We start from the raw sequence: 56,215 nt of genomic DNA on the forward strand, positions 1-56,215 counted from the left end.
CGCTGGCGGAGCTTGCCGAGGTCACAGAGCGTCATGACGCGGTCCTGCTGGTGGATGAGGCGCACGCCACCGGCGTCTGGGGCGCCGGCGGGCGCGGCCTCGCCGCCCATCTGGATGGCCGCGCCGACGTCATCACGCTGCGCACCTGCGGCAAGGCGCTGGGGTGCGAGGGGGCGCTGGTCTGTGGCCCCGCCATCGTCCGCGACATGCTGGTCAACCGCGGGCGCGGCTTCATCTTCTCCACCGCGCCCTCGCCGCTGATGGCCGCCGCCGCGCGCGCGGCGCTGCGCATCCTCGCCGACGAGCCGGAACGGCGCGGCCGCCTCCACGCGCTCATCGCCACCGCCGCAGCCGCGCTCGCCCCGCTCGGCGTCATCGCCACGGGCACGCAGATCCTGCCGCTGATCGTCGGCGACGATGCCCGCGCGATGGCGCTGGCGGACCGGCTCCAGCAGGCCGGCTTCGACGTCCGCGGCATCCGCCCGCCGACCGTTCCCGCCGGCACCGCCCGCCTGCGCCTGTCGATCACGCTCAACATCGACGAGGCCGGCGTGGCCGCGCTCGCCGATGCGCTCAGGGACGCCCTTGCATGACCGCCTTTGTCGTCACCGGCACCGACACCGATGTCGGCAAGACCGTGTTCGCCGCCGCGCTCGCCGCCGCGACGGGCGCCTTCTACTGGAAGCCGGTGCAGGCCGGCACCGACGGCGGCACCGATGCGGAGCGGGTCAGTCGCCTGGGCGTCGCTGCCGATCGCATCCTCCCGTCCGCCTATACGCTGGTCACCCCCTGCTCTCCGCACCGCGCCGCCGCCATTGACGGCGTCCTGATCGATGCCGCGCGGCTCGATCCGCCGGCCGCGCGCCCGCTGGTCGTGGAGGGCGCGGGCGGCGTGCTCGTCCCTGTCACGCCCGACCTGCTCTTTGCGGACCTGTTCGCGCGCTGGCGCCTCCCCACGGTGCTGGTCGCGCGCACCGCGCTCGGCACGATCAACCACAGCCTCCTGTCGATCGAGGCGCTGCGCCGCAGAAGCGTGCCGATCGCCGGCATCGCCTTCATCGGCGATGCGGTTGAGGACAGCGAGGCCACCATCGCGCGCCTGGGCGGCGTCCGGCGGCTCGGGCGGCTGCCGCAGCTCGATCCGCTCGACACCGCTGCGCTCGCCCGGGCCTTCGCCGCCGCCTTCGATCCATCGGATTGGGCATGAGCGCGATCTGGCATCCCTTCACCCAGCATGGACTGGGCGAGCCGATCCCCCATGTCGTCCGCGCCGAAGGTGCGCTGCTGTTCACCGCCGACGGCCGCCGCATCGTCGACGGCATCTCGTCCTGGTGGGTGACGACGCACGGACACTGCCACCCCCGCATCAGCGCCGCCATCGCCGATCAGGCCGCGCGGCTCGACCAGATCATCTTCGCCGGCTGGACGCACGGTCCCGCGGAGGAGGTCGCGGCCGGCCTTGCGGCGATCATGCCGGCCGAACTCACCCGCGTCTTCTTCTCCGACAGCGGCTCCACCGCGGTCGAGGTCGCGCTCAAGATGGCGCTAGGCTTCTGGCGCAACCGAGGCGAGCCGCGCCACCGCATCCTGGTGCTGGAACACGGCTATCACGGCGACACCATCGGCGCGATGTCGGTCGGCGCGCGCGGCGTCTTCAACCGCGCCTATGAGCCGCTGTTGTTCGACGTCGCCACCATCCCCTTTCCCGCAGGCGGTGCGGAGCAGGCGACAATGGATGCGCTGGAGCGGGAATGCCGGGCTGGCGCCGCTGCCTTCATCGTGGAGCCGCTGATCCTGGGCGCGGGCGGCATGCTCACCTACGCGCCGGAAACGCTCGCCCGAATGCGGGCGGTCTGCGCGCAGCACGGCGTCCTGTTCATCGCTGACGAGGTGATGACCGGCTGGGGCCGCACCGGCACGCTGCTCGGCGCGGAACAGGCGGGGATCGTCCCCGACATTCTCTGCCTGTCCAAGGGGCTGACCGGCGGCGCGGTGCCGCTCGCGGTGACGATGGCGACGGAGGCGATCTGGGACGCGCACCTGTCGCGCGACCGCGCCGACATGTTCTTTCATTCGTCCAGCTACACCGCCAACCCGGTCGCCTGCGCTGCCGCCGCCGCCAACCTCGCCATCTGGCGAGACGAGCCCGTGCTGGACCGGGTCGCCGCGCTCGCCGGGGCCCAGGCGGAGGCCCTGGCCGCGCCCTCCGGCCATCCGGCCGTGTCCGCCACCCGTATCCTCGGTACCGTCGCCGCGCTCGATCTCGTCAGCGACGCCCCCGGCTACCTGTCCGATCTCGGCCCCGCGCTCCGCGCGCATTTCCTCGATGCCGGGCTGCTGCTTCGCCCGCTCGGCAACACGGTCTATGTGATGCCGCCTTATTGCATCGGGGCGGAGGATCTCGCCGCGATCTGGTCGGCGATCGGTGACGCGGCGAACCGGATCGCCGATCGATCGTTCAGCGGCGCACGCGGGTGATGGGAGGGGGCGGCATGGACAGCGTGATCAGCATCAAGGGTCTCAGGAAGACCTATGATGCCGGTACTGAGGCGCTGAAGGGCGTCGACCTCGACATCCGCCGTGGCGAGATCTTCGGCCTGCTGGGGGAGAACGGCGCGGGCAAGACCACGCTGATCGGCATCGTCTGCGGCCTCATCCGCGCCACCGCCGGCACCGTCACCGTCGACGGCCACGACAATGTGACTGCCTATCGCGCCGCGCGCGCCCGCATCGGCCTGGTTCCGCAGGAGCTCGCCGTCGACATGTTCGGCCATGTCCGCCACACGGTGGAATTCAGCCGTGGCCTGTTCGGGAAGGGGCGCGACCCTGCCCGGATCGAGGAGGTGCTGCGTTCCTTGTCCCTGTGGGACAAGCGCGACGCGAAGATCGGCGACCTGTCGGGCGGCATGAAGCGCCGCGTGCTGATCGCCAAGGCGCTGGCGCACGATCCCGACATCCTGTTCCTGGACGAGCCCACCGCCGGCGTCGACGTGTCGCTGCGCCGCGACATGTGGGCGCTGATCGGCAAGCTGCGCGATGAGGGCAAGACGATCATCCTCACCACTCATTATATCGAGGAGGCGGAGGAGATGGCGGATCGCATCGGCGTCATCACCAGGGGCGAGCTGATCCTGGTCGACGAAAAGCGCGCAATGATGGAAAAGCTCGGCCAGACGCGGTTGTCGGTCGGGCTGAAGGCGCCGCTCGCCGCGCTTCCGCCGGCGCTGGACGGGCTCCCGCTCACGCTTTCCGACGACGGGCTGACCATCGTCCACCAGGCAGGCGGAGAGGGCGAAAGCGCGGAGGTGGCGGAGATCCTGAAGCGGATGATCGCCGCCGACATCGACATCGCGACCGTCGACAGCAGCCGGTCGAGCCTTGAGGACATCTTCGTCGATCTGGTCGGGGGGAAGCGCTCGTGAACCTGAACGCCATTCTCGCCATCTACCGGTTCGAGCTCGGCCGCACCTGGCGCACGCTTTTCCAGTCGCTGGCGACGCCCGTCATCACCACCTCGCTCTACTTCATCGTGTTCGGCTCCGCGATCGGCGGGCGCATGGCGGAGGTCGACGGCATCCCCTACGGGGCCTTCATCATCCCCGGGCTGCTGCTCCTCACCATTCTGTCGGAATCGATCGGCAACGCCAGCTTCGGCATCTACCTGCCGCGCTTCACCGGCACGATCTACGAGGTGCTGTCCGCACCCGTATCGGCGACGGAGGCGGTGATCGGCTATGTCGGCGCCGCCGCCACCAAGTCGCTGATCCTGGCGACCATCATCCTCGTGACCGCGACCTTCTTCGTCGACTATTCGATCCTGCATCCGTTCTGGGCGGCCGGCTTCCTGCTGCTGGTGACACTCAGCTTCTGCCTGTTCGGCTTCATCCTGGGTGTGTGGGCCGACGGGTTCGAACGGCTGCAGATCGTGCCCTTGATGATCGTCACCCCGCTCACCTTCCTCGGCGGCACCTTCTATTCGATCGACATGCTGCCGGAGCCGTGGCGCACGGCCACGCTGTTCAACCCCATCGTCTATCTGGTGAACGGGATGCGCTGGGCCTTTTACGGCACCGCGGACGTGGCGCCGGGCGTCAGCCTGGCCGCGACGCTGGCGTTCATGGCCATCTGCCTCTTCATCATCAACTGGATCTTCCGGACGGGCTACCGGCTCCGCACCTGACGCGCCGTTCGCGTCGACATGGCGACGAGGCTGACGACGGCGCAGCCGGCCAGGTAGAGCCCGACCAGCCACAGCCCACCCTGCGCGGCGAGCGCGGCCGCCGCGATCGGGGCGAGCGCGCCGCCCAGGATGCCGCCGACATTGAACGCGATCGACGCGCCCGTGTAGCGCACCCGCGCCGGGAACAGCCCGGGCAGCCACGCGCCGAGCGGCCCGTAGACGAACCCCATGGCCAGCAGCGCGAAGCACAGGAAGCCGGTGACCAGCGACAAGGAGCCGCTGCCCAGCATCGGCGACAGCAGCACGCCCGCCACCACCGTCATCACGCATCCGCCGATCAGCACGCGTGCCGGGCTCGACCGGTCCGACAGCCACCCAGCCGCGACGATGCCGACGGCCATGAACAGGATCGCGAACAGCTGCGCCGACAGGAAGGTCACCCGGTCGTAGCCGAGCGCGGTGGTGCCGTAGCCGAGCGCAAAGGCGGTCGCGAGATAATAGAGCGCGAAGCAGGCGACGACGCCGAACGTGCCCGCCAGCGTCGCCGCCCCATGCGTCCGGAACACGGTGGCCAGCGGCACGCTCTCCGGCGGCGCCTCCGCCAGCGCCTTGGCGAACGCCGGCGTCTCGCCCAGCTTCAGCCGCACCCACAGACCCAGCACGACCAGCACCGCGCTCGCCAGGAAGGGGATGCGCCAGCCCCAGTCCGCCAGCTGCTCGGGCGTCAGCCACACCGCCAGCGCCAGGAAGAAGCCGTTGGCCAGGATGAAGCCGATCGGCGCGCCCAGCTGCGGCACCATGCCATATCGGCCGCGCCATCCCGGCGGCGCATGCTCCACCGCTAGCAGGGCGGCGCCGCCCCACTCGCCACCCAGCCCCAGTCCCTGGCCGAACCGCAGGATGCACAGCAGCAGCGGCGCCACCCAGCCGATATCGGCATAAGTCGGCAGGAACGCGATCAGCGTGGTGGAGACGCCCATGAGCAGCAAGGACGCGACCAGCGTCGACTTGCGCCCCACCCGGTCCCCGAAATGCCCGAACACCGCCGCGCCGACAGGCCGCGCGACAAAGGCGAGGCCAAGGCTGGCATAGGCCGCCAGCAGCTGCGCCGACGTGCTCTCCGACGGAAAGAACAGCGGCCCGAAGAACAGGCTGGCCGCGGTTGCATAGATATAGAAGTCGTAGAACTCGACGGACGTGCCGACCAAGCTGGCGAGCAGCACGCGCCGACGGGTGGCGGAGGAGACGGCTTCGGTCATTCTGCGTCTACTCCCGGCCCGCTGGGTGGTGCAGACATCAACAGCACCGCCCACCGCCCTTGCCGCCGTATCGCGCCTGCTGGCGATCGCGGAAGAATTCAGTCCGCGTCATCGCCGGCATGTCGGGATGGTTCGCTGCCATGTGGCGCAGATAGGTGCCGTAATCGGGCAAGCCGACCATCATCCGCGCCGTCTCGGCGATCCAGCCGAGCCCGCTCATTCGGCCGGCACCAGGGTGGGCGGGATCTCGCTCGCGGTCGGCCGCTCGCTCCGCCGCGCGGCCAGGCAGGTGCGGACCGTGTAGACCAGGATCGCCGCCACCACGCCCAGGAACAGCGCGCACAGCGCGGCATCGATGCGGTCGTTGAAGACGATGCGCTGCATCTCGGCGACCGACTTGGCCGGCGCCAGCAGTTGGCCGCGGCCAAGCGCGTCGGAAAAGCGGCGGGCATGCGCCAGGAACCCGATCGCCGGGTCCGGGTGGAACAGCTTCATCAGGCCCGCCGTCCCCGTGCACAGCACCAGCCAGGTCGCCGGCACCACCGTCACCCAGGCGAACCGCTCCCGCTTCATCCGGAACAGCACCACCGTCGCCAGCATCAGCGCGACGGCGGCGAGCATCTGGTTGGAAATGCCGAACAGCGGCCACAGCGTGTTCACCCCGCCCAGCGGATCGGTCACGCCCTGGTAGAGGAAGAAGCCCCAGGCCCCGACGCACAATGCGGTCGCGACCAGCCCGGGCATCGTCGCCGCCGTGTCGCGGAAGCGGGGCAGGGCGAGCCCTAGCAGGTCCTGCAGCATGAAGCGCCCAGCGCGCGTGCCGGCATCCACCGCGGTCAGGATGAACAGCGCCTCGAACAGGATCGCGAAATGATACCAGAAGGCCTTCATCGCGGTGCCGCCAAGCACCGCCGAGAAGATCTCCGCCATCGCCACGGCCAGCGTCGGTGCCCCGCCCGTCCGGCTGACGATCGTGCCTTCGCCCACCTCCTGCGCGGTGCGGCTGAGCGTGGCGGCATCGATGGGAAAGCCCATCGCCGTTACCGCCGCCGCGGCCTGCGCGGGATCGCCGCCGGTGATCGCGGCGGGCGCGTTCATCGCGAAGTAGATGCCGGGATCGAGGATGGAGGCCGCCACCAGCGCCATGATCGCCACCGCGCTTTCCATTAGCATCGCGCCATATCCGATGAAGGGCGCATCCGCCTCGCTGGCGATCAGCTTGGGCGTGGTGCCGCTCGCGATCAGCGCGTGGAACCCGCTGACCGCACCGCAGGCGATGGTGATGAACAGGAACGGGAACAGCGGCCCCGCCCACACCGGCCCGCGCCCGGTGAAGGCGAACTCGGTCAGCGCCGGCATCCGGAGCGGCGGCGCCACCACGATGATGCCGATCGCCAGCGCCGCGATCGCGCCGATCTTCAGGAAGGTCGACAGGTAATCGCGGGGCGCCAGCAGCAGCCACACCGGCAGCACGGACGCGATCGCGCCATAGCCGATCAGCAGGAAGCACAGCTGCACCGGCGTGAAGGTGAAAGCCGGCCCCCACACCGGATCGGCCGCCACCGCCTGCCCCAGCAGGATCGCGGCAATGAGGCCAACCAACCCGATCAGCGACACCTCGCCCACCGCTCCCGGCCGGATCCAGCGCGTATAGGCGCCCATCAGCATGGCCAGCGGCACGGTCGCCGCCACCGTGAACATGCCCCACGGGCTTTCCGCCAGCGCGCGCACCACGATCAACGCGAGCACCGCCAGGATGATCACCATGATGGCAAAGGCACCGACCAGCGCGACCGTGCCCGGCACCGCGCCCATCTCCATGCGGATCAGCTCGCCCAGCGACCGGCCGTCGCGCCGCATGGAAATGAACAGGACCAGGAAGTCCTGCACCGCCCCCGCCAGCACGACGCCCGCCAGAATCCACAGCGTGCCCGGCAGATAACCCATCTGCGCGGCCAGCACCGGCCCCACCAGCGGGCCCGCCCCCGCGATCGCCGCGAAATGATGGCCGAACAGCACCTTGCGGTCGGTGGCGACATAATCCAGCCCGTCCGCGCGCCGCACGGCGGGCGTCGGCCGCGCCGGATCGATGCCGACCACGGCGCGGGCGATGTAGAGCCCGTAGAAGCGGTAGGCGATCAGGTAGACCGAGACGGCGGCGGCGATGATCCACAGCGCGCTGATCGTCTCGCCGCGCGATGTCGCGACCACGCCCAGGCTGATCGCTCCGGCCAGCGCAAGCGCGATCCACGGCAGCTGTCGCACCATCAACGCGCCTCCCCAACCTTGTTGGGGGATGGCGTAGCGGAGCAGGCGGCCTCAGCCAACCGCCCGCATGCCGCCGGCCGGCGCGTGCGGCTCAGACCCGCAGATATCGAAAGTACCAGACCTCGTGTCCCTTGCGCCGCGCCTTGGCCTCGTAGCGGGTGCCCGGCCAGTCGTCCGGCCGCTCGAGGAAGTCGGCCGCGCGCGTCGCTGTCCAGCGGAAGTCGCTGCGCGCCGCCATCACCATCATCGCCCACCGGCAATAGGTCGGGTCGTCCGTGCCCAGCCGGAACTCCGCGCCGGGCTTCAGCTTGGCGGCGAACAGGTCGAGCGGGCCGTGGTTCATCATCCGGCGCTTGGCATGGCGCGCCTTCGGCCATGGATCGGGATGGAGGAGGTAGAGCCGGTCGAGCGATGCGTCGGGCAGCCGCTCCACCACCTCCAATGCGTCACCCATGTGGATGCGCACGTTGGCAAGCGGCGCTTCGTCCACCTTGGTCAGCAGGCCGACCACGCCGTTCAGGAACGGCTCGCAGCCGATAAAGCCGCTGTCGGGCGCGGCCGCCGCCTGCGCCGCCAGATGCTCGCCCGCCCCGAAGCCGATCTCCAGCTGCAGCGGCCGGTCGTCGCCGAACAGCGCCCGCGCATCCACCGGGCCATCGGTCGGCACGCTGATACGGGGCAGCAGCTCTTCGATCAGCGCTTCCTGCCCGGCGCGCAGCTTGTGGTTCTGACGGCGGCCGTACAGCCGGCGGATCGTCGCGGGGTCGTTCATGGGGGTTGGGCGCTAGCGGCTTTTCGCACCGCGCGAAACTGCTCAGGCGGACACTTGCCACGTGCTCGGTTGTTGTGGGCGCATGCTTCTGCGGCCGTCCATCCTTCTCCTCCCCGTCGTCCTTGCCGCCTGCAGCGGTGAGGAACCGGCGGTCGACGCGAACGCCGCCGTCACCGCGACGCCCGCGACGCCCGCGGCGCCTGCCCCCGCCCCGGCGGCAGGGCGGCAGACGCCCGCCCCGCAGGACTGGAGCGGCTTCGGCAATGGCGCGGTCAGCGTCGTGCGCCGCGGCGACGGCTTCGTGCCGGCGCTGTTCCTGTGCAACGCCACCAACCAGCCGACCAGCATCGCGCTCACGGTTCCTGCCCACGGCGACGCCACGCTGGTGCGCTTCGACGATGTCGGCCGCGGCATCGAAACCCGCGCCGTCAGCGTCGGCGGGCCCGATCCCGGTGCCGGCCAGATCTACTATCCGCTGTCGGCTGACGGCCGCGAGGTCGGATATATCCACGCCGCCAACAGCCAGATGCTGGACGGCGCGACAACGCCGACCGTCACGTCCCTCGGCATCGACGGCGCCGACCTGCGCTGCCGCTGGCAGCCGCAGACCCGCTTCCTGGGGCTGACGGCGCGCCGCGCGGTGCTGGTCACCGGGCCGGAGGACGGGCCGCTCGTCTACAGAAGCTTCGATTTCGCCGAACGGGCGGACCAGGACCCGGTCGACAATGGCCGCACCACCCGCGCCACGCTGACGGTGACCGGGGGCGAACGGCGCGGCGACACGCTGGTGTTCCGCAACGGCGCAACCGAATACCGCATCCGCGCAAGCGGCGATCCCGCCGCCGGCGCCGCCGCCATCGAGGTGTTCCGCGCCGGCGCCCGCGTCCAGTCCGAACCCGTGCTCGCCTATACGCTCGGCGCCACCGCCGCCTCGCCGCCGCCACGCGTCTCGACCCGCTTCGGGTGCGAGGACGGCAGCAGCGTGGCCGTCCTGTTCGACAATGTCGCCGACCGGGCGGAGCTCAGCTTTGCCGGTGGCCGCATCGCCGTGCTCGCCGGGCAGCGCCCGGCATCGGGCATGTGGTATGCGGGCGCCGGCTACGCGCTTCGCGGCAAGGGCGACACGGTGACGATCACCACGCCTGACGGCGCGCGTCGCCTCTGCACGGCGGATCGCTGAGATGGGCAAGGGGAAGAAGGCGGCGAAGCGCGCGCGCAAGGGCCTCCGCCAGGTCGAACAGGTCGACGTCGCCGTCACCCATGCCGCCGCCGCGCATCGCCGCGCGCCTGCCGTCCGCGCGCTGGGGATTATCGGCGATCTGGCGGATCAGCCGCCGATGCTGGCGCTATCGGGCGGCGTCGCGGTCGCGGCCTGGCTGCTCGGCGACCGCGGCCTTGCCCGCACGTCGGCACGGATGGCGGCGTCCATCGTCCTCGCCACCGCCGGCAAGACGCTGGTGAAGCGCCTGGTCGATCGCACCCGCCCGCACCTGCTGGTCGACCACGATCTCTATGAACTGGACGAGGGCACGGGCACCGACGACGGCGACTATAACAGCTTTCCGTCGGGCCACACCGCCGATGCCGTCGCCGCCGCCCGCGCGGTGTCTCGCGGGCACCCTGGCGCGGCACCCGCCGCCGCCGCGCTCGCACTGGTTGCCGCGGCCATCCAGATCCCGCGCTGCCGCCATTACCTGTCGGACGTCGGCGCGGGCGCGCTGGTCGGCTGGTCCGCGGAGGCGGCCGGCTCCGGCTTGGTCGACCGCCTCTGGCCGGAGGAGCCGAACGCCCCGGTCGCCGCTTTGCCGGCGCCGGGGCAGGGGGCTGGTTAGAGCGCCTGCTTCAGCGCATCGACCAGGTCGGTCCGCTCCCAGGTGAAATGGTCGCCCTCGGCCTTGCGCCCGAAATGGCCGTAGGCGGCCGACGGCTCGTAGATCGGCTTGTTGAGCGCCAGGTGGGTTCGGATGCCCTTCGGCGTCAGGCGGACGAGCGTCGGCAGCACCGCCTCGATGCGGTCCGCCTCGACGGTGCCGGTGCCGTGCAGGTCGACGTAGAGCGACAGCGGCTCGGCCACGCCGATGGCGTATGACAGCTGGATGGTCGCGCGCTTGGCAAGGCCGGCGGCGACGATGTTCTTCGCGAGGTAGCGGGACACATAGGCCGCCGACCGGTCGACCTTGGTCGGGTCCTTGCCCGAAAACGCACCGCCGCCGTGGGGCGCAGCACCGCCATAGGTGTCGACGATGATCTTGCGCCCGGTCAGGCCCGCGTCGCCGTCCGGCCCGCCGATCTCGAACAGGCCCGTCGGGTTGACGTAGATCGCGCTGTCTTCCGGCAGCCAGCCGTCCGGCAGCACGTCGGCCATCACGCCCTTGGCGTAATCGCGCAGCTTCGCCTGGTCGTAGCCCGCGGCATGCTGCGTCGACACCACCAGCGCGGTTGCGCGCACCGGCCGGCCGTTTTCATAGGCGAGCGTGACCTGGCTCTTGGCGTCCGGCTCCAGGAACGGCGCCGCGCCCGAATGACGGTCGGCGGCCATACGCTCCAGGATGCGGTGCGAGTAATAGAGCGTCGCCGGCATCAGGTCGGGCGTCTCGTCGCAGGCGAAGCCGAACATGATGCCCTGGTCGCCGGCACCCTCGTCCTTGTTGCCGCTCTCGTCGACGCCCTGCGCGATGTGCGCGCTCTGGCCGTGGAGGTAATTGGCAAACTCAAGCTTGTCCCAGTGGAAGCCGTCCTGCTCGTATCCGATCCGCTTCACCGTGTTGCGCACCGCGCGCTCGATCTCGTCCAGCGCGCCGTCGGCCCAGCCGCTCTGCGCATCGAACACGCCCTTGGCGCGGATCTCGCCGGCCAGCACGACGCGGTTGGTGGTGGTCAGCGTCTCGCATGCCACCCGCGCTTCCGGATCCTTCGACAGGAACAGGTCGACCACGGCGTCGCTGATCTGGTCGGCGACCTTGTCCGGATGACCTTCGGACACGGACTCGGAGGTGAAGAGGAAGTTTGAGCGCATGGAGCTGAAGCGTCCTGTGTTGCAGATATAAAGATAGCTTTATGTCCGCTTCTTAACCAGCACGCCTCCGCGACACAACCGTCAAGCCTGCCAGCACCAGCGCGAACAGGAAGGGCAGGATGTTGCCCGCCTGTGCGAACGGGGTCGGCTGGCGGGCGGCTGGCACGTTCAGCTGGATGACCCCGGCGACGCCTCCTGGCACCGTGCGCACCAGCCGCCCGCGCGGGTCGATCACGGCCGAAATGCCGGTCGGTGTCGCGCGCACGACGGGCAGCCCTTCCTCGATCGCGCGCAGCCGTGCCTGCGCCAGGTGCTGCGGCGGCCCCCACGACCCGAACCAGGCATCGTTCGACGGGTTGAAGATGAAGCGCGGTCGCGCGCCCGGCTCCACCACCTGCCCGGAAAAGATGATCTCGTAGCAGATCTGTAGCCCCACCGGGCCGAAGCCAGGCAGCATCAGCGTGCGCGGCCCCGGCCCCGCCCAGAAATCGAGGTCGCCGGGCGCCAGCCGCGACAGGCCGATCGCCGACAGGATCGGCCGCATCGGCAGATATTCGCCATAAGGCACCAGATGCGCCTTGTCGTACCGCCCGATCAGCCGCGCGTCGGGGGTCAGCGCGAACACGCTGTTGCGCGCGCCCGCCACCCGCCCGGTCGGGATGTCCCATTCCAGCGCGCTGCCGCCGGTCAGCAGCAGGTCGCCGGGCCCCAGCAACCGGGCAAGCTCGCGCCGCACGGCGGGCTCTTCCTCCAGGAAGTCGGGCACCGCCGCCTCCGGCCACAGCAGCAGCCGCGGCCGCCCGTCCGGCTGGCCCGACAGCGCGACGTGGCGGGCGCGGTTGCGCGCCTCGAACCCGCGCTGCCATTTCTCGGCCTGCCCGATGTTCGGCTGCACCACATGGACGCGGATGTCGGTCGGCGGGGCGGGCGGCGGCCGCAGGTTGATCGCCACCAGCGCCAGCAGCGGCACGGCCGCGCCCTTGCGCCACCCGTCCGCGCTCAGCACGAACAGGAGGAGCCCGCCCAGCAGCACGACGATGCCCGACAGGCCATAGGTGCCGACCAGCGCGGACGTTTCCGAGAGGCTCGACGGCAGCAGCACCACGCCCACCGGGTTCCATGCAAAGCCCGTGAACATCGTCGCGCGCAGCCATTCGGTCACGATCCACGCCGCCGCCAGCGCCAGCGTCAGGGACAGCCGGTCGCGCCGCCCCCACCGCCACGCGATCCCCGCTGCCAGCGCGGGATAGACGGCCAGGTAGATCGACAGCAGCACCACCGCGATCCAGCCCAGCCAGGCCGGCATCGCCGCCTGGTAGGTGAAGGCGGTCGCGATCCAGTTCAGCCCCAGCACGAACTGCCCGAAGCCGAACAGCCATCCGGTGGCGAGCGCGGCGCGCAGGCTGGGCGCCGTGCGGAGCAGCAGCAGGACGCCTGCAAACGCCAGCAGCGTCAGCGGCCAGGCACCCAGCGGCTGGAATCCGGTGGCGGACAGCAGCCCCGCCCCAAAGGCGAGGCCGGCGCGGGCGGGGGCGGGGGTGATGCGCACGGCGGCGCCTATCGCCCGCCCCGCACCCGGATGCAATTGGCCACGACGCTTTCATCCGGCGTGCGCCGACCTATCTTCCGGGGCAAAAGCAGGAGCACCGGCATGGCCAACCCGATCACCGTCGACATTCCGCACAGCCTGGGCCGCGACGGCGTCCGCGCGCGCCTGGACGGCGGCGTCGGCAAGATCGCGGACGCGATCCCCGGCGGCGGCACCGTGCGCCACAGCTGGAACGGCGACACCATGACAATGAGCGTGGAGGCGATGGGCCAGAGCATCCTCAGCCGCATCGAGGTGTTCGATCAGACCGTGCGCGCCACCGTCGACCTGCCGGGCTTCCTGTCGATCTTCGCCGATCCCATTCGCGCCGCGATCGAAAAGGGCGGGCCGAAGCTGCTGCGCTGACCGGCCGGCGGCGGCGCCTCAGCGCGCCGGGCTGTCCGCCCCGTCGGCTGGGCCGTTTGTCCCCGGCGTGGGCGCCGCCGTCGATGCTCCGTCCGCCGCCACCAGCGGATCGCCGCCCAGCGTGCGGTACAGCGTCACCAGGTTGCTGCCGGCGGTCAGCCGGGTCAGCACCAGGTTGCGCTGCGCGGCATAGAGCGATCGCTGCGCATCCAGGTTCGACAGGAAGGTGTCGACGCCGCCGCGATAGCGCGCGTTCGCCAGCTCGAACGTGTCGGCCGCCGCTGCCTCGAAATTCCGGTCGGCGCGCAGCTGGTCGGCAATGGTGCCGCGCCGCGCGAGCGCGTCCGCAACCTCGCGGAACGCCACCTGGATCGACCGTTCGTAGCTGGACAGCGCCGCATCGCGCTGCGCCTGGGTGAGCGCGACGCCCGCCCGCCCGGCACCCGCGCGGAAGATCGAGTAGCTGACGTTGGGCGCCACCGAGTAGTTGAAGGCATCGCCGGTAAACAGCGTGCGGAGCGCGTCGCTGGCAAAGCCGACGATGCCCGTCAGCGAGATGCGGGGGAACAGCTCGGCCCGTGCCGCGCCGATCTCCGCATTGGCCGCCCGCAGCTCATACTCCGCCTGCACCACGTCCGGCCGGCGCAGCAGGATCGACGAATCGAGCCCGGCGGGCAGCGCTGCGATGCTTGCCTCGACCTGCTCGATCGACTGGGGCAGCAGCGCCGGGTCGATCTCCGCGCCGACCAGCAGCCGCAGCGCGTTGACGTCCTGCGCCAGCGCGGTGCGCTGTTCGGCCAGGTCGGACTGCGCCGTGAACAGCACCTGTTCCGCCTGCCGGAGGTCGCTGCGCGGTGCGACGCCGCCACGCAGCCGCGCGCGGGTAAGGGACACGCTCCGCTCCGCGCTCGCCGCCGTCTGTTCGGCGATCCGGAGGAGGCTGCGATCCGCCGCGTAGATCAGCCAGGCATCGGCGATGTCGCCGACCAGGGTCAGCCGCACGCTGCGCGCCGCCGCCTCCGTCGCGAAGAAGCGGTCCAGCGCGGCCTCGGTCTGCGACCGGATGCGCCCGAACAGGTCCAGCTCAAAGGCGGTGATGCCCAGATCAATCGAATAGCTGCTGGCCGACCGCGACAGCGTGGTGACGGTGCTCGTCCCGCCCGTGCCCGGCACCGGGGTCCCCGGCGTCGGGGTCGGCGTGCCCGTACCGGGCGTGGGGGTCGGCGACGGGGTGCCGCCCGCACCCGTGCCGGCGACCGCGGTGGCGCCGTTGCCGCCGCCCGAATAGCTATACCGGCCGCTCACATCGACCTGCGGGAACAGGTCGGCGCGCTGGATGCGGTACTGCGCGCGCGTCGCCGCGATGTTGGCGGCGGCGACCCTCAGGTCGCGGTTGTTGGCGAAGGCCTGCTCGATCAGCGCCACCAGCCGCGGGTCGCGGAACAGATCGCGATAGCTCAGCGCAGGCAGCGTGGCCTCCGTCTGGCGCAGGTAGGCATCGCCGGCCGGCCACGACGCCGGCACCGGCAGCGCCGGCTGGCGATAGGCCGGCGCCAGCGAACAGCCGCCGATCAGCGCCGCCAGCGGCAGCGAGAAGGCCGCGCGCCTCATGCCGCCGGCTCCGCGGCCGGCTGGTGCCCGGTCGGCCGCCCGCGCATCTTCGCCAGCCCGTCGCGCACGCCGCGCCGCACCAGCACGAAGAACAACGGGATGTAGAAGATCGCCAGGATCGTCGCGGTCAGCATGCCGCCGATCACCGCCGTGCCGATCGCGATGCGACTGTTGGCGCCCGCGCCGGTGGAAATGGCCAGCGGCAGCACGCCGAAAATGAACGCAAGGCTGGTCATCAGGATCGGCCGCAGGCGGATCCGCGCCGCCGTCAGCGCGGCATCGATCACGCGCGCGCCCTTCTTCTCCTCCTGCTCGGCGAACTCGATCATCAGGATGGCGTTCTTGGCCGCCAGCCCCATCGTCGTCAGCAGCCCGATCTGCAGGTAGACGTCGTTCTCCAGCCCGCGCAGCGTGACGAAGAACACGGCGCCCACCAGCCCCAGCGGGATGACCAGCAGCACGGCGACCGGGATCGACCAGCTTTCGTAAAGCGCGGCCAGGCACAGGAAGACGATCAGGATCGACAGGCCGTAGAGCAGCGGCGCCTGCCCGGACGACAGCCGTTCCTGGAACGACAGGCCGGACCAGGCGACGCCCACGCCCGGGATCTCGCCCGCCAGCTGCGCCATGCGGTCCATCGCCTCGCCCGAGCTGGTGCCGGACCGCGCCTGTCCCTGGAACTCGTAGGACGGCACGCCCTGGAAACGCGACAGGGTCGTCGGCGCGGTGGTCCACGACGTGCTGGCAAAGGAGGAGAAGGGCGCCATCTGCCCGTTCGATCCGCGCACGAACCACTGGCCGAGGTCCGACGGCTCCGACCGGTAGGGGGCATCGCCCTGCACGAACACGCGCTTTACCCGGCCGCGGTCGATGAAGTCGTTCACATATTGCCCGCCCCACGCCGCCGAGATGGTGGAATTGACCGCCGCCTGCGTCAGGCCCAGCGCGGACAGCTTCTGCTGGTCGATATCGACGTTCAGCGTCGCGACGTCGGGCAGCTCGCTCAGCCGCACGCCTTCCAGGATCGGGTCGGCGGTGGCCGCCGCCAGCAACCGGTCGCGCGCCGCGTTGAACTCCTCCTGGCTCATGCCGCTGGTGTTCTGCAGCTGCATGGTGAAGCCGTTGGACTGGCCCAGCCCGCGCACCGCCGGCGGCAGCAGGGCGAACACCTGCGCGTCGCGGAACCCCCGGAACGCCGCGCTCGCCCGCTCGACGATCGCGTCCGCGCTGTTCTCGGCATCCTCGCGCTGCGACCAGTTGGCGAAGTTGATGAAGCCCTGGCCGGTGTTCTGCCCGCTCGCCCCGCCGCCGCCGCCCGCCACGGTCAGCAGCGTGCGGATGTTCTCCTTCTCCTCGGTCAGGAAATAGCGCTCGACCGCCTGCTGCACTTCCTCCGTGCGGCCACGCGTGGCGCCGGCCGGCAGCTGGAAGCGGATGGTCGCCGCGCCCTGGTCCTCCGTCGGCAGGAAGCTCGTCGGCAGCCGGAAGAACAACAGCGCCAGCACCGCCAGCAACACGGCATAGATCGCAAGGAACAGCCATTTGCGATCGACGATCCGCTTCACGCCCGCCTCGTAGCGGTCGACGCCCCGGTCGAATCGCGTGTTGAACCCGTCGCCCAGCCGCGTGCCCCATCCGGCCGCGCGCGGGAAGCGCCGGGCAAACCAGCCCTCGCGCGGCGTCTCGTCCGCCTTGCCGTGCGTCTGCTTCAACAGCGTCGCGGTCAGCGCCGGGCTCAGGATCAGCGCCACGAACACGGACAGCACCATTGCCGCCACGATGGTGACGGAGAACTGGCGATAGATCACGCCCGTCGACCCGCCGAAGAACGCCATCGGCAGGAACACCGCGGACAGCACCACGCCGATCGCAACCAGCGCCGTCTGGATCTCCTTCATGGACTCGATCGTCGCCTCCTTGGGCGACATGTCCGGGTTTTCCTCCAGCAGGCGCTCGACATTCTCCACGACCACGATCGCGTCGTCGACCAGCAGGCCGATCGCCAGCACCAGCCCGAACAGCGTCAGCGTGTTGATCGAAAATCCCGCCACGTAGAACACGGCGAAGGTGCCAAGCAGCACCACCGGCACCGCGATCGTGGGGATCAGCGTCGCGCGCCAGCTCTGCAGGAACACGAACATGACGATGACCACCAGGATCACCGCCTCCACCAGCGTCTTCACCACCTCTTCGATCGACAGCCGGATGAAGTCGGTGGTGTCGTTGGCGTAGGCGAAGGTGAAGCCTTCGGGAAAGTTCTGCGCCTGCCGCTCGACCTCGGCCTTCACCAGCTCGGACGTGGCGAGCGCATCGGCGCCGGGCGCCAGGCTGATCGCCAGGCCCGCGCCCGGATGCGCGTTGACCCGGCTCAGCGCGCTGTAGTTCTCCGCGCCCAGCTCCACGCGCGCGACATCGGCCAGCCGCACGGTTGCCCCGTTCGGCTGCGTCTTCAGGATGATGTTCTCGAACTGCTGGGGCGTCTGCAGCCGTGCCTGCGCCGTCACCGTCGCGTTCAGCAGCTGCGTCGACGGCTGCGGCTGCCCGCCCAGCTCGCCGGCGGCCACCTCCGTGTTCTGGTTCTGGATGGCGGTGACGACGTCCGACGGCATCAGCGAATAGCTCGCCAGCCGCGACGGATCGAGCCAGATGCGCATCGCATATTGCGACCCGAACACATTGGTCTCGCCGACGCCCTCGATGCGGGCGAGCGGCTCCACCATGTTCGACTCCATCCAGTCGGACACGTCGCGGTTGGTGCGCTGGTCGGTTTCGTCGAAGATGCCGACGATCATCAGGAAGTCCGGGTTGGACTTGGTGACGCGCAGGCCCTGCTGCTGCACCGGCTGGGGCAGGCGGGACAGCGCCTGCTGTACCTGGTTCTGCACCTGCACCTGCGCGATGTCGGGATCGGTGCCGGCGGCAAAGGTCGCGCTGATCGTCACCTGCCCGCGCGACGAGGATTGCGAGCTGAAGTAGAGCAGTCCGTCGATGCCGGTCAGCGTTTGTTCGATCACCTGGGTGACCGAATTCTGGATCGTCTGCGCCGATGCGCCCGGATAGGTCGCGCGGATGTTCACCTGCGGCGGGGCGACATCGGGATATTGCGCGATCGGCAGCGACAGGATCGCGCCCACCCCCGCCAGCATGGTCAGGATCGCCAGCACCCAGGCGAAGATCGGCCGGTCGATGAAGATCCGCGACATGGGCGCTCAGTTCGCCTTGGCGGCGGCGCCGTTTCCGCTGCCGGCGCCGCCCTCACCGTTGCCCTCGGCGGGCGGCGGCGCGATGCGCTGCGGCGCACTGGCGGGCACGGGCCTGATCTGCGCGCCCGGCCGCAGGTTGGCCGTGCCCTGCACGATCACCCGGTCGCCGGGGTTCAGCCCGCGCGTCACCACCCAGTTCCCGCCCTGCGTGCGGTCGGCCACCACCTGCCGGCGGACGGCGGTGTTGTTCGGGCCGACCACGAACACGGATGCCTCGCCGGTCGGCTGGCGCTGCAGGGCCGGCTGCGGCACCAGGATCGCGCGCTGGTCGATCGCCTGGGCAAAGCCCGCCCGCACGAACATGCCGGGCAGCAGGATGCCCTGCGGATTGGGGAAGCGGGCGCGCAGCGTCACCGTGCCGGTCGCCGGGTCCACCATCGCCTCGGCGAACTGCACGGTCCCGGTCTGGCCGTAATCGCTGCCATCCTCCAGCGTCAGCCGCACCGCCGCCGATGCCGGCACCACGCCGCCTGTCGCCAGCGACCGGCGGAGCGCTAGCAGGTCGGCGCTCGATTGCTGGATGTCGACAAAGATCGGGTCCAGCCGCTGGATCACGGTCAGGGGGTCCGCCTGGCCGACCGTCACCAGCGCGCCCTCGGTGAACAGCGACCGTCCGATGCGTCCGGTGATCGGCGCCGGCACGCGCGTGAAGCTCAGGTTGACGCGCGCCGTCTCCAGCTGCGCCCGGCTCTGCTCCACGGCGGCGGCGGCCTGGTTCGCCTGGGCGGCGGCGTCCGTGTAATCCTGCGCGCTCACCGCCTCGATCTCGGCGAGCGGGCGGAAGCGATCGGCACGGATCCGCGTCGCCTCGGCATTGGCGCGCGCGCTGTTCAGGTTGGCCTGCGCCTCGTTGGCGGCCGCGCGGTACACGCGCGGATCGATCTCATAGAGCGTCTGTCCGGCGCGGACGATCGTGCCTTCGGTGAAGAAGCGCCGGCGGATGACGCCGGCCACCTGCGGGCGCACCTCCGACATCTGATAGGCGGTGACCCGGCCGGCCAGGTCCACCGTCACCGGCACGCTGGTCGTCTGAACGGTCACGAAGCCGACCTGCGCGGGGCCGCGTGCGCCGCGGCCGCCCTCCTTGTCCGCCTCCTCGGCGGATCCGCAGGCCGTCAGCGTGAGGGCGGAAGCAAGGATCGCCGCGGACAGGATCCCGCGGCCGGTTCGTGACGTCAATTGGCGATCCTGACTGACCTGGACGAAGGCGCGGGGGGCCGCGCACCGGGTGGATGGTCCGCTGTGATAACGTCCATCAACCCGATCGCGAAGCGCCGAATGCGCTTCTGTCATCGGTGGTCGGTCGGACCTTGATCAGGGCTGAACGAAACTGGTCGTCGTGATCCGGTGGAGCTTCTGGACGGTGCCGCCCGGCAGGGTGTGGCTGCCGTCCTCCGCCACCGCCGCCACCAGCAGGTAGCGTCCGGGCACCTGCGGAGTGACGGTCACGGTGCCGGCGGCGTCGGTCTTCAGCGTGCTGGTGCTCCGGTCCGGCGCCACCAGCGTCACGTCCGTCCCCGCCGCGGGCCGCCCGTCGCGCAGCACGGTGAAGCGGTCGCCGTTCGCCGCCGCCGGGACGATCTCGAAGGGCAGTTCATGGCGCGGCTCGGCGCGCCCGGCGCGGGCGTAGTAGATCACGCCCTCGCGCGCCCCGTCCTCGCCCCACGGCGCGAACACATTGTCGTCCCAGGCGCGCACATCGCCGGCAGGCACCGCCACCTCGATGAAGCCCGCGCGGCGCACCTGTTCGGCGGTGGACGCCGGCACCAGCCGCGGCTGGCGCAGCTTGGCGAACTCAGGGTCGCCGCCCGGCGGCAGCGGCTCGGCCGGCTCGCCCAGGTAGATGCGCGCAGGCCCGGCGCCGTCGCGCTCGATCCACACCTCGTGCGCGCTCGCGGCGGCGGCAGTGCCCAGCATCAACAGGGCAAGCAGCGTCTTCGTTACCATGGTCGTCTCCGGATGGATGAGGCTGCCGGCCGCACGCCGGTCGCGGGCGGGGCGGGCAGGAGGTTGAGGAGCAGAAAGCTGATGCCCGCGCCCGTCATGACGGTGCCGCAGGCCAGCACGGGGCCGAAGATCCAGCCCGACCCGATCACCGGGGGCATAAGGCTCAGCGCCAACAGGATCCAGCCGATCGCGCGCATCCGCCGCTTGCGCTCCGGCGCGGGCAGCAGGCCGAATCGGCGGCGGTAATGCGCGTCGGTGGCCAGCCCCAGCATGCCGAAGCCGACGGTGGCGAGCAGGATGGCAAGCGCGCTCACGCGGCCGGCTCCAGCGCCACGCGTCGCGGCGCGATCTTCGCCGCTACCCGGCTCTCCCGACGTCGCGTCGCCTTCGGCCGGTATCGCGACACCCGCCGCGCCACCGCCAGATAGCCGATCCCGAACAAGAGCAGCACCGCGTCGATCGACGCCAGCGCCCAGTCTCCCGACATCAGCGTGGCCGGCAGCCCCACGCGCGTGGCCACCATGTTGAACAGCGGCAGCATGACCAGCATCAGGCCGGTCGCCGCCAGCTGCCACGCCCATGCCCGCTTCGGCGTCTGGATGAACCCCGCGACCGCCGCCGCGCCCCAGACGATGAACAGCCAGTGGACCTCCCACGCCGCGCGGTCGGCCATGCCCGCCGGCAGCAGGCGGTTGGCCCACAGCATCGCGGCCGTGCCGAGCGGAAAGCCCGCGATGAAGGCGATGTTCAACCGCTCGACCACGCGAAAGCCCAGATAGGGACGGGTGGGGTCGGGCAGCTTCTCGCGCCGCTTCACCGTCCACATGACCAGCCCGCTCGCCACCATCAGCGATCCCGCGACCCCGCCCAGGAAGTAGATCCAGCGCGTCACCGGATCGGCGAAGCGCCCGGCATGCAGCCCGATCATCGCTCCGGCCGTCACCGCCGCGGCTCCGGGTGGCGGCGATTGCCAGATCAGCGCGCCCGTTGTCCCGTCATAGGTGACGCGCGGCGGCCGCGTGTTCAGCATGGATGCGGCCGCGCGGGTCACGCTGATGCGCTGCGCCCGGTCGCCCGCCTCGGCCACCTCGACATAGCCTGCCGGCCCGCCCAGCCGCCGTTCGGCATCGCGCACCACATCGGTCAGCCGCACCATCGGCGCGGCCACGCCCGTGCGCTCGACCGCCTCGGCCTGCGGGAACACCGTCTTCGAAAAGCCGGTTTCGTCCGCGTAGTTGGCGACCACCGCCCACGGCATCAGCAGCGCCATCAGCGTGACGAGCCCGGTATAGGTGATCATCAGGTGGAACGGCAGCGCCAGCACCGCCGTCGCGTTGTGCCCGTCGAGCCACGACCGCTGCCCCTTGCCGCGCCTCAGCGTGAAGAAGTCGCGGAAGATCTTCTTGTGGGTCACGATCCCGCTCAGGATCGCGACCAGCATCATCATGGTCGCCAGCCCGACCAGCCAGCGCGCCCAGATGACCGGCATGTAATGAAGGTCGAAGTGGAAGCGGTAGAAGAACTCCCCGCCCCGCGTGTCGCGCGCCGTTGACACCTGGCCGTTCGCGTCGATCAGCGCCTGGGTGTCGCGCCGCCCGCGTCCACCGCGTCCGCGGCCGCGTGGCTCGCCCGGCTTCGGCTGCGGCTGCCAGAACAGCGCCGCCCCCGGCGACCGCGCGTTCGCCATCGTGATGAACCAGGATTTGGCGTCGGGCACCTTGGCCTCCAGGAAGCGCTGCGCCCCGTCCAGAGCGCGCAGCGGCTGTTCCACGCGCGGCAGCTCCGGCCGCATCCAGCGATTGAGCGCCTCGCGCCCGAACGCGATCGTGCCGGCCACGAACACCAGGAACAGCACCCATCCGAGCAGCAGCCCCGACCAGGTGTGGAGCAGCGCCTGCGACTGGCGGAATCCCTGGCTCATGCCGCCACCACCGGTCCGGCGGCCATCCAGGCGATCGCGGCCGCGATCCCGCCCAGCAGCATCAGCACGGCCATCGCGCGCACGCCGCTGCGCGCGGCAAAGGCCCCCATCGCCGCCACCGCACAGACGACAAAGGCGATCAGCGTCGCCCAGATCGTCGCCTCGGACGGGCCGCCAGGCAGCGTGCGGGCAAGCGCCATCGCCCACAGGCTCGCCACGGCATATCCGACCGGCACGGCCGCAAGGACGCGCAGCACGACGTCACCGCGTCGTGCCCAGCGTCGCCGCGCGCCCGTGCCGACCGCGCTCACTGGAAGGTGTACCTGACCGTCGCGAACACGCTGCGCGGCTGCCCGAAATAATTGCCGCGCCCTGTCGACGAGATGCGCGCATAATAGGTCTTGTCGAGCAGGTTGTTGACGTTGACCGACAGGCTCAGCTGCTCGGTCAGGCGGTAACCCGCCCGCAGGTCCACCACCGCATAGCCTTCCTGCCGCACGACCGACGATACCGTCGGTCGGCCGTTCGCCCCGATGATCGACGGCGTGCCGCCGAACGTCTCGCTGAACCATGTCACGCTGCCGCCGATGCTGCCCCCGGCAAGCGGGCCGTCGCTTGGCGCATAGTTGGTGAACAGCTTCACCATGTGCTCTGGGATGATGGGCGTCAGCGCCAGCCCCTCGAACTGCGGCTGCGTGTCCTCCAGATATTCGGTGGTGGTGTAGCTATATCCGCCGTTCACCCGCCAGTCGGGCAGGATCTCGCCGCTCGCTTCCAGCTCCACGCCGCGCGCGCGCACCCGGCCGACCTGCAGGAAGGTCAGCGGATCGTCCGGCGGGTTGAAGTTCCGGTTGCCCTGCGTGATCTGGTAGACCGCGGCCGACAGCAGCAGCCGGTCGGCCATCAGCGTCAGCTTGGTGCCCGCCTCATATTGATCGCCCAGCAGCGGCTGCACCTCGCCGCCGCCCAGCAGCGTGCGTCCGGCCGGCGCCGACTGCGGCGTGAAGCTGTCGGCATAGCTGGCGTAGACGTTCAGGTTCTCGGTGATGTCCCAGACCAGCCCGGCATAGGGCGTGAAGCGGCCGTCATAGCCGAGGTTGGTCTGCGGCAGCAGCCGGGGCAGCACCGTCTGCGCATCCTGGTCCCACCAGGTCAGCCGCCCGCCGCCGATCAGCGTCAGGCCCTCCACCGGGCTGAAGCGCAGCTGGCCGTAGATGCCATATTGCTCCACCTGCGTGGTCGTGCCGCCCCAGACCTGGATGACGCAGTTGGCAGGCGCGGGCGTCACCGGCGTGGTCGATGCCGGGCAGGTCGCGCCCGTTCCCTGCACCGGATAATAGGGCAGGGCGTTGTACGGATCGAGCGGCGGCTCCGCCGGCGACACCGGGTTGAACACGTTGATCCGCGCGAAATTGGACAGCCGCGTGAAATAGCTGTCGTAGTCCTGCGCCTGATAATCGACACCCAGGATCAGCGTCTGCTCACGCCCGAACAGCGGGATGGAGCCGATCGCGTTGGCATCGAACGACGTGTACTTGGCGAAACTGTCGCCGCGGTAGGCAATCTGGTTGGTGGTGCCGCCATTGGCCGGCGTCACCGGCTGGTTGCCGATGTAGCTGTAGACATCGATGCGATCGACATCGCTGTGCATGCCGGTCGCGCGCAGCGTCCACCGGTCGCTCACCTGGTGCGCGATCTCCGCAAAGGCGGTCCAGGTCTCGGACTCGAACCGGTTCCAGTCGGCGCCCAGATAGGTCGACCGCTCGATATCGAGCAGCTGGCCCTCGCTGCCGTCCGCGCCGCCGGCGATCCCGGGCAGGCCGGACTGGATGGCCGGCCGGAACCGGTCGTAATAGCCGCCGGCCGTCACCGTCGTGCGCTCGCCCAGTTCCACCGCGACCACGCCGTAAGCGCCGATGCGGTTGCGATGCGCGACGTCGAAGAACTGGTCCTGGTCCTGCGCCATCACGCCCGCGCGCACGCCGACGCCGCTTGTGACCGGCACCGACACGTCCAGCTCGGCGCGCAGATTGTCCCAGCTGCCATAGCCGAGCGAGGCCTGCATGCGCGCGGTGTCCAGCGGCCGCTTGCGCACCAGGTTGATGCTGCCCGCCGGATTGCCCGATCCGCTGAACAGCCCCGCCGGCCCGCGCAGCACCTCCAGCCGGTCGTAGAAGAACAGGTCGGGCACCACGGCCGGAAAGCCGAACGACAGCGTGGGCACGCCGTCCACCAGATAGTTGTTGATGGCAAAGCCGCGCGACAGGAAGCTCGGGTCCTCGCTGCCGACGCCCGTCACGGTGATGCCGTTGGTGGCGGTCAGCGCGTCTTCCAGCGTGAACAGGTTCTGCGCCTCGATCTGCTCGCGGTCGACCACCGTCACCGTGTTGGGCACGTCCTTCAGCGGGGTCACGGTCTTGCCCACCGCCTGGCCATAGCTCTTGCCGAGCACGATGATGTCGTCAGACGCCTGCGCGTCGGCAAAGCTCGCGCCCGCATCGATCGACGCATCGGCAGCCGCATCGACCGCGGCGTCCGCCACTGCACCGGTCGCCGCTGCACCATCGTCGGCCGCTGCCCGGGCCGGCGCGGCGCCGATCCCGCCGATCGCCACCGTTGCAAGAAGGATGCTCGAAAATCGCACGCCAGAACCCCGCTTTTGCTTCTTGCGAATGGTTCTTAGTCGCGAGTCTGTTGCGAGTCACTAGCATTATCAAATTATTCGAGCGGAGCGCCCCGCAGCGCCGGCCGGCATCCTCCACCCCGCGTCGCTAGGCGGCATCCTCCATGCGCGTGCCGATCAGCGCGTCGACCTCGCTCGACGACACCGGCCGGCTGAACAGATAGCCCTGGATGTTGTCGCAACCCTCGCCGCGCAGCCGGCTCAGCTGGGCGGCGTCCTCCACGCCCTCTGCGGTGATGTCCATGCCCAGCGCTTTCGCAAGGTGGACGATCGCGCGGACGATCGCGGCCGAACCCGCGTCGCGCGCCACGTCGGTGACGAACGACCGGTCGATCTTGATCTTGTCGAAAGGGAAACCGCGCAGATAGCTGAGCGAGGAATAGCCGGTGCCGAAATCGTCCAGCGCGATGCGGATGCCCATCGACCGCAGCCGGTGCAGCAGCGCGACTACCGCTTCCTCCCCCTCGAGGAACACCGACTCCGTGATCTCGATCTCCAGCCGCTCCGGCGGCAGCCCGCTCGCCGCCAGCGCCTGCATGACGATCGCCGGAAAGCCGGAATTGCGGAACTGCAGCGGCGACACGTTCACCGCGACCCGCACATGCGCGGGCCAGCGGCGCGCCTCGCGGCATGCCTCGTGCAGCACCCATTCGCCGATCGCGATGATCAGCCCGCTGTCTTCCGCGATGCCGATGAAGTCGCTCGGCAGCACCAGCCCGCGCTCCGGATGGCGCCAGCGCAAAAGCGCCTCCAGGGCACCGACGCGGTTGTTCTTCAGGTCGAGCACCGGCTGGTAATGCAGCTCGAAATGGCCCAGCCGGATCGCGTCACGCAGGTCCAGCTCCACCTGCCGCCGCCGCCGCGCGGCCGCGTCGAGCTCGGGCTCGAAGAAGCGGAACACGCCGCGCCCGTCCTGCTTGGCGCGGTAGAGCGCCAGGTCCGCGCTCTTCATCAGCGCGTCGGCATCGCTGCCGTCGTTGGGCGCCACCGCGATGCCGATGCTGACGTCGCCGGCGATCTGGTGCTGGTCGGCGTCCAGCGGCTGGCGCATCGCATCCATGATCGCCTGGGCGAGCGCGCGGGGCCGGTCGACGTCGACCTGGCCCGACAGGATGATGGCGAATTCGTCGCCGCCCAGCCGCGCGACCATGCCGTCGGGCGACAGCCCCGTCAGCCGCCGGCCGAGCTGCTGCAGCAACGCGTCGCCGACCGGATGGCCCAGCGTGTCGTTGACGTCCTTGAACCGGTCCAGGTCCAGGCACAGCACCGCCACCTGGTGCCGGTTGCGCTCGCCGGATGCGATCGCCTGGTCCAGCGCCTGGCGGAAATAGGCGCGGTTGGGCAATCCGGTCAGCGTGTCGTGGAACGCCAGGTGGCTGATCCTGTTCTCGCGGTCCTGGATGCCGTCGGCCATGCGGTTGAAGCTGGCCGCCAGTCGGCCGATCTCGTCGCGGCCTTCCACCTCCACCCGGCTGTGCGTGCCTTCCTCCAGCGCGCGTGCCGCCGCATCCAGCGCCGCGATCGGCCGGGCGATGCTCTGCGCCAGCCGCCGGCTCGCCAGCACCACGAGCAGCAGGCCGATCAGGCCGGCCAGCGCGATGCCGATCTGCAGCGATCGATAGGGCGCCAGCGCATCGATCAGCGGATAGCGGATCAGGATCGCGGCCACAGGCTCCGGCCCGACTCCCGCCAGCGGCTTGGCCGTGGCAAAGGCGCGCCCGCTGCTCAGGTTGAGCGTGGCCATCGCCCGTCTGTGGGTCGACTGCTCGATCAGCCGGTCGATCTCCTCCCCGCCGATCTCATGGTCGTCGGCCGCGCGCCAGCCGGCGGCCGTGCGCTGCACGATGGTGGCGCGCAGCGGAATGGCGGACAGCCGCTCCAGCATGTCCATCTCCGCGCCGTCCAGCTTCACCGCGAACACCACCCAGCCGATCTGCATGGGCGCCATGATCGGCGACAGCACCAGCCGATATGCCGCGCCCTCCACGCATACCACGGCATCGCTGCGCCCGTTTTCAAGCGCGAACGGCACGGCGGCAACCGCGTCGGCCAGCGCACCCGGCGTGCCGCTCGCCCCCCCGTCCATGTCGACCATGAAGGCCTCGGTGGCGCCCGCCCGCTTGCGCACATTGGTGAGCGCGGACCGGATGGTCGGCTCGTCCGCGCTCGCCACAGCGTCGCGAAAGCCGAAGTCGCGCGCCAGCATCGCCGCCGATGTCTTCAGCGATCGGGTGCGCAGCGCCCACAGCCGGTCATAGACGCTGCCGTTGGCGGCCAGCTCGGCGCGCACCATCTCCTCGGCGTTCTGCCGGATGATGGTCTGCGCGACGGCCGCCAGGCTGATCAGCGCGGCCGCGAACAGCCCCGCATACAGCACCAGCAACCGGGTGCGCAGCCGGCCGAAGCCTTGAAGGCGCAACCACGACCTCATCGGACGGTCAGGGTGCTCGCAAGATCGGCGGCCGTGACGGTGAAGGCCTGCGCCATGCTGTTGCCGCGCGCCCGGATGCTCGGGTGCCACACGCGCACGGTGGCGCTTCCGGCCGGCACCTGGGCCAGCGTCACGCGCCCGTCCGCTCCCGACTGCGCGACAAAGGGCGTCGCGGTGACGAACACGAACGCGCTCATCGCGTCATGGATGTTGCACCCCAGCGCCACCACGCCCGGCTGGTCGAACGTCACGCTGTGCGTCTCGTCCCGGCCATAAAGCGGCAGGTCCAGCCGCTTCGGGCGCGAAAAGGAATAAACATGGTGCCGCACCCGGTCGCGGTTCGGAAAGCTGACGCTGGCCCCGACGGGCACGATCAGGACGTGCGGCTGGAACTGGATGTCGCGCTGTTCCATCACATAGGGGCCGCGCACCGGCGCGGCCGCGCCCCCGGCGACCTCCACCGTCACCACCGCGCCCGGCAAGGGCTGGCCGCCCGGCCCGCGCACCTGGAAGGACAGTGTCGCCGCCTCCGCCGCGGCGGGCGCGATCAGGGCGGTGAGGAGGAGGCCGGCATGAAGGAAGGTCCGCATCCCGTCAGGCTAACTCGATTTGGTTGATCCGGAATGAAGAGGCGCTTCACCGTCGCACCCCCGGCCGCCCTCGGTGCGGAAAGTCGGCCTTAACCATTCGGGCCTAATCATCGCGCCGAAACGGGGTGAAGTTCTGATGCGGCTTTGCATGATGGTGGCGGCGGCGGCGCTGCTGGGCGCCGGCGCGCCGGCAGCTGCGCATGGCGACGGGCGCGCGGGCGGCAAGCTCTTGCTGACCAACGGCGTGTCGACGGTCGAAGGTGCGTCGGGCGGGGGTATCTCCACCTGGGCGCTGATCGCCGGCAACGAGACGCGCGACGGCATCGGCGCGTCCGCCCATGTCTCGGTCGCCTTCCTGCCCGACTATCGCTTCCAGTCGCACGGCGTAGCACTCGGCCTCTGGGACCGGGTGGAGCTCAGCTACGCCCGCCAGAACCTCGACACGCGCGATGTCGGCGCCGCGCTCGGTATCGGGCGCGGCACGATCCTCAGCCAGGACGTATACGGGGCAAAGCTCCGTCTGTTCGGCGATGCCGTGTTCGACAGCCCGTGGCTCCCGCAGGTCGCAGTCGGCGTGCAGCACAAGCGCGCGCTGGATGCCCCCATCGCCGCCGCCGTCGGCGCGCGCGATGATCGGGGCACGGACGTCTATGTTTCCGCCACCAAGCTCATCCTTCGCCACAGCCTGCTGGTCGGCGCGGCCGTGCGCCGGACGGCCGCCAACCAGACCGGGCTGCTCGGCCATGGCGGGGCGGGCGGGGGCGCCGCGCTGCAGGTCGAAGGCTCGCTTGGCTGGCAGCTGTCCCGCCGCACCGTGATCGGCGTCGAATATCGAACAAAGCCCGACAATCTCGGCTTCGCGCGGGAGGATGATTGGGCGACCGCCTATCTCGCCCATGCGCTCACCCCCAACGTCACCGCGACCGTCGCGGTCGTGGATCTCGGCTCCATCGCCACGGCCGATGATCAGCGCGGCGTCTTTCTCTCCCTCCAGGGAAGCTTTTGAGGCTCCATGCTCGTCCAGGCCCTCCTCCTCCTCGCCGCGCAGGCCGCCCCCGTCCCTCCGGGCGAGGAGGCGGTGCCGCCCTATGCGCAGTCCGATGCCAATGCCGGCGCCAGGCCCTTTGCCGGCACCGCCATGCTCGATGCCTTTCACGGCCGCGCCGGCATCGCCCGCATCGTCGATGATCTGGTCGCCACCAACCTGGCCGATCCGCGCATCGCCGACATCTTCCGCGGGCAGGATCTGGTCCGCCTGCGCCGCGTGCTGGGGGAGCATTTCTGCTACCTCCTCGGCGGCGGCTGCACCTACACCGGGCGCGACATGCGCACCGCGCACGCCAACATGGGCGTGCAGGCCAAGGACATGAACGCGCTCGTCGCCAACCTCCAGGCGGCGATGACGCGGGAGGGCGTGGCGTTCGGCGCGCAGAACGCCTTCCTGTCGCGGCTCGCCCCCATGCGCCGCAACGTCGTCACCCGCTAAGGGTCTTTTGCGGCGTCGCTTTTCCCCGCGATCCGCCGATCGTCGCTTGCACGATCGGCCGGCAGGCCCCACCTTTGCTGCAGCGCAGCATCGTTGTGTTGCCTTGGGAGACGAACATGCCGACGCTCAGCGACACCCTGGCACGGCTGAAGGCGGCCCGCACCGCCCCGGTCGGCCGCGCGCCGGGTCCCGACCGGCTGTCCGACCTTCCCGGCTGGCGCGGGTCGGCGCGGCTCAGGGCGCGCATGTTCGTGCCGGCCGCGCTGCCGGATCGGGCGCCGCTGGTGGTGGTGCTCCATGGCTGCAAGCAGGACGCCGCCGGCTATGATGCCGGCGCCGGCTGGTCGACGCTGGCGGAACGCCACGGCTTTGCGCTGCTGTTTCCAGAACAGCAGACGGCCAACAATCCCAACCGCTGCTTCAACTGGTTCGACCCGGCCAATGCCGCGCGCGGGCGGGGCGAGGCGGCGGCCATCGCGGAGATGGTCGGCCTGATGGTCGACCGCTACGGCCTCGATCCGGCGCAAGTGTTCATCGGCGGGCTGTCGGCCGGCGGCGCGATGACGGCGGTGATGCTCGCCACCTATCCGGAGCTGTTCGCCGGCGGCGCGATCATCGCCGGGCTTCCGTTCGGCACCGCGCGCACCGTGCCGCAGGCGTTCGATCGCATGCGCGGGCAGGGCGGGCCGCGCGGCGACGCGCTCGCCACGCTGGTGCGCGACGCGTCGGATCATCGCGGCCCCTGGCCGAGGCTGTCGATCTGGCACGGCGATGCCGATCGCACCGTCAGCGACGCCAATGTCGACATCCTGCTCGATCAATGGCGCCCGCTCCACGGCGCGGGCGACGCGCCCGATCATGTCGGCACCATCGATGGTCACCGCCGCCGCGTCTGGCGCGATGCCGCCGGCCGCGACGCGATCGAGGTGATCGACATCGCCGGCCTGGGCCACGGCACGCCGCTCGGCACCGGCGGGGAGGACGGGCTGGGCGCCGCCGGCCCCTTCATGCTGGAAGCCGGCATTTCCTCCACCCGCCACATCGCCGCCTTCTGGGGCCTTGCCGAAGGAGCCCCGACGGCATCGCCGCGCCCGAACCGCGCCCCCGCGCCCGCGCCACAGGCGTCGCCGGCCGCGCCGCAGGATCCGATCGGGCGGATCATCGACGACGCGCTCCGCTCGGCCGGGCTGCTGCGCTGATCGTCCGGTCGGGCACCACCGCCGGGCTCGGTCGTTTGCCACCGCGTCCATGACCGATCAGCCCGCCGCCGACACGCCCCCGCCATCGCCGCTGCGCCAGCCCATCTTCCGGGCGGTGTGGATCGCCAGCATGGCGTCCAACTTCGGCGGGCTCATCCAGTCGGTGGGCGCGTCCTGGATGATGACCACCATCGCCGGCTCGCCCCAGCTGGTCGCGCTGGTGCAGGCCTCCGTCACGCTGCCGATCATGCTGCTGTCGCTGCTCGCCGGCGCGGTCGCCGACAGCCTTGATCGGCGCAAGGTGATGCTGGCGGCGCAGCTGTTCATGCTCGTCGTGTCGGTTGCGCTCACCGCCTGCGCGTGGACCGGGCTGCTGTCGCCGCTGCTGCTGCTCGCCTTCACCTTCCTGATCGGCTGCGGCACTGCCTTCAACGGCCCGGCCTGGCAGGCCTCGGTCGGCGACATGGTGCCGCGCGCATCGCTGCCCAGCGCGGTTGCGCTCAACTCCATGGGGTTCAACATCGCGCGCTCCGCCGGGCCGGCGATCGGCGGCGCGATCGTGGCGGCGGCCGGCGCGGCGGCGGCCTTTGCCGTCAACGCGGTCAGTTACATCGGGCTCATCGCGGTGCTCGCACGCTGGCGCCCGGTGCGTCCGCCGCGCCTCCTCCCGCGCGAGACGATCGGCGTCGCGATGGCGGCAGGCGTGCGTTACGTCGCGATGTCGCCGGAAATCCGCGTGGTGCTGATGCGCGCGCTTCTGTTCGGCATCGCCGCCAGCGCGGTGCCCGCGCTCATGCCGCTGGTTGCGCGCACCTCCGTCACCGGCGGCCCGCTCACCTACGGGCTTCTGCTCGGCAGCTTCGGGATCGGCGCGGTGGCGGGGGCGCTGTCCAGCGGCCGATTGCGCGCACGCCTCACCACCGAATGGCTGGTCCGCGCCGCCGCGCTCGCGCTCGCGCTTGGGGCGGCCGGCGCCGCGCTCAGTCGCACCCTGGTGCTGACGGCGCCCGCGCTGATGCTGGCGGGGGCAGGGTGGGTGCTCGCGCTGTCGACCTTCAACGTCACCGTGCAGATGGCCGCACCCCGCTGGGTGGTCGCACGAGCACTCGCGCTCTACCAGATGGCGGCCTTCGGCGGCATGGCCGCGGGCAGCTGGCTGTTCGGCGCGCTCGCGGACGATCGCGGCGTCACCGTCGCGCTGCTGGCGGCGTCGGCGGTTCAGGTCGCCGGCGCGCTGGTCGGCCTACGCCTTCCGCTGCCGCAGATCAGCGCGCTGAACCTCGATCCGATCGGCCGCTGGTCGGAACCGGAAACCGCCTTTCCGATCAACGCCCGCACGGGCCCGGTCGTCGTCACCATCGACTATCGGATCGCGCCGAAGGATCAGGTGGCATTCCTCCATGCCATGAACGAGCGCGGGCGCATCCGCCGCCGCGATGGCGCGCGCCACTGGACGCTGCTGCGCGACCTGGCCGAACCCGACAAGTGGATCGAACGCTACCATGTCGCGACATGGCTCGATTACATCCGCCACAACCAGCGCCGCACCCAGGCCGACCTCGCCAACTGGCAGGCGATCCGCGATCTTCACCGGGGGGACGGCCCACCGCAGGTCCACCGCATGATCGAACGGCAGACGGATGCGCCGCCGATGTCGGCGCCCCCGTCGCTGGTCGATGCCAAGGAGCCGATGACCGACCCCCACCGCTCCGCCTGACGGCAGCGGCGGCGGGGCGGCGGCGAGCCCGTTACTGCGCCCGGCCGCTCACCCGCCAGATGCGGTTGCCCGTGTCGTCGGCGACCAGCAGCGATCCGGTGCGGTCCAGGATCACGCCCACCGGCCGTCCGCGGGCGTTGCCGTCCTCGTCCAGGAACCCGGTCAGCACGTCCACCGGCGCGCCGGTCGGAAAGCCGCCGGCGTTAAAGGGGACGTAGATCACCTTGTATCCCGACGGCGGCTTGCGGTTCCACGATCCGTGCAGGCCGATGAAGGCGCCGCTGGTGAACTGCCCGCCCAGCTGCGCGCCCTCGGCAAAGGTCAGGCCCAGCGCCGCGACGTGCGGCCCCAGCGCATAATCCGGCCGCCGCGTATATTCGCGCAGGTCGGGCCGCGCCGGCTGCACGCGCTTGTCCTCGTACCCGCCCCAGTAATTCCACGGCCAGCCGTAAAAGGCGCCTTCCTCGACCAGTGCCAGATAATCGGGGACCAGATCGCCGCCCAGCATGTCGCGCTCGTTGACGACGGTCCACAGCCGGTTGGTCTGCGGCTCCCACGCCAGCCCGTTGGGGTTGCGCAGCCCGCTGGTGAACACGCGGTGCCGCCCGGTCGCGGGATCGACCTCCAGCACGACGGCGCGACCTTCCTCGCTCTCCAGCCCGTTTTCGCCGATGTTGCTGTTCGATCCGACGGTCACGTACAGCCGGCTGCCGTCCGGCGACGCGATGACGTTGCGCGTCCAGTGGTTGTTGGGCGTGCCCGACGGCAGCGCGATCACCCGTCGGCCGGGTGCGTCGATCCGCGTCTGCCCGACCCGGAACGGATAGGCCATCAGCGCGTCGGTGTTGCCGACGAACAGCGTGTCGCCGACCACCGCCATGCCGAAGGGCGAATTCAGCCCTTCCAGCAGCACCGACCGCTGCTCGGCCCGGCCGTCGCCGTCGGCATCCCGCAACAGGGTGATGCGGTTGGCGGACGCGCCGCCGGCGCCCGCCCGCCCCATAAAGAAGGTCTGGATGCGCCGGAACAGGCTCGGGCTCTCGGTCGCGGGCGGCTTGTTGCTTTCGGCCACCAGCACGTCGCCATTGGCCAGCCGCGTCATCCAGCGCGGATGATCCAGGCCGTCGGCGAACAGGTTCACCGACAGGCCTGCCGCCGGCGTCGGCATCTGCCCGTCCGCCCAGCCCACCGGCTTTGCGATGTTGATGGTCGGGAACGTCTCGGTCGACGGCGCGATGATCTGCGGCGTGCGCCCCACCACCGATGCCATCGGCAGCGTCGCGGTCTGCCCACGCGTCACGTACCAGAACCCGCCGCCCACCACGAGCAGGATCAGGAGCAGCAGGAAGGAGACTTTCTGGACCCGGGTCATCGTGCACTCGCCGCTAGCATGGGGGTGTCAGTCTAGACCGTGGCGCCGCCGGGGTGAACCCGCCGCGCGCCCCGCTCAGTCGTCGACGATGGCGGCCTCGGCCACCGCCGGCGCGTGCAGCCGCAGGCGCCGGGCGCGGCGCTCGTCCGCTTCCACCACCTCGATCCGCCAGCCGCTGTCATGCTCCAGCATGTCGCCGGTTTCCGGCACATGCCCGGCCAGGATCAGCGCCAGCCCGCCCAGCGTGTCGACGTCCTCCTCGACCTCGGCCAGCCGCGGATCGATCAGCGCGCCGGCCCGCTCCAGCTCGACCCGGGCGTCCGCGTCCCACAGGCCGGGCTCCACCTCCACCAGCTGCACGGCGGGGGCATCGTCATGCTCGTCCTCGATATCGCCGACGATCTCCTCGACCAGGTCCTCGATGGTGACCAGGCCCTCGGTCCCCGAATATTCGTCTATAACGATCGCCAGGTGCGTGCGCCGAGTGCGCATCTCGGCCAGCAGGTCCAGCACGCCCATCGACTGCGGCACATAGACCGGCTCGCGGATCAGCTCGGCAAAGCCCGACGGCTCCGGCCCGCCCTTGGCCAGGATGGCGAACACGTCCTTCACGTGCACCATGCCGACCACCGTATCCAGGCTGCCGCGGAACACGGGCAGCCGGCTGTGCCCGGCATCGGCGAACAGCTCCACCAGCGTGCGGAACGACGCATCCTCCGGCACCGCGACGATGTCGCTGCGCGGCACGCCGACATCGTCCGCCGTGCGCTCGCCGAAATGGAGGAGGTTCCTCACCATCTGCCGCTCGATCGGCGACAGATCGCCGTTGCCGGGCGGGCCGCCCTCGTCGTCATGCTCCGCGATCGCGTCCTCGATCTGCTCGCGAAGCGATGTTTCCTGTTCTCCGCCGAACAGCATCTGGCGAAGACCGCGCCACAGCTGGGACCCGCCCTCGGCGGAAGAATGTCCCGGCTGGGCGCCGCTACTGGAACCGTCTGACATGGCGTTCGGTGGTCAACCCCCGTGATGATCGTCGTCATAGGGGTCGGCAAGGCCAAGCCCCGCCATGGCCACGCGCTCGAGCGATTCCATCGCTTCCGCCGCGTCCGTCCCCTGATGGTCATAGCCTAGCAGGTGCAGCAGCCCATGGACAACAAGATGGGTTGCGTGATCCTCCAGGCTGATCCGCTTCTCGGCCGCTTCGGCCCGGCACACGCCCTCGGCAAGGACGATGTCGCCCAGCAGCACCTCGCCGTCGTCCGTCGCATCCAGCCCGTCCAGCAAGTCGGGCTGCACCATCGGAAAGGACAGGACGTTGGTCGGCTTGTCCTTGCCGCGATAGCCGGCGTTCAGCGTCTGCACCTCGGCATCGGAGGTAAACCGGACGCTCACCTCGATCGCGGCGGGATTGTCGGCCAGGTGCGCGTGCCGGCTGACCGACAGCGCCTGCCGCACGGCCCGGTCGGCGATCGCCTCCCAGTCCGCCTCCGGCCAGCCGGGCTCCACCTGCACCGCGACGTCAAGCATGGGCCGTCTCACGCATGCGGACGCGCATCCTCGCCCTCATAGGCCTCGACGATGCGCCCGACGATCGGGTGGCGCACCACGTCCGCCGCGCCGAAGCGCACGGTGGCGATGCCCTCCACCCCCTCCAGGCGCCCGACCGCATCGGCCAGCCCGGACCGGCCGATGTCGGGAAGGTCGATCTGCCGCGGGTCGCCGCACACCACCATGCGGCTGTTCTGGCCGAACCGCGTCAGGAACATCTTCATCTGCGCCGGCGTCGTGTTCTGCGCCTCGTCCAGGATCACGAACGCATCGGACAGCGTGCGTCCGCGCATGAAGGCGATGGGCGCGATCTCGATCTCGCCGCTCGCGATGCGCCGCTCCACCTGCTCGGTCGGCAGCATGTCGTACAGCGCGTCGTAGAGCGGGCGGAGATAGGGATCGACCTTCTCCTTCATGTCGCCCGGCAGGAAGCCCAGCCGCTCGCCCGCCTCCACCGCGGGCCGCGACAGGATCAGCCGGTCGACCTGCCCCTGGATCAGCATCTGCACCGCCTGCGCCACCGCGACATAGGTCTTGCCGGTGCCCGCCGGCCCCAGCGCGAAGATCACGTCCGACGATCCCAGCGCCTGCATGTAGCGGATCTGCGTCGCCGACCGCGGCACGATGGTCTTCTTGCGGGTGCGGATGATGATGGCGGGCGGCTCGCTCACATCGGCGCGGATGATGCCGTCCAGCGTCGGCTCGGCTGACATCGCGATCACCGCCTCCACCGCGCCGGAATCGATCTCCTGCCCCTGCACGATCCGGTTGTAGAGCCCGGTCAGCACGTCGCGCGCGCGGCCCGCGGCCTCCGCCTCGCCCTCGATCTGGATCTTGTTGCCACGCGCAGCGATGTAGACGCCCAGCCGGTTCTCGATCGCGACCAGGTTCTGGTCATATTCGCCAAACAGCCGGCCGAGCAGTTGCGGCCGGTCGAACAACACTTCCAGCCGGCTTCGGTCGCCGGACCGGGCAGGCACGGGCTTACGCGACATGGTGCGGGTTCCTGATGGGGACGGGGCGTGCGCGCGGCGAGGGAACGACGATCGGTCGTCGTTCAGGCGTCATGGGTGCGATCGTCGCGAATCACGAAAGCCAAGATGGGGTGCGTCGCCGGGAAACGCCAGCCTCAAGGCACGGCATGACGAACGCACGATGCGGACGCCCGACACGGCTCCGCCACCGCGTCCGAAGCAGGCAATAAAAAGGGCCTGCCGGCGATGCCGGAGGCCCTTCATCCTTCGGTCGAAGGATTGGCCGAACATGTCGCCATGTCCCGCCCTTATACTTCAGCCCTTGGAGCCGCCGCTGCCCCAGCGACCACCGAACAGATAATCCCAGATGCTCATGGTCAACCCTCCACGCGACCGAATCGTCGCTTGGCGTGGTTAACAAGTGATTAACCTTAAGACAAGTCAGGCAGCACTTCTCAGCGGGGTCGGATCGACTTTCGCCAGCAAGATCTGCTTGGCCACCGGGTGGCTCAGCAAGTATCCCTGCGCCAGGTCACAACCCATGCGCTGCAATATATCCAGTGCCTCGCGCCGCTCGACTCCTTCGGCGACAACCTTCAGGCCCAGCAGATGCGCCAGCTGGATCGTGGACGACACCAGAAGGCGGTCGTTCTCCTGCCCGTCCAGCGACTGCACGAAGCTCCGGTCGATCTTGATCTCGGTCGCCGGCACCCGCTTCAGATAGTCGAGCGTGGACATGCCGGTGCCATAGTCGTCGATCGCCACGCCCAGCCCCAGACCGCGCAGCGCGTGAAGCGTGCTCAGGCTCTGACTGTCCGATCCCAGCGCCGCTGTTTCGGTCAGCTCCAGGATCAGGCCGGACGCGGGCAGGCCGTGCCGCGCGAGGATATCGCGCACCTGCTCGACGATCCGCGTCGATTCCAGCAGCTTGGCCGACAGGTTAACCGCCATCACGAAATCGGGGACATGCGCGCGCATCGCGATCGTCGTCGTCACCGCGTCCTCCAGCACATGGAGCGTCAGCTTCTCGATCCGGTTGCTCTGCTCGGCCGCGCCGATGAAGATGTCGGGGCGGATCGGTCCCTTGTCCGGGTGGGTCCAGCGCGCCAGCGCCTCCGCGCCCACGATCATGCGTGTGGCGACGTCATATTTCGGCTGGTACGCCACCCACAGGTCGCCCGCGTCGATCGCGGCGTTCAACTGGCTCAGCATCGACAGCCGCCAGGCGCTGTCTTCCAGCTGCGACGGATCGTGACACTTCCAGTCGATGCCCTCGGACGCCGCCTGCTCGGCCGCCGCCAGCGCGGCGGACAGCCGGTTGGCGACGGGGCGCCCGCGCTCGCGGTCCACGCCCAGCGTCAGGGTCAGGTCGATCTGCGTTTCGCCGACGCTGACCGGGCTCCGGAACAGCGTCTGGATGCTGTCCAGCCGCTCGGCCAGGACGCTCAGGTCGACGTCCGGGTGCAGCATCGCGAACAGGCCGTCGTCGCTCTGGTAGGGGCCCATCGCTCCTGCCATCGCCATCCGCGCCGCGATCCCCTCGACCAGCAGCTTCTCCTGCTCCGGGGCAAGCGAGGACGTGATGTCGGCGAAGTTCAGGACGCGCAGCACGATGATCTGCGATTCGCGCGCGACCGGTTCGATCCGCAGCGCTTCCAGATTGGGCAGTCCGGACACCGGGTTCACCAGCGCACCCTGCGCATAGCTGCGCCGCATGTCCTGCCAGATGAAACGGCCGCCTACGATCAGCGTCAGGAAGATCGCCGGCATCACCTCCAGGTGGATCTGGTGGGCTTCTGCCAGGAACGGGATGCCGATCAGCACGAGGATGGATGGCACCATGATCAGCAGCAGCGATCGGCGGCGGCGGACCAGCGCCATGCCCGCTGCGGCGATCACCGCCGCGGCCAGCGCCGGCAGCATGCCAAGGTTGAGCGGAATGCCACGACGCAGCGTTTCGGCGCCAAGCGCATGGATGTAGACTCCGGGTACCAAGCCGAAGCCAGGCGCCACGCTCATATCTCCAAGGGTGATGCTGGCCGTCCCGACAAGGATCGTCTTGCCGCGAAGACTGTCGAGCGCGATGTGACCCCCAAGGACGTCCGACATGCTGTAAGTCGGAACCTTGGTCAGATCGGTCGAATAATCGATCATGAACTCGCCGCGCGCCGGAGTTGATCGGTTGGCTGCCGCGGCTGAGAAGCTTTGGAACCGGCGTCCCGCCATCTCCATGGAATAAGGGAGCTTCCAAACGGATCCGCCACTGCTCTGCCAGAAATTGATATTGGCGACTTTGGCGGCGCGCTGAAATTGGGGAAGGGGCAAGACGTCGAGCCGGACGTTGCGGATCGGATCAATGACGAACCGCCCGGCGATGGTGACGGGAAGCTTGGCCTGCGCCATGCCGCGCTCGAACGCCCGGTCTTCCGCCGGATCGCTCGGCGACGACATGTCGATGTCAAAGAACACCGGGCCGGCCTCTGCGTTCTCAAGCATCTTGAGGAGCGTGGCATGGTGTGTCCGCGGCCAAGGCCAGCGACCAAGCTCTGCTAGGCTCTTGTCATCGATCGCGATCACGACCACGTCGCCCGACGGCGCCTTCCGAGCCGCGATGTTGCGGAGCATCCGTGCGCCCTGCTCCAGCGGCTCGGCAAAGCCGATCCCGCCGAGGACGGCCATGATCGCCACGATCACGGCCACCGCGCGCAGGCGGCGCTTGCGGTCGAATCGCTTGGGCGCGGTTGTGGAGGCAGGACTGATCATCGCGATCCCGCCTTGCCACCGTGATAGTAAAGGAATCGCTGACACTCGTCCGGCTACGGGACGATTCAGGCACTTACCTCAATCAATCGGGACGGCCGCGCCCGTCACGCTGACCGGGCCGGCGGCCACGATCTCCACCGGCATCAGGTCGCCGATCGCGCCGCCGTCCACCACCACTGACTGCAGCCAGGGCGACTTGCCGATATGCTGGCCCGGGCGCTTGCCCGGCCGCTCCAGCAGCGCATCGGTGCGCCGGCCGACGGTGCCGCGGTTGAACGCCGCCTGCTGCGCGGCGATCAGCGCCTGCAGCCGCTTCAGCCGCTCGTCCGCCACGGCGTCGGGCACCTGGTCCGCCATGGTCGCGGCGGGCGTCCCCGCGCGCGGGCTGTATTTGAAGCTGTAGGCCTGCGCGTGGCCGATCTGGTCGACCAGGGACAGGGTCGCCTCGAAATCCGCATCCGTTTCGCCGGGAAAGTCGACGATGAAGTCGCCGGAGATCGCGATGTCTGGCCGCACCCGGCGGACCCGGTCGATCACCGCCAGATAGGACCGGGCATCGTGGCTCCGGTTCATCGCCTTCAGGATGCGGTCGCTGCCCGCCTGCACCGGCAGGTGCAGGAACGGCATCAGCCGCTCGACATCGCCATGCGCCGCGATCAGCCCGTCGGTCATGTCGTTGGGGTGGCTGGTGGTGTAACGGATGCGGTGCAGCCCCGGCAGCCGGTCGAGCGCGCGGATCAGCCCGTCCAGGCCCTGCGCGCGTCCGGCCTCGTCCTCGCCCGTCCAGGCGTTGACGTTCTGGCCGACCAGCGTGATCTCCTTTGCGCCGCCGTCCACCAGCGCGCGCGCTTCGTCCAGGATCGCGCTCCACCCGCGCGACACCTCGGCGCCGCGGGTATAGGGCACCACACAGTAGGTGCAGAACTTGTCGCAGCCTTCCTGCACGGTCAGGAAGGCGCTCGGCCCGCTCCGTCGCCGCGCCGGCAACCGTCCGAACTTGGCGAGCGCGGGCAGGTCGGTGTCGATGCCGACGCGGCCGGTGGCGGCTTCCGCCACCAGCTCGGGCAGCCGGTGATAGGCTTGCGGCCCCACCACCACGCCGACCTGGCGCGCGCGCCGCACGATCTCGGCACCTTCGGCCTGCGCCACGCATCCCGCCACCGCGATCATCGGCCGGCTGCCGTCCGCCCGGCGCAGCCGGCCGATCTCCGAATAAACCTTCTCCGCGGCCTTCTCGCGGATGTGGCAGGTGTTCAGGACCACCAGTTCGGCCTCGTCGCCGTCCGGGGTCGCCGCCATGCCCTCGGCGGTCAGCAGGTCCGCCATCCGCTCGCCGTCATAGACGTTCATCTGGCAGCCGTAGCTCTTGATGCGAAAGCTCTTGGGCGCGGCGGTCTTGATGGCGGGGGCGTTCATCGCCGGCGCTATAGCGTCCCGCCTCCGCCGCCGGAACCCTGGGATGCGGCCGCCAGGATGCGCCGCCGCGCTTCCGCCGCCACCGCCTTTCTGTCGCCGAAGCGCACCGGATCGAACGGGTGCAACATGTGCACGCGCACGTCGAACCCGCCGCGCCGGCCGAGCAGGCGCCAGCCCGCGTCGCGCGCGCTTTCCTCGGGCTTCCAGGCGATGTCCGCGGCCGCGCGGCCATAATCCACCCAGACCGGCTGCACCATCAGCGGCCGGGGCGGCGGCGCCACCCCCTCGAACAGGGCCGGCTTGAACGGAAGCAGCGTGCGTCCGTCGCCCGTGGTCCCTTCGGCAAACAGCGTCACCGGTTGCGCGCGGGTCAGCGCCTCGCGCAGCGCGGCCACCTGCGCGCCGACCCCGGCGCGCTCGCCCCGCGCGACGAACACGGTCTGGTTGAGCGTCGCGAGCCAGCCGACCAGCGGCCAGTCCTTGATCTCGGCCTTGGCGATAAAGGCGGTGCCCGTGGTCCCGCCCAGCACCAGGATGTCGATCCATCCGATATGGTTGGAGACGATCAGCCCGCCTTCGGGCGCGTCGCCGATGCGCCGGGCGCGCGCGCCGAAGATCCGTCCCACCAGGCCCAGGAACAGGGGCGGAATGCGCCGGCTGCCGAACAGCCGGAACAGCGCATGGATGGGGAGGGCGACGAGAAACAGCGCCGCCGCTGCGGCGATGCGCGCCGATGCCCTCAGGTCGGCGGCCGGATCAGCCCTTGCGATCGAGGGCGACGCCATAGAGCTCCATGCGGTGGTCCACCAGGCGGAACCCCAGCCGCTCGGCGATCTGGCGCTGCAGCAGCTCGACCTCGGGGTCGACGAACTCGATCACCTTGCCCGTTTCCACATCGATCAGGTGGTCGTGGTGCGCCTCGGGCGCGGCTTCATAACGGGCGCGCCCGTCGCCGAAGTCGTGCCGCTCCAGGATGCCGGCTTCCTCGAACAGGCGAACGGTGCGGTACACGGTGGCGATGGAGATGCCGCTGTCCACCGCGGACGCGCGCGCGTGCAGCTTTTCCACGTCGGGATGGTCGTCGCTCTCCGACAGCACGCGCGCGATCACGCGGCGCTGCTCGGTGATCCGCAAACCCTTTTGCGCGCACAGCGCCTCGACGTCGATCTTCCGGTGCATGAAAAGTCCTGTTTCCTGCTCCTGCTTAGCGTGCGGGCGCAGAGCCGTGAAGCATGTTGGTCAAAGGGTGCGCGACAGCGTGACCGCATCCATGCGGTTGCCGCCGGCCCCGTGATAATAATCGCGCCGCCGCCCGATCTCGGCAAAGCCCATGCGGGTGTAGAGCGCGCGCGCCCCATTGCCGTCGCGCACCTCCAGGTGCAACCGGCGAACGCCGCGCGTGCGCGCCTCGGCCACCACCGCCTCCACAAGCGCGGCACCCGTGCCGCGCCGCCGGAACAGCGGCCGCACCCCGATCAGCAGCAGCTCGCCCTCGTCCAGCGTCGCGCGCGCCAGGGCAAAGCCGGCCGGCGTTCCCGCATCGCTTGCGGTCATCAGCCAGGTGCCCGGCAGGCCCAGCAGCCCCGTCACCTGCGGCGCCGTCCACGCCTCGCCGAATGCGGGGTCGAACGCCTCGCCCATCACCTGCATCACCGCGTCGATCGCGATGGTGCCGGTTCGCTCCACCTGCACGGGTTCGGCCGTGGTCATGCCGCCGCCGGCTTCGCGTCAGGCGCACGGCCATAGACCGGTCGCGCGTCCTCGCGCGCCAGCGCGGCAGGGATCAGGAGGACGTCGCGCGCGTCGGGCTCGATCGTCGCCTCGTCCCGCCCGATCGCTCCGGCGCCCGATCCCACGACCGGCCGCGCGCCGATCAGCGCGCCGGCATCGGCGGGGTTCAGCGATTGAAGCGTTCCGACCGGTGACACTTGGCCCTCGAACAGCTGCACGAACAGCTCACCATGGCCGCCGATCAGCACGGCGGCAAGCGCCCCGTCACCCCCGTCGCCGGCGGCACCCCGCGCCGCCGCCTGCGCCGCCAGCAGCGATGTGGAGCGATAGCCGGCAAGCGTCGCGCCCCAGGCGAGCGCCAGCGCGCGCGCTGCCGCGATGCCGACGCGCACGCCGGTGAAGCTGCCCGGCCCCACGTCGACCAGGATCCGCTGCGCCCGGCCCCGCTCCGGCAATCCCGCGATCATCGGGATCAGCCGCTCGGCATGGCCCCGCGCCACGCTTTCATGCGCGTGGGCGACAACCGCCCCGTCCGCGATCAGCGCGACCGAGCAGGCGCTGGTCGCCGTCTCGATCACCAGAACCCTGTCGTCGCCGCTCAAGGGATGAGGTTCGCCGCCTCGAACGGCAGCCGCGCCGCGCGCGGGCGCACGCTGGCCGGGTCGCCGCGCCCGACCGTGCCGATCATGTTGGCGGCAACCGTGGTGCCCGCGAAGAAATCGGCATCGACCGCGCCGGCGTCGAAGCCTGACATCCAGCCGATGTCGAAGCCCAGCGCGCGCGCCGCCATCGTCAGATATCCGGCCTGCATCGCGCTGTTGCGCAGGGCGTTGGTGCGTCGGGCGCCGGCATCGCCGTACATCGCGTCGGCATCGACATGCGGCGCCAGCGTCTTCAGCGACGCGCGGAAATCGGTCTCCATGCCCAGCACCAAGGCGGCCGGCGCCGCCCGGATCTTCTCGGCGTTCTTCGATACCGCGTGGCGCGCCAGCCGCTCGCGGCCGTCGTGGTCCAGCAGCCACACGATCCGCATCGGCGACATGTTGTTGGACGTTGGCCCCCACCGCGCCAGGTTGTAGATCGCCTCCGCATCCGCCCGGGTGAACGGATGGTCGACAAAGCCCTGGGGGGTGCGCGCGTCCGTGAACAGCCGGGCCTGCGCGCCCGCGTCGATCGCCGCCGCCATCAGACTGCCCGCACCTCGGTCACTTCGGGCACATAATGCTTCAACAGCGATTCGATGCCATGCTTCAGCGTCGCGGTCGAAGACGGACACCCCGCGCACGCGCCCTGCATGCGCAGGAACACCGTTCCCTGCTGGAACCCGCGATAGACGATGTCGCCGCCATCGTTCGCCACCGCCGGGCGCACGCGCGTCTCGATCAGGTCCTTGATCTGGTCGATGATGTCGGCGTCGGCCGGATCGTCGCCCGACACCTCGACCTCGCCCGGCACCTGGATGCCGGCCGCGCTGCCGCCGCGGAACAGCGGCATGTTGCCCGCGAAGTGATCCAGCAGGACGCTCAGCACGTCCGGCTTCAGCGACGGCCACGACACGCCCGGCGCCGCCGTCACCGACACGAAGTCGCGGCCGAAGAAGACGCCTTCCACGTCGCCCAGCCGGAACAGCGCATCGGCCAGCGGCGATGCCTCCGCTTCCTCCGGCGTCGCGAAGTCGCGGGTGCCGGCCGCCATCACCTCGCGTCCCGGCAGGAACTTCAGGGTGGACGGATTGGGGGTGGGTTCGGTCTCGATCAGCATGGTCGCCATGTGAGGGCAGCGCGCCCCTGGATCAACCCGGCTTGCTTAAGCGAAAGGGGCTCAACCCCCGCGCGTCAGCGCCACGGCGATCGCCGCCACCGCCGCCAGCCCGGCCAGCGCGCGCAGGTCGTTCCAGAACGTCCAGGCGCGGACATAATCGCCGAACGGCATCGGCCCGCCGTCCGCGCCGCCGCGATCCAGCGCCCGGTTGAGCGGCACGTTGCGCGCCATTGTCGGCAGTACCGATCCCAGCAGCAGCACGCTTGCCGCCACCCAGAAGGGCACGGCCGCCGCCCGCGGGGAGAGCAGCGCCGCCACCGCCGCGAACATTGGCCCGCCGAAGAACGCCACGAAGAAGGTCGGGCGCAGGATCACCTTGTTGATCCGCCGCATGGTCGCGGTCGCCACCGCCGGCGGCTCGGCGTTCAGCGCGGGCATGACAGCGATCGAAAAGGCGGCGAACAGCCCCGCCGTCAGCGCCGCGGACAGCAGCGCGGCCACGGCCGCCAGCGCGGTCAGAAGGGGCAACAGGGCCACGCTCTGGTCTCCCGACATCATCAACTCGGCGACTAGAGTCGGCGCCCGTCCGCCGCAAGCCTTGCGTCCCGGGCCATGCTGGTCCATATTGCGGTGCAGCGCACGGGATCGGCTCCGCCGGTCAACGAAGGCAGCGTGATCGTCCGCGCCGAAAGGCAGCCGGACCGGCCTTCTTCCGGTAAAGCGCACAGCCCAAGGCTTCCCTTTCACGCGGGTCGTCACGAACGAACCCTGCGTCATGCCGGCACGCAACACTGCGCCGGCCGGCCGTGCACGCGCCCATTCGAGTATCCATCATCATGACAAAGTTCACCGATCTCGGCCTGGCCGAGCCGCTTGTGAAGGCGCTCGCCGCCAAGAACTACACGGTGCCCACCCCCATCCAGGCGCAGGCGATCCCGCCGCTTCTGGAAGGGCGCGACCTGTGCGGCATCGCGCAGACCGGCACCGGCAAGACGGCGGCATTCGCGCTGCCCAGCCTCCAGTATTTTCTTGAGAACCCCAAGCCCCGCCCGCAGCAGGGCTGCCGCATGCTGGTGCTTTCGCCCACGCGTGAGCTTGCCTCGCAGATCGCCGACAGCTTCCGCGATTATGCGCGCTTCATGCGCGTGTCGGTCGAAACCGTGTTCGGCGGCGTGCCGATCAACCGGCAGATCGCAAAGCTGCGCGCCGGTGTCGACGTCCTTGTGGCGACGCCGGGCCGTCTCCTCGACCTCATCGACCAGCGCGCCTTGTCGCTGCGCGATGTGGAGATCTTCGTGCTCGACGAGGCCGACCAGATGCTCGACCTCGGCTTCATCCATGCGCTGAAGCGCATCGACAAGCTGCTGCCGGCCAAGCGCCACAGCCTGTTCTTCTCGGCCACCATGCCGAAGCCGATCGCGGAGCTCGGCGACCGCTTCCTGCGCGATCCCGTGCGCGTCGCGGTGACGCCGGTCGCCTCCACGGCGGAGCGGGTCCAGCAGTTCGCGACCTTCGTCAATCAGGAGGAGAAGCAGGCGCTGCTCACCCTGACGCTGAAGGCGACGGAGATCGACCGCGCGCTGGTGTTCACCCGCACCAAGCACGGCGCCGACCGCGTGGTGAAGCATCTGGAGGCCGCCGGCATCCAGTCCGCCGCCATCCACGGCAACAAGTCGCAGCCGCAGCGTGAGCGCGCGCTCGGCGCCTTCCGGTCGGGCGAGATCAAGATCCTCGTTGCCACCGACATCGCCGCCCGCGGCATCGACGTGTCGGGCGTGTCCCACGTCTTCAATTTCGAGCTGCCGAACGTGCCGGAGCAATATGTCCACCGCATCGGCCGCACGGCGCGCGCGGGGCGGGACGGCATCGCCATCAGCTTCGTTTCGCCCGATGAGCGCAGCTTCCTGCGCGACATCGAACGACTGACCAAGGTGAAGGCGGAGGCGCTGCCGCTGCCCGAGAACTTCCTTGCGCAAAAGGCATCGCTGCCGAAGCCGGCGCAGGCCAAGCCCACCGCCCAGCGCCGTCACGAGGAACGCCGCGACGGTGCGGGCAAGCCGGCCGAGCAGCGTCGCTTCCGCCCGCGCCGGTCGAAGGGCGTCGGCACCCACCGCGGTGCGGTTCAGCGCGCCGGCTGACCGGATCGGCCTGGCCGGGCAACCCCGGGCCGCTCCTGCTGAAGCCAGGCCCGTCGGCAGGCTGCCTTTTTTTCGGAAAGCAGCCGCCGACGGGCGCGGGCCGCCCACTGGCTTCCGCCGGCAAATGCCGGTAAACACGGCCGCAATGCGTAATATCGTCCGGCGCGTCTCGCGTCTCGTCGCGCCGGTGCTCGGCCTGTCGCTCCTCATCACCGGCTGCGCCACGCCCGGGCCATCGGGCCGCACCGGCCCGGTCGCCAACGACCCGTCGAAGCCGTGGCTCTACCAGGGCAGCGACATTCCCGTCGATCCGCAGTGGCTGTTCGGCACGCTGCCCAACGGCCTGCGCTATGCCGTGCGCCGGAACGGCGTGCCGCCGGGCCAGGTGTCCATCCGCGTCCGCCTCGATGCCGGCTCGCTCCACGAACAGGACAGCGAGCGCGGCTTTGCGCACTTCATCGAGCATCTGAGCTTCCGCTCCTCGCTCTACGTCCCCGATGGGGAGGCCGTGCGCGTGTGGCAGCGGCTCGGCGCCACCTTTGGCGCGGATTCGAATGCCGCCACCACGCCCACCCAGACCGTTTACCAGCTCGACCTGCCCGCCGCGACGGCGTCGGGGCTGGGCGAAAGCGTGCGCATCCTGTCCGGCATGATGAAGGCGCCCGGCATCCTTCCCGCCATCGTCGACAGCGAACGCTCGGTGATCCTGGCGGAAGCGCGCGAATCCTCCGATCCGCAGCGCCGCGTGTCCGACGCTACGCGCGCGCTCTTCTTCGCCGGTCAGCGGCTGGCCGAACGCGCGCCGATCGGCACGCCGGAAACGCTCGGCGCCGCCACCGCCGACACGCTGCGCGCCTTTCACGATCGCTGGTACCGGCCCGAACGCGCCGTGGTGGTGATCGCCGGCGATGGCGACCCGCGCCTGTTCGAACAGCTCATCCGCCAGCATTTCTCCGACTGGCAGGGCAAGGGCCGCAACCCCGTCGACCCCGATTTCGGACAGCCGGAGGATGGCCTGCCTGAAACCGCCGTGGTGGTGGAACCGCAGCTTCCCACCCTCGTCAGCATGGCGACGCTGCGCCCCTGGACCTACCGGGACGACACGATCGCGTTCAACCAGGGGCGGCTGCGCGACCTGGTCGCCATCCAGATCATCAACCGCCGGCTCGAAAGCCGCGCCCGCGCCGGCGGCGCCTTTCTCCAGGCGAATGTGGGCGTGGACGATGTCGCGCGCTCGGCCAACGGCACCTTCGTCAACATCGTGCCCCTTGAAGGCAACTGGCAGGCGGCACTGCGCGAGGTGCGCGGCGTGATCGCCGAAGCGCGGGAGGTCGCACCCGACCAGGCCACCATCGACCGCGAAGTCGCCGAATTCGATTCCGCGCTTCAGGTCGGCGTCGAAAGCGCGCGTTCGGAAGCGGGCGCGAAGCTTGCCGACGACATTGTCAGCGCCGTCGACATCCGCGAAACCGTCGCCTCGGCGCAGGTGTCGCTCGACATCTTCCGCCAGATGCGCGGCAGCTTCACGCCCGAAGCGATGCTTGATTCCACCCGCCGCATGTTCACCGGCACCGACACCCGCGCGATCCTGTCGACACAGACCGCCGACGTGAACGCGCAGGCCCAGCTCGCCGCCGCCATGGCGGAGGAGATCACCGTCGACCCCGCCGACCGCACGGCGCAGGCGGATATCTCGCTGGACCAGCTGCCCGCGCTCGGCACGCCCGCCACCATTGTCTCGCGCGAACAGGCGGCCGGCATCCCGATCGAATATATAACGCTGTCGAACGGCGTCCGGCTGGTGCTGTTCGCCAACAACTCGGAAGCCGGCAAGGTGCTCGTGTCCGCGCGCTTCGGCCGCGGCAGCCTCGCGCTTCCGGCGGATCGGCCGTCGCCTGCATGGGCGGCGCCGATCGCGCTGGTGCAGAGCGGCATCGGTCCCTTCGGGCAGGAGGAGCTCGACCGTCTCACCACCGGCCGCCGCATCTCCATGGGCTTTGCGACCGGCGAGGACAGCTTTGAACTGCGCGGCATCACCCGTGCCGCCGACCTTGGCGATCAGCTGCGGCTGATGGCGGCGAAGCTGACGGTGCCGACCTGGGATCCCAATCCCGTCTCCCGCGCCCGCGCAACGGCGCTGGCGGCGGACGAGGCGGCGCGCGGGTCGCCCATCTCCGTCCTGTCGCGCGCGCTTCCCGGGCTGCTGCGCGGCGGCGATCCCCGCTACACCCAGCCCGACCGCGAACAGATCGCGGCATTGACGCCCGACAGCTTCCGTTCGCTGTGGGAGCCGCTGCTGGCGACCGGCCCGATCGAGCTGTTCATCATGGGCGACGTTCCGGCCGAAGACGCCATCCGCCTGGCCAGCGAGACGTTCGGCGCGCTGCCGCCGCGCAATCCCGCTCCCGTCGTGGCGGCGCCGATCGGCCGTCCGGCCGCGTCCGACACGCCGATCCGGCTCACCCACAATGGCGATCCCGCGCAGGCCGCGGCGCTGATCGGCTGGCCGACCGGCGGCGGCTCCAACACCGCCGAGGCCGCGTTTGAGGCGCGCAAGCTCGAGGTGCTGGCCGCCATCTTCAACGACCGGCTGTTCGACCGCCTCCGCCAGATCGAGGGCGCCAGCTACTCACCCAGCGTGCTGTCCAGCTGGCCGGACCGGCTGCCGTCCGGCGGCGCGCTGGTCGCGGTCAGCGCGGTGTCGACCGAGCGGCTGCCCGACTTCTTCCGCCTGGCGGAAACCATCGCGGGCGAACTGCGCACCACGCCCGTGCAGGCGGACGAGCTGCAGCGCGCGCTGGGCCCGATCGCCAACTATTTCGCGCGCGCCACGTCCGGCAACGGCTTCTGGCTCGATCGGCTGGCGGGCGTGTCGTGGAACCGGCAGGCGATGGCGAACATCTTTGCCTTCCCGACCGACCTTCGCCGCATCACCCCGGCCGAGGTGCAGGCCACGGCTCAGCGCTGGCTGACGCCCGACAGCAGCTTCCGTGCGGAGGTGCGCGCGGGCGGAAACACGGCCGCGGCCCCGGCGACCCCGGCCGCCGCGCCCGCGCGCTAGGGCCGGCTCAGCCCGGGTATCGCTCGAACCCGGGCAGCGCGGCCAGTTCCGGCACCCAGGCCAGCCGCTCGGCCGTCTGGATCTGCACGGCGGGCACCAATGCCTCCGGGTCGTCGAGCGTGCAGGTCTGCACGTCCACCAGCCCCGGCAGCACCGTCTCGTTGACGTACCAGAGCCCGGTGCCGCACCGCGCGCAGAACGTCCGCTCGGCCAGCGCCGACGACCGGTAGGTGGCGGGCTCGCCCTTGGTCACGCGAAAGCGCTCGGCCTTCACGCCCGTCCACCCCACCATCGGCGCGCCTGCGATATGCCGGCAATCCGCGCAGTGGCACACGCTGCTGTGCTCCGCCGCGCCGATCAGTTCGTAGCGCACCGCGCCGCAATGACACCCACCTTCCAGGACCATCGTCGTTCCCCTTCCGTTCGCGAAAGGTAACCCCGCACCCGGCCGCCGATCAAGCGGGTGCGCTAGCGGTCAGAGCACATATTTGCTGAGGTCGGTGTTTCTCGCCACTTCCGCCAGCTGCCCGTCGACATAGGCGCCGTCCACCACCAGCGTCTCGCCCCGGCGGTCCTCCGCGTCGAAGCTCACGTCCTCCAGCAGCTTTTCCATCACCGTGGACAGCCGCCGGGCGCCGATATTCTCGACCTGCCCGTTCACCTCGGCGGCGATGCGCGCCACCGCCTGGATGGCCGACTGCTCGAAGCGCACCTCCACGCCCTCCGTGCCGATCAGCGCCCGGTACTGCTCGGGCAGCGACGCGCGCGTGTCGGTCAGGATGGAAATGAAGTCCGCTTCGGTCAGCGCCTTCAGCTCGACCCGGATCGGCAGGCGACCCTGCAGCTCGGGCAGCAGGTCGCTGGGCTTGGCGACGTGGAACGCTCCGCTCGCGATGAACAGCACATGGTCCGTCTTCATCGGCCCATATTTGGTGGCCACCGTCGTTCCCTCGATCAGCGGCAGCAGGTCGCGCTGCACGCCTTCGCGGCTCACCGATCCGCCGCGCACGTCGCTCACCGCGATCTTGTCGATCTCGTCCAGGAAGACGATGCCGTTCGCCTCCGCGTCCGCCAGCGCGGCACGGTTGATCTCGTCGGCGTCCAGCCGCTTGTCCGCTTCCTCGTCGACCAGCTTCGCCCAGGCCGACCGCACGGTCAGCTTTCTGCGCTTCAGGGGCGCCTGGCCGAACGCCTTGCCCATCATGTCGCTGAGGTTGATCATGCCGATCTGCCCGCCCGCGCCCGGCACCTCGAACGGTGTCGACGGCGCGCTCTGCAGCTCCAGCTCGACTTCCTTGTCGTCCAGGTGGCCGTCGCGAAAGCGCTGGGTGAACGCCGTGCGCGTCGCCTCCGACGCGTCCTTGCCGACCAGCGCGTCGAGCAGCCGGGCGAGGGCGGCCTCTTCCGCCTTGTCCTTCACTGCGCCGCGGCGGCGGTCGCGCTCCAGCCGGATCGCGTCCTCCACCAGGTCGCGCGCGATCTGCTCCACGTCGCGCCCGACATAGCCCACCTCGGTGAACTTGGTGGCCTCCACCTTCACGAAGGGCGCATCGGCCAGCTTGGCCAGCCGCCGGCTGATCTCGGTCTTGCCGCATCCGGTCGGCCCGATCATCAGGATGTTCTTAGGGGAAACCTCGTCGCGCAGGTCGGGGTCCAGCTGCTGGCGCCGCCAGCGGTTGCGCAGCGCGATGGCCACCGCGCGCTTGGCGTCCTGTTGTCCGATGATGTGCTGGTCGAGCGCGGCGACGATCGCCTTGGGGGTCAAAGTCTCGTTCATAAGCGACGACATATCGGTGCCGCCGCGCGGCCCTTCAACGCCCGTCACGCCGTCTATCGGGCGATGCCGGGCGCGGTGATCCCGATGTCCAGCACGAAGCGCACGGCACGGGCGCTGTCGCACACCTCCAGGCGCAGCGGCCCGTGCATCAGGCGGTGCGGCTCCTGCCGCAGCACTTCCCCGGCAAAGCGGATCGCCTCCAGCTGGGCGGCGTGAACGTCGGCGAAGTCGGTGCCGGTTTCGTCCTCCTCGCGGGCTTCGCCTTCCAGGTTGAAGAAATAGAGCGGCATCGGCGCACCATCGCTAAGTGACTGCGTCCGCTATAGATTATCCAGCTCGCACGCTCTCTGACCTGAAGCAGGGTTCCTCAACAAATGTAGGTAATTTGGATTAAACCCGGCGACTTCATGCAGCCGGTCGCCGTTCAGGATGGTGACCGACCGCGCCCGCGTCGCCACCAGCCCCTCGTTCCGCATCCGGCCGAGCACCCGGTTGACGTGGACGGAGGTCAGGCCCAGCGAATCGCCCAGCTGTTCCTGCGTCACCGGCAGCGTGAACTGATCGTCCCGGGTCAGCCCGACATGGCACAGCCGCACCCACAATTCGCAGAACAAATGCGCCAGCCGGGCATAGGCGTCGCGCTTGCCGATGTTCACCAGCCATTCGCGCAACACGCCTTCGTCCACCAGCGTCGACCACCAGAACGCCTTGGCGATGTCCGGCCGCTCGTCGGTCAGCGTCAGGATCGCCTCCTTGGGGATCCGGACGACCTCCGCGTTGCTCAACAGGCCGATCGAATGATCCATCGTCTTCAGGATGAAGACGTGCGTGTCGCACAGGTCGCCCGGCAGCAGATAGGCCATGATCTGCCGGCCGCCGTCGCGCAGATATTTGTACCGGCAGGCCCAGCCGCTCAACAGCAGGAACACGTCGGACGGCTGGTCGCCTTCGCTGATCAGGTCCTCGCCCGCATCCCGCCACATGGATGACGTGCACAGCTCCTCAAGCGCGGCACGGTCGTCCGCGCCCAGATCGATGCAGCTCAAAAGCTTGCTGATCAGGGGGTTCTGCACGGGCGATCCTCATCTCATCCGGAAGACTGGACGGGCGGACCCTAGCGACCTTCGGCGCGGACAGGCCAACATAGGTTCTGCCGCATCCGGCGCTCTTGCTCCGAGCCTGCCGCCGGCCAAGCTCTCGCTCCGCGGGAAGGAGCAGACGTTTACGGGACCCACCCCGCGGACAAGCACATGTGGGTGCCGCCGCCAATGGCCCCGCACGGCGGCCGCCGCCCCGCGCTCGGCGCATGCCTTCAGGATGCCTCGGCGCGGCTGATGTCGGCGCAGCCATCCAGGCCCGCGCTCCGCAGATCCCTCAACTGCACCACGCGCGATCAGCAGCGACGAACCGCCCCTGATCGCGCTTGGCCACATCACGCGCGCTTCGATGCCGGAGGGGTCTGCTTGGCGCGAATGTAGCTTTGCTCGGGCACGCCGCGGAAGTTGGTCCGCTGCACTTCTCCGCTCACCAACTGCTTTGCGAACACCCGCTTCATGATGGCGGTCGCATCCGCGCTCTTGAAGACCAGGCGCATCCCGCCCGATTTCAGCGGCTCCATCGCCGTGGTCTCGATGTCGTTGCGGCGGCACGCTTCGCGAATACGGATCTCCGTATCGTCAACATGAAGCACTCTCGACATGGCAGTCTCCTGGCTCGGGCGAAGGCGCAAACGTCCTTCAGCAGCCCGTGCCGCAAATCCAGGGACCGATTACAATAAGATGGGGATAAACCCCGCTGCTGGCAAGTAAAATGCTCTGCCGGTCATAGCCGCAGCAAGAATAATGAAGTAGCCTCCAATGGTAATTGCCGATGTCGGCACCATATAGGCTTGAAATTTTGCGTGTGTCGAACTGTCTGAAAACATCGCTATCATGTCAGTTCAGAACTTAGGAAGGCGTTGACATGGAACACAGATATTGGATCGGTCGGGTTTCCGCGGCCGAAAAGATGGCAAGCGCGGCGCGCTCATCGACGGCACGACTCGCTCATTATCAGATGTCTGGCCTCTACGCGGCTCTGGCTGCGGAAGCGGCGCGGTCCGCCTTGCTGGAGCCGCGCGGATGAACAACTCATTCAAGCGTGCTGGTCGTCCGCGCTTCGCCGACGATGCCGGTCGTCGCCAGGGCGCAGCCGTCACCGCTGCACTCGCCGCCTTTCCGGACATCGCCGAACTGCGCCGTTTCATGAACGAGCATGACGAGGCCTTGGGCGGCGTGCCGCTGAAGATCGCGACCGAAAGCGACCATGGCCTTGACCGTGTCCAGGCCGAGCTTCAGCGCAAGGCGCTCAGCCGCACCGCCACTGGCTGAACAGCTCGCGGTGCCCCGCGACGATGCGCGCGATCCGCTCCGGCTGCGGCATGGGATCGCCCACGCCGCGCTCCCACGTCCCGCCCAGGACGATCCCGTCGGGGCGGGAGAACATGTAGCGCAGGCCGGGCGCGAACAGCGCGTAATCGACCTCCGCCTGCGGCAGCAGCACCGCCAGCTGCCCGCGCACCGGGGTCAGCTCGGCATCGCTCACCAGCGTTGCCGCGCCCAGCCCGGTGCAGTTGATGATCGTCGGCTCCGGCAGCACGGCTAGGTCGGCCAGCCCCTCCATCCGGCGGATCTCGATGCGCCCGCCCGCGATCCGCACGTCCCGCTCCACCGCGCGCAGGAAGCGCGCCGGCTCCACGATCATGCCGCCATATTGATGGACATGGGGGAAGGGAAAGCCATGCTCGCCCGGCGCCAGCAGCCGGCTTTCGGGAAGCATCCCCTCCAGCAGCCGGTCCATCGCGTCCGGGCGCCAGTCGCTTCCGGCGGCGACATAGTTGGTCATCCACCGGACGCCGTAATCGTCGCCGACCAGCAGCTGGTACCGGCGATAGCTGTAGAGCGCGGCCGCGCGCAGCTGCCCGTCGAAGGCCGGGTCCGCGCCCACCCGGTTCACCACCGACGACGGGTACCACTGCCCGCCGGCGATGTTGGACGTCGTCTCGGGCGGCAGCCGGTCCGTGTAGATCGTGACCGGATATCCCGCTTCCTGCACCAGCCGCGCGGTGGTCAGCCCCATCACGCCCGCGCCGATCACCGCCACGCCGCCGGTCTGCCCCTGCAGCGCCAGGTCCACCGCCAGCCGCGACGATCCCCAGCTGAGCGTGATGCCGCCGCCGCCATGCCCGTAATTGTGGACCAGGCGCTTGGGTCCCAGCGCCTCCGCCGCCACCCGGAACCCGGACGGGCGATAGGGTCTCAGGCCCGCCACCGTCCGGATCACGCGGTCCGCCGCCACCCGCACGGGCGGCGGGCAGGGCACGCGCGGCCCCGCCGATGCGCTCCGTACCGGCGGCGTCGCCGTGCAGCCGGCCAGCGCCAGCGCCCCGCCGCCGATCGCCGCGCGCCGGTCGATCGCGATCAGGATGCCGTCTCCAGGCTTTCCACCACCAGCCGATCGTTGGTGTACACGCACACCTCCGCCGCGATCGCCATCGCCTTGCGGCAGATCACCTCAGCGTCGGCCTCGTAACCGTCGATCGCGCGTGCCGCCGCCAGCGCGTAATTGCCGCCCGACCCGATCCCCGCGATCCCCGCCTCCGGCTCCAGCACGTCGCCATTGCCGGTCAGGATCAGCGTGACGTCCTTGTCCGCCACGATCATCAGCGCTTCCAGGTTCCGGAGGAACTTGTCCGTGCGCCAGTCCTTGGCCAGCTCCACCGCCGCGCGCAGCAGCTGTCCGTGATGCTGCTCCAGCTTGCGCTCCAGCCGCTCGAACAGCGTGAAGGCATCCGCGGTCGCCCCGGCGAACCCGGCGATAACCGATCCGTCGCCCAGCCGCCGGACCTTGCGCGCATTGGGCTTTATCACCGTCTGCCCCATCGACACCTGCCCGTCGCCGGCGATCACGACGCGCCCGTTCTTGCGCACGGACAGGATGGTGGTGCCGTGCCATGTGATTTCGTTGCTCATGCCCGCGATATGGGGGAGGTGCTCGCGCTGTGCCACAGGCTTGGCGCCCAGGCGGCGAGCAACAGGGCGAATGCCCCCTGGATTGTCAGGGCGGGGCCAAAGGCGGCGATCCCCATTTGTCCCCAGGCATGACCGTTCACGCCCAGGTCCGCCGCCATGATCGCCAGCCCCAGCACCACCCCCATGCGCCGGCCGGGGCGCCACAGGATCAACCCGGCCGCGATCAGGTCCAGCGGCAGCAGCATCGTCCAGAAAAGATTCATCGCGTCGGGTGCGAAGCGATAGGGCATCCATCCGCCCGCCACGATGTCGCGCAGGTGAAACGCGCCGCCGATGACGAAACCGGCGGCGACCACGCGCGCCCGGGTCAATGCCGCCCGACGAACATGAAGGCCGCGGCTCCGGCGATGCACAGGCACGCGCCCAGGTAACGCCAGGTGATCGGCTCCTTGAGCACGGTAAGCGCGAACACGCCGAACACCAGCAGCGTGATGCATTCCTGCAGGATCTTCAGCTGCCCGCCGCTCATGCCCGCGGCATAGCCGATGCGGTTGGCCGGCACGGCCAGGCAATATTCGATCAGCGCGATGCCCCAGCTCGCCAGGATCACCACCCACAGCTTTGCGTCCGGAAAGCGCAGGTGCCCGTACCAGGCCACCGTCATGAACAGGTTGGATGCGATCAGCAGCGCGATGGTCGTGGGCATGGGCAGGGGTCCGGCGCCGCCCGGCTGATCCCGGGCCGGCGCCGTCACCCTGCCGGAACGGCGTCGCCGCCGCCAGCCGCCGGATATCAGTAGGGGCGGTTGTCCCGGCGGTAATCGCGGCGCGTGCGGCGCAGGTCGCGCCGGGCGTCGCGCACGTCCTCGCGCGAACCATAGGCTTGTGCCTCGCGCAGGTCCTGCCGTGCCGCGCGCACGTCGCTGCGTGTCGTTGTGCATCCGCCCAGCATCGCCGCCGACAGCACCAGTCCGCCAATCACGATCTTACGCATACGGTCTCTCCTCTTTGTTGGAGAAGAACCCGTCAGTCCCGCTTCGGCTCCGCCATCGCCGCGTCCAGCAGGAACGCCGTCGCCTCCGCCAGCACGGGCGCGCGCCCGCGAAACGTCTTGCTCAGCGCCATCACGATGCCCTCGTGGCTCAGGCCCTGATATTCCCGCAGGGTGACCGGCGCGCCCTTCGCCCGCAGCCGCGCCGCCAGCGCCCGGCTGTTGTTGACGCTGACGATCCGGTCGGCATCGCCGCTCGCCAGCCACAGCGGCGGCGCATCGGCGCGGGCAAAGGCGATCGGCTGCGTCTCCTCCGGTCGCGGCCAGTTCGCCAGCGCGACCACCGCCTGCGGCGCGGTCAGCGGCAGGAAGTCATA

At 70.0% G+C, this 56,215-nt stretch carries 55 protein-coding genes (2 of these 55 running past the window's edge); 15 read left to right on the forward strand and 40 right to left on the reverse strand.

The window, feature by feature from the left end:
• The 5 genes in view from GGR88_RS13635 to GGR88_RS13655 are tightly spaced (at most 14 nt apart) and all read left to right on the forward strand, a layout consistent with a single transcriptional unit that may run on beyond the window.
• Window positions 1-593, forward strand: partial view of an 8-amino-7-oxononanoate synthase gene (locus GGR88_RS13635; protein WP_167955956.1) — the 3' portion only. 562 nt of this gene lie to the left of the window's left edge; 593 of the gene's 1,155 nt are visible here — the last part of the coding sequence; its start codon lies beyond the left edge, outside the window; the stop codon is at window positions 591-593.
• On the forward strand, window positions 590-1,207 hold the full coding sequence (gene bioD, locus GGR88_RS13640) for a dethiobiotin synthase (protein WP_167955958.1): 618 nt from the start codon (window positions 590-592) through the stop codon (window positions 1,205-1,207). Before GGR88_RS13635 ends, bioD begins: the two co-directional genes overlap by 4 nt.
• Window positions 1,204-2,478, forward strand: a complete 1,275-nt coding sequence (locus GGR88_RS13645; protein ID WP_209023399.1) for an adenosylmethionine--8-amino-7-oxononanoate transaminase — start codon at window positions 1,204-1,206, stop codon at window positions 2,476-2,478. Before bioD ends, GGR88_RS13645 begins: the two co-directional genes overlap by 4 nt.
• 14 nt (window positions 2,479-2,492) lie before the next feature.
• Window positions 2,493-3,422 carry an ABC transporter ATP-binding protein gene (locus GGR88_RS13650; protein WP_167955962.1) on the forward strand — a complete coding sequence of 310 codons (930 nt, stop codon included), beginning with the start codon at window positions 2,493-2,495 and terminating at the stop codon, window positions 3,420-3,422.
• A complete protein-coding gene (locus GGR88_RS13655; protein WP_167955964.1) occupies window positions 3,419-4,180 on the forward strand; it encodes an ABC transporter permease in 762 nt (253 codons plus the stop codon). The genes GGR88_RS13650 and GGR88_RS13655 overlap by 4 nt, the downstream gene beginning before the upstream one ends.
• Here GGR88_RS13655 and GGR88_RS13660 read toward each other — a convergent pair.
• From GGR88_RS13660 to trmB, 4 genes are all read right to left on the reverse strand, one after another.
• Window positions 4,162-5,439 carry an MFS transporter gene (locus GGR88_RS13660; protein ID WP_167955966.1) on the reverse strand — a complete coding sequence of 426 codons (1,278 nt, stop codon included), beginning with the start codon at window positions 5,437-5,439 and terminating at the stop codon, window positions 4,162-4,164. The genes GGR88_RS13655 and GGR88_RS13660 overlap by 19 nt on opposite strands.
• 37 nt (window positions 5,440-5,476) lie before the next feature.
• A complete protein-coding gene (locus tag GGR88_RS13665) occupies window positions 5,477-5,659 on the reverse strand; it encodes a YbdD/YjiX family protein (protein ID WP_167955968.1) in 183 nt (60 codons plus the stop codon).
• Complete coding sequence (locus GGR88_RS13670) at window positions 5,656-7,707, reverse strand: carbon starvation CstA family protein (RefSeq protein WP_167955970.1); 2,052 nt, start codon at window positions 7,705-7,707, stop codon at window positions 5,656-5,658. Before GGR88_RS13670 ends, GGR88_RS13665 begins: the two co-directional genes overlap by 4 nt.
• 91 nt (window positions 7,708-7,798) lie before the next feature.
• Window positions 7,799-8,479, reverse strand: a complete 681-nt coding sequence (gene trmB / locus GGR88_RS13675) for a tRNA (guanine(46)-N(7))-methyltransferase TrmB (RefSeq protein ID WP_167955972.1) — start codon at window positions 8,477-8,479, stop codon at window positions 7,799-7,801.
• 82 nt (window positions 8,480-8,561) lie between these two features.
• Here trmB and GGR88_RS13680 point away from each other — a divergent pair, with 82 nt between their 5' ends.
• Window positions 8,562-9,659 (forward strand): MliC family protein, encoded by a 1,098-nt coding sequence (locus GGR88_RS13680; RefSeq protein WP_167955975.1) that lies wholly within the window; start codon window positions 8,562-8,564, stop codon window positions 9,657-9,659.
• A 1-nt stretch (window position 9,660) separates the two neighbouring features.
• Window positions 9,661-10,311, forward strand: a complete 651-nt coding sequence (locus tag GGR88_RS13685) for a phosphatase PAP2 family protein (RefSeq protein ID WP_167955977.1) — start codon at window positions 9,661-9,663, stop codon at window positions 10,309-10,311.
• On the opposite strand, the gene metK is transcribed toward GGR88_RS13685, so the two are convergent.
• Together metK and lnt are read right to left on the reverse strand one after the other, a co-directional pair.
• Window positions 10,308-11,495, reverse strand: a complete 1,188-nt coding sequence (gene metK, locus GGR88_RS13690; RefSeq protein ID WP_167955979.1) for a methionine adenosyltransferase — start codon at window positions 11,493-11,495, stop codon at window positions 10,308-10,310. The genes GGR88_RS13685 and metK overlap by 4 nt on opposite strands.
• Before the next feature lie 52 nt (window positions 11,496-11,547).
• Window positions 11,548-13,044, reverse strand: a complete 1,497-nt coding sequence (gene lnt / locus GGR88_RS13695; RefSeq protein ID WP_167955981.1) for an apolipoprotein N-acyltransferase — start codon at window positions 13,042-13,044, stop codon at window positions 11,548-11,550.
• Between the two features lie 102 nt (window positions 13,045-13,146).
• Here lnt and GGR88_RS13700 point away from each other — a divergent pair, with 102 nt between their 5' ends.
• Complete coding sequence (locus tag GGR88_RS13700; protein WP_167955983.1) at window positions 13,147-13,449, forward strand: polyhydroxyalkanoic acid system family protein; 303 nt, start codon at window positions 13,147-13,149, stop codon at window positions 13,447-13,449.
• An 18-nt stretch (window positions 13,450-13,467) separates the two neighbouring features.
• On the opposite strand, the gene GGR88_RS13705 is transcribed toward GGR88_RS13700, so the two are convergent.
• From GGR88_RS13705 to GGR88_RS13750, 10 genes are all read right to left on the reverse strand, one after another.
• A complete protein-coding gene (locus GGR88_RS13705; protein ID WP_167955985.1) occupies window positions 13,468-15,060 on the reverse strand; it encodes an efflux transporter outer membrane subunit in 1,593 nt (530 codons plus the stop codon).
• Window positions 15,057-18,263: a multidrug efflux RND transporter permease subunit gene (locus GGR88_RS13710; protein WP_167955987.1), complete on the reverse strand. Its 3,207-nt coding sequence runs from the start codon at window positions 18,261-18,263 to the stop codon at window positions 15,057-15,059. Before GGR88_RS13710 ends, GGR88_RS13705 begins: the two co-directional genes overlap by 4 nt.
• A gap of 6 nt (window positions 18,264-18,269) precedes the next feature.
• Window positions 18,270-19,502 carry an efflux RND transporter periplasmic adaptor subunit gene (locus GGR88_RS13715; protein WP_245196975.1) on the reverse strand — a complete coding sequence of 411 codons (1,233 nt, stop codon included), beginning with the start codon at window positions 19,500-19,502 and terminating at the stop codon, window positions 18,270-18,272.
• A 135-nt stretch (window positions 19,503-19,637) separates the two neighbouring features.
• A complete protein-coding gene (locus GGR88_RS13720; RefSeq protein ID WP_167955991.1) occupies window positions 19,638-20,270 on the reverse strand; it encodes a DUF4198 domain-containing protein in 633 nt (210 codons plus the stop codon).
• Window positions 20,264-20,584 (reverse strand): DUF3325 family protein, encoded by a 321-nt coding sequence (locus GGR88_RS13725; protein WP_167955993.1) that lies wholly within the window; start codon window positions 20,582-20,584, stop codon window positions 20,264-20,266. Before GGR88_RS13725 ends, GGR88_RS13720 begins: the two co-directional genes overlap by 7 nt.
• On the reverse strand, window positions 20,581-22,191 hold the full coding sequence (locus GGR88_RS13730; RefSeq protein ID WP_167955995.1) for a PepSY-associated TM helix domain-containing protein: 1,611 nt from the start codon (window positions 22,189-22,191) through the stop codon (window positions 20,581-20,583). The genes GGR88_RS13725 and GGR88_RS13730 overlap by 4 nt, the downstream gene beginning before the upstream one ends.
• Window positions 22,188-22,502 (reverse strand): hypothetical protein, encoded by a 315-nt coding sequence (locus GGR88_RS13735; RefSeq protein WP_167955997.1) that lies wholly within the window; start codon window positions 22,500-22,502, stop codon window positions 22,188-22,190. The genes GGR88_RS13730 and GGR88_RS13735 overlap by 4 nt, the downstream gene beginning before the upstream one ends.
• Window positions 22,499-24,835: a TonB-dependent siderophore receptor gene (locus tag GGR88_RS13740; protein WP_342449808.1), complete on the reverse strand. Its 2,337-nt coding sequence runs from the start codon at window positions 24,833-24,835 to the stop codon at window positions 22,499-22,501. Before GGR88_RS13740 ends, GGR88_RS13735 begins: the two co-directional genes overlap by 4 nt.
• A gap of 127 nt (window positions 24,836-24,962) precedes the next feature.
• Window positions 24,963-27,305, reverse strand: coding sequence for a putative bifunctional diguanylate cyclase/phosphodiesterase (locus GGR88_RS13745; RefSeq protein WP_167955999.1), 2,343 nt, complete (start codon window positions 27,303-27,305; stop codon window positions 24,963-24,965).
• Window positions 27,302-27,895 carry a cupredoxin domain-containing protein gene (locus tag GGR88_RS13750; protein ID WP_167956001.1) on the reverse strand — a complete coding sequence of 198 codons (594 nt, stop codon included), beginning with the start codon at window positions 27,893-27,895 and terminating at the stop codon, window positions 27,302-27,304. Before GGR88_RS13750 ends, GGR88_RS13745 begins: the two co-directional genes overlap by 4 nt.
• A 136-nt stretch (window positions 27,896-28,031) precedes the next feature.
• Here GGR88_RS13750 and GGR88_RS13755 point away from each other — a divergent pair, with 136 nt between their 5' ends.
• From GGR88_RS13755 to GGR88_RS13770, 4 genes are all read left to right on the forward strand, one after another.
• Complete coding sequence (locus GGR88_RS13755) at window positions 28,032-28,901, forward strand: DUF3034 family protein (protein WP_167956003.1); 870 nt, start codon at window positions 28,032-28,034, stop codon at window positions 28,899-28,901.
• Window positions 28,902-28,907: 6 nt separating this feature from the next.
• Window positions 28,908-29,381 (forward strand): group I truncated hemoglobin, encoded by a 474-nt coding sequence (locus tag GGR88_RS13760; protein ID WP_167956005.1) that lies wholly within the window; start codon window positions 28,908-28,910, stop codon window positions 29,379-29,381.
• Window positions 29,382-29,497: 116 nt separating this feature from the next.
• A complete protein-coding gene (locus GGR88_RS13765) occupies window positions 29,498-30,580 on the forward strand; it encodes an extracellular catalytic domain type 1 short-chain-length polyhydroxyalkanoate depolymerase (RefSeq protein ID WP_167956007.1) in 1,083 nt (360 codons plus the stop codon).
• A gap of 49 nt (window positions 30,581-30,629) precedes the next feature.
• Window positions 30,630-32,297 carry an MFS transporter gene (locus GGR88_RS13770; protein WP_167956010.1) on the forward strand — a complete coding sequence of 556 codons (1,668 nt, stop codon included), beginning with the start codon at window positions 30,630-30,632 and terminating at the stop codon, window positions 32,295-32,297.
• Between the two features lie 31 nt (window positions 32,298-32,328).
• On the opposite strand, the gene GGR88_RS13775 is transcribed toward GGR88_RS13770, so the two are convergent.
• The 13 genes from GGR88_RS13775 to GGR88_RS13835 form a co-directional block, all read right to left on the reverse strand.
• Complete coding sequence (locus GGR88_RS13775; RefSeq protein WP_167956012.1) at window positions 32,329-33,669, reverse strand: PQQ-dependent sugar dehydrogenase; 1,341 nt, start codon at window positions 33,667-33,669, stop codon at window positions 32,329-32,331.
• Between the two features lie 75 nt (window positions 33,670-33,744).
• The gene (locus GGR88_RS13780; protein WP_167956014.1) at window positions 33,745-34,671 is read right to left on the reverse strand and encodes a hemolysin family protein; all 927 of its coding nucleotides are present in this window, start codon (window positions 34,669-34,671) and stop codon (window positions 33,745-33,747) included.
• Window positions 34,672-34,683: 12 nt separating this feature from the next.
• Window positions 34,684-35,196, reverse strand: coding sequence for an rRNA maturation RNase YbeY (gene ybeY / locus GGR88_RS13785; RefSeq protein WP_167956024.1), 513 nt, complete (start codon window positions 35,194-35,196; stop codon window positions 34,684-34,686).
• Window positions 35,197-35,204: 8 nt separating this feature from the next.
• Window positions 35,205-36,212, reverse strand: coding sequence for a PhoH family protein (locus GGR88_RS13790; protein ID WP_167956026.1), 1,008 nt, complete (start codon window positions 36,210-36,212; stop codon window positions 35,205-35,207).
• 420 nt (window positions 36,213-36,632) lie between these two features.
• A complete protein-coding gene (locus tag GGR88_RS13795; RefSeq protein WP_167956028.1) occupies window positions 36,633-38,954 on the reverse strand; it encodes an EAL domain-containing protein in 2,322 nt (773 codons plus the stop codon).
• Window positions 38,955-39,032: 78 nt separating this feature from the next.
• Complete coding sequence (miaB, locus tag GGR88_RS13800; protein ID WP_167956030.1) at window positions 39,033-40,370, reverse strand: tRNA (N6-isopentenyl adenosine(37)-C2)-methylthiotransferase MiaB; 1,338 nt, start codon at window positions 40,368-40,370, stop codon at window positions 39,033-39,035.
• Between the two features lie 8 nt (window positions 40,371-40,378).
• Window positions 40,379-41,155 (reverse strand): lysophospholipid acyltransferase family protein, encoded by a 777-nt coding sequence (locus GGR88_RS13805; RefSeq protein ID WP_167956032.1) that lies wholly within the window; start codon window positions 41,153-41,155, stop codon window positions 40,379-40,381.
• Window positions 41,127-41,549, reverse strand: coding sequence for a Fur family transcriptional regulator (locus GGR88_RS13810; RefSeq protein WP_167956034.1), 423 nt, complete (start codon window positions 41,547-41,549; stop codon window positions 41,127-41,129). Before GGR88_RS13810 ends, GGR88_RS13805 begins: the two co-directional genes overlap by 29 nt.
• 60 nt (window positions 41,550-41,609) lie before the next feature.
• Window positions 41,610-42,080, reverse strand: coding sequence for a GNAT family N-acetyltransferase (locus GGR88_RS13815; protein WP_167956036.1), 471 nt, complete (start codon window positions 42,078-42,080; stop codon window positions 41,610-41,612).
• Window positions 42,077-42,679, reverse strand: coding sequence for a tRNA (adenosine(37)-N6)-threonylcarbamoyltransferase complex dimerization subunit type 1 TsaB (tsaB, locus tag GGR88_RS13820; protein WP_342449809.1), 603 nt, complete (start codon window positions 42,677-42,679; stop codon window positions 42,077-42,079). Before tsaB ends, GGR88_RS13815 begins: the two co-directional genes overlap by 4 nt.
• 20 nt (window positions 42,680-42,699) lie before the next feature.
• Window positions 42,700-43,287 (reverse strand): malonic semialdehyde reductase, encoded by a 588-nt coding sequence (locus GGR88_RS13825; RefSeq protein ID WP_167956040.1) that lies wholly within the window; start codon window positions 43,285-43,287, stop codon window positions 42,700-42,702.
• A complete protein-coding gene (locus GGR88_RS13830; RefSeq protein WP_167956275.1) occupies window positions 43,287-43,862 on the reverse strand; it encodes a NifU family protein in 576 nt (191 codons plus the stop codon). The genes GGR88_RS13825 and GGR88_RS13830 overlap by 1 nt, the downstream gene beginning before the upstream one ends.
• Before the next feature lie 60 nt (window positions 43,863-43,922).
• Window positions 43,923-44,399 (reverse strand): anthrone oxygenase family protein, encoded by a 477-nt coding sequence (locus GGR88_RS13835; RefSeq protein WP_209023401.1) that lies wholly within the window; start codon window positions 44,397-44,399, stop codon window positions 43,923-43,925.
• Between the two features lie 299 nt (window positions 44,400-44,698).
• Here GGR88_RS13835 and GGR88_RS13840 point away from each other — a divergent pair, with 299 nt between their 5' ends.
• Window positions 44,699-46,000 (forward strand): DEAD/DEAH box helicase, encoded by a 1,302-nt coding sequence (locus tag GGR88_RS13840; protein ID WP_167956042.1) that lies wholly within the window; start codon window positions 44,699-44,701, stop codon window positions 45,998-46,000.
• Window positions 46,001-46,145: 145 nt separating this feature from the next.
• Entirely contained in the window at window positions 46,146-49,061 is a 2,916-nt protein-coding gene (locus GGR88_RS13845) for a M16 family metallopeptidase (RefSeq protein ID WP_167956044.1), read from the forward strand.
• 7 nt (window positions 49,062-49,068) lie between these two features.
• Here GGR88_RS13845 and GGR88_RS13850 read toward each other — a convergent pair whose 3' ends face one another.
• The 5 genes from GGR88_RS13850 to GGR88_RS13870 form a co-directional block, all read right to left on the reverse strand.
• The gene (locus GGR88_RS13850) at window positions 49,069-49,467 is read right to left on the reverse strand and encodes a GFA family protein (protein ID WP_167956046.1); all 399 of its coding nucleotides are present in this window, start codon (window positions 49,465-49,467) and stop codon (window positions 49,069-49,071) included.
• A gap of 69 nt (window positions 49,468-49,536) precedes the next feature.
• On the reverse strand, window positions 49,537-50,838 hold the full coding sequence (hslU, locus tag GGR88_RS13855; protein ID WP_167956279.1) for an ATP-dependent protease ATPase subunit HslU: 1,302 nt from the start codon (window positions 50,836-50,838) through the stop codon (window positions 49,537-49,539).
• A gap of 53 nt (window positions 50,839-50,891) precedes the next feature.
• The gene (locus tag GGR88_RS13860; RefSeq protein ID WP_167956048.1) at window positions 50,892-51,128 is read right to left on the reverse strand and encodes a DUF6894 family protein; all 237 of its coding nucleotides are present in this window, start codon (window positions 51,126-51,128) and stop codon (window positions 50,892-50,894) included.
• A gap of 30 nt (window positions 51,129-51,158) precedes the next feature.
• Window positions 51,159-51,911 carry a helix-turn-helix domain-containing protein gene (locus GGR88_RS13865; RefSeq protein ID WP_209023402.1) on the reverse strand — a complete coding sequence of 251 codons (753 nt, stop codon included), beginning with the start codon at window positions 51,909-51,911 and terminating at the stop codon, window positions 51,159-51,161.
• A 359-nt stretch (window positions 51,912-52,270) separates the two neighbouring features.
• Window positions 52,271-52,537, reverse strand: a complete 267-nt coding sequence (locus tag GGR88_RS13870; RefSeq protein ID WP_167956050.1) for a hypothetical protein — start codon at window positions 52,535-52,537, stop codon at window positions 52,271-52,273.
• A gap of 421 nt (window positions 52,538-52,958) precedes the next feature.
• Here GGR88_RS13870 and GGR88_RS13875 point away from each other — a divergent pair, with 421 nt between their 5' ends.
• The gene (locus GGR88_RS13875) at window positions 52,959-53,207 is read left to right on the forward strand and encodes an antitoxin Xre/MbcA/ParS toxin-binding domain-containing protein (protein ID WP_167956052.1); all 249 of its coding nucleotides are present in this window, start codon (window positions 52,959-52,961) and stop codon (window positions 53,205-53,207) included.
• Here GGR88_RS13875 and GGR88_RS13880 read toward each other — a convergent pair.
• From GGR88_RS13880 to GGR88_RS13905, 6 genes are all read right to left on the reverse strand, one after another.
• Window positions 53,185-54,351, reverse strand: coding sequence for an FAD-dependent oxidoreductase (locus GGR88_RS13880; protein ID WP_342449810.1), 1,167 nt, complete (start codon window positions 54,349-54,351; stop codon window positions 53,185-53,187). The two genes, GGR88_RS13875 and GGR88_RS13880, sit on opposite strands and share 23 nt — an antisense overlap.
• Entirely contained in the window at window positions 54,297-54,848 is a 552-nt protein-coding gene (gene hslV, locus GGR88_RS13885) for an ATP-dependent protease subunit HslV (protein ID WP_167956054.1), read from the reverse strand. Before hslV ends, GGR88_RS13880 begins: the two co-directional genes overlap by 55 nt.
• Window positions 54,845-55,204, reverse strand: a complete 360-nt coding sequence (locus GGR88_RS13890; protein WP_167956056.1) for a hypothetical protein — start codon at window positions 55,202-55,204, stop codon at window positions 54,845-54,847. Before GGR88_RS13890 ends, hslV begins: the two co-directional genes overlap by 4 nt.
• A gap of 11 nt (window positions 55,205-55,215) precedes the next feature.
• A complete protein-coding gene (locus GGR88_RS13895; protein WP_167956058.1) occupies window positions 55,216-55,554 on the reverse strand; it encodes a DMT family protein in 339 nt (112 codons plus the stop codon).
• Between the two features lie 86 nt (window positions 55,555-55,640).
• Window positions 55,641-55,841 (reverse strand): hypothetical protein, encoded by a 201-nt coding sequence (locus tag GGR88_RS13900; RefSeq protein WP_167956061.1) that lies wholly within the window; start codon window positions 55,839-55,841, stop codon window positions 55,641-55,643.
• 32 nt (window positions 55,842-55,873) lie between these two features.
• Window positions 55,874-56,215, reverse strand: the 3' portion of a protein-coding gene (locus GGR88_RS13905; protein ID WP_245196977.1) for an alpha/beta hydrolase. The gene runs 588 nt beyond the window's last position; 342 of the gene's 930 nt are visible here — the last part of the coding sequence; its start codon lies beyond the right edge, outside the window; it ends in the stop codon at window positions 55,874-55,876.

The sequence above is a fragment of the Sphingomonas jejuensis genome, assembly GCF_011927695.1.
Taxonomy (GTDB): domain Bacteria; phylum Pseudomonadota; class Alphaproteobacteria; order Sphingomonadales; family Sphingomonadaceae; genus Sphingomonas_K; species Sphingomonas_K jejuensis.

Excerpts from the sequence above, each read along its gene's own strand:
- bioD (WP_167955958.1), top strand. The coding sequence starts at position 590 with ATGACCGCCTTTGTCGTCACCGGCACCGACACCGATGTCGGCAAGACC.
- GGR88_RS13645 (WP_209023399.1), top strand. The coding sequence starts at position 1,204 with ATGAGCGCGATCTGGCATCCCTTCACCCAGCATGGACTGGGCGAGCCG.
- GGR88_RS13650 (WP_167955962.1), top strand. The coding sequence starts at position 2,493 with ATGGACAGCGTGATCAGCATCAAGGGTCTCAGGAAGACCTATGATGCC.
- GGR88_RS13660 (WP_167955966.1), bottom strand. The coding sequence starts at position 5,439 with ATGACCGAAGCCGTCTCCTCCGCCACCCGTCGGCGCGTGCTGCTCGCC.
- GGR88_RS13665 (WP_167955968.1), bottom strand. The coding sequence starts at position 5,659 with ATGAGCGGGCTCGGCTGGATCGCCGAGACGGCGCGGATGATGGTCGGC.
- GGR88_RS13670 (WP_167955970.1), bottom strand. The coding sequence starts at position 7,707 with ATGGTGCGACAGCTGCCGTGGATCGCGCTTGCGCTGGCCGGAGCGATC.
- trmB (WP_167955972.1), bottom strand. The coding sequence starts at position 8,479 with ATGAACGACCCCGCGACGATCCGCCGGCTGTACGGCCGCCGTCAGAAC.
- GGR88_RS13680 (WP_167955975.1), top strand. The coding sequence starts at position 8,562 with ATGCTTCTGCGGCCGTCCATCCTTCTCCTCCCCGTCGTCCTTGCCGCC.
- GGR88_RS13685 (WP_167955977.1), top strand. The coding sequence starts at position 9,661 with ATGGGCAAGGGGAAGAAGGCGGCGAAGCGCGCGCGCAAGGGCCTCCGC.
- metK (WP_167955979.1), bottom strand. The coding sequence starts at position 11,495 with ATGCGCTCAAACTTCCTCTTCACCTCCGAGTCCGTGTCCGAAGGTCAT.
- GGR88_RS13700 (WP_167955983.1), top strand. The coding sequence starts at position 13,147 with ATGGCCAACCCGATCACCGTCGACATTCCGCACAGCCTGGGCCGCGAC.
- GGR88_RS13705 (WP_167955985.1), bottom strand. The coding sequence starts at position 15,060 with ATGAGGCGCGCGGCCTTCTCGCTGCCGCTGGCGGCGCTGATCGGCGGC.
- GGR88_RS13710 (WP_167955987.1), bottom strand. The coding sequence starts at position 18,263 with ATGTCGCGGATCTTCATCGACCGGCCGATCTTCGCCTGGGTGCTGGCG.
- GGR88_RS13720 (WP_167955991.1), bottom strand. The coding sequence starts at position 20,270 with ATGGTAACGAAGACGCTGCTTGCCCTGTTGATGCTGGGCACTGCCGCC.
- GGR88_RS13730 (WP_167955995.1), bottom strand. The coding sequence starts at position 22,191 with ATGAGCCAGGGATTCCGCCAGTCGCAGGCGCTGCTCCACACCTGGTCG.
- GGR88_RS13745 (WP_167955999.1), bottom strand. The coding sequence starts at position 27,305 with ATGAGGTCGTGGTTGCGCCTTCAAGGCTTCGGCCGGCTGCGCACCCGG.
- GGR88_RS13750 (WP_167956001.1), bottom strand. The coding sequence starts at position 27,895 with ATGCGGACCTTCCTTCATGCCGGCCTCCTCCTCACCGCCCTGATCGCG.
- GGR88_RS13755 (WP_167956003.1), top strand. The coding sequence starts at position 28,032 with ATGCGGCTTTGCATGATGGTGGCGGCGGCGGCGCTGCTGGGCGCCGGC.
- GGR88_RS13760 (WP_167956005.1), top strand. The coding sequence starts at position 28,908 with ATGCTCGTCCAGGCCCTCCTCCTCCTCGCCGCGCAGGCCGCCCCCGTC.
- GGR88_RS13765 (WP_167956007.1), top strand. The coding sequence starts at position 29,498 with ATGCCGACGCTCAGCGACACCCTGGCACGGCTGAAGGCGGCCCGCACC.
- GGR88_RS13770 (WP_167956010.1), top strand. The coding sequence starts at position 30,630 with ATGACCGATCAGCCCGCCGCCGACACGCCCCCGCCATCGCCGCTGCGC.
- GGR88_RS13775 (WP_167956012.1), bottom strand. The coding sequence starts at position 33,669 with ATGACCCGGGTCCAGAAAGTCTCCTTCCTGCTGCTCCTGATCCTGCTC.
- GGR88_RS13780 (WP_167956014.1), bottom strand. The coding sequence starts at position 34,671 with ATGTCAGACGGTTCCAGTAGCGGCGCCCAGCCGGGACATTCTTCCGCC.
- ybeY (WP_167956024.1), bottom strand. The coding sequence starts at position 35,196 with ATGCTTGACGTCGCGGTGCAGGTGGAGCCCGGCTGGCCGGAGGCGGAC.
- GGR88_RS13790 (WP_167956026.1), bottom strand. The coding sequence starts at position 36,212 with ATGTCGCGTAAGCCCGTGCCTGCCCGGTCCGGCGACCGAAGCCGGCTG.
- GGR88_RS13795 (WP_167956028.1), bottom strand. The coding sequence starts at position 38,954 with ATGATCAGTCCTGCCTCCACAACCGCGCCCAAGCGATTCGACCGCAAG.
- miaB (WP_167956030.1), bottom strand. The coding sequence starts at position 40,370 with ATGAACGCCCCCGCCATCAAGACCGCCGCGCCCAAGAGCTTTCGCATC.
- GGR88_RS13805 (WP_167956032.1), bottom strand. The coding sequence starts at position 41,155 with ATGGCGTCGCCCTCGATCGCAAGGGCTGATCCGGCCGCCGACCTGAGG.
- GGR88_RS13810 (WP_167956034.1), bottom strand. The coding sequence starts at position 41,549 with ATGCACCGGAAGATCGACGTCGAGGCGCTGTGCGCGCAAAAGGGTTTG.
- GGR88_RS13815 (WP_167956036.1), bottom strand. The coding sequence starts at position 42,080 with ATGACCACGGCCGAACCCGTGCAGGTGGAGCGAACCGGCACCATCGCG.
- GGR88_RS13825 (WP_167956040.1), bottom strand. The coding sequence starts at position 43,287 with ATGGCGGCGGCGATCGACGCGGGCGCGCAGGCCCGGCTGTTCACGGAC.
- GGR88_RS13830 (WP_167956275.1), bottom strand. The coding sequence starts at position 43,862 with ATGCTGATCGAGACCGAACCCACCCCCAATCCGTCCACCCTGAAGTTC.
- GGR88_RS13840 (WP_167956042.1), top strand. The coding sequence starts at position 44,699 with ATGACAAAGTTCACCGATCTCGGCCTGGCCGAGCCGCTTGTGAAGGCG.
- GGR88_RS13845 (WP_167956044.1), top strand. The coding sequence starts at position 46,146 with ATGCGTAATATCGTCCGGCGCGTCTCGCGTCTCGTCGCGCCGGTGCTC.
- GGR88_RS13850 (WP_167956046.1), bottom strand. The coding sequence starts at position 49,467 with ATGGTCCTGGAAGGTGGGTGTCATTGCGGCGCGGTGCGCTACGAACTG.
- hslU (WP_167956279.1), bottom strand. The coding sequence starts at position 50,838 with ATGAACGAGACTTTGACCCCCAAGGCGATCGTCGCCGCGCTCGACCAG.
- GGR88_RS13860 (WP_167956048.1), bottom strand. The coding sequence starts at position 51,128 with ATGCCGCTCTATTTCTTCAACCTGGAAGGCGAAGCCCGCGAGGAGGAC.
- GGR88_RS13870 (WP_167956050.1), bottom strand. The coding sequence starts at position 52,537 with ATGTCGAGAGTGCTTCATGTTGACGATACGGAGATCCGTATTCGCGAA.
- GGR88_RS13875 (WP_167956052.1), top strand. The coding sequence starts at position 52,959 with ATGAACAACTCATTCAAGCGTGCTGGTCGTCCGCGCTTCGCCGACGAT.
- hslV (WP_167956054.1), bottom strand. The coding sequence starts at position 54,848 with ATGAGCAACGAAATCACATGGCACGGCACCACCATCCTGTCCGTGCGC.
- GGR88_RS13895 (WP_167956058.1), bottom strand. The coding sequence starts at position 55,554 with ATGCCCACGACCATCGCGCTGCTGATCGCATCCAACCTGTTCATGACG.
- GGR88_RS13900 (WP_167956061.1), bottom strand. The coding sequence starts at position 55,841 with ATGCGTAAGATCGTGATTGGCGGACTGGTGCTGTCGGCGGCGATGCTG.